This window comes from Paratissierella segnis (genome assembly GCF_014385195.1).
Classification (GTDB): Bacteria; Bacillota; Clostridia; order Tissierellales; family Tissierellaceae; genus Paratissierella; species Paratissierella segnis.
In genome coordinates this window covers 229,360-287,030 of the sequence record NZ_JACRTG010000018.1, presented here as the reverse complement: position 1 = coordinate 287,030, position 57,671 = coordinate 229,360, and the positions used below count along the sequence as shown (strand labels likewise).

The 57,671-nt window shown below is 33.6% G+C and carries 60 protein-coding genes and 2 tRNA genes (2 of these 62 only partly in view); 5 read left to right on the top strand and 57 right to left on the bottom strand.

The window, feature by feature from the left end:
* From H8707_RS08645 to H8707_RS08605, 9 genes are all read right to left on the bottom strand, one after another.
* On the bottom strand, window positions 1-345 hold the 5' end (the start) of the coding sequence (locus H8707_RS08645; protein ID WP_262429740.1) for a methyl-accepting chemotaxis protein. Its footprint begins 1,710 nt before the window's first position; only the first 345 of its 2,055 coding nucleotides appear in the window; the start codon lies at window positions 343-345; its stop codon lies beyond the left edge, outside the window.
* A gap of 32 nt (window positions 346-377) precedes the next feature.
* Complete coding sequence (locus H8707_RS08640; protein ID WP_262429739.1) at window positions 378-2,366, bottom strand: methyl-accepting chemotaxis protein; 1,989 nt, start codon at window positions 2,364-2,366, stop codon at window positions 378-380.
* Between the two features lie 180 nt (window positions 2,367-2,546).
* Window positions 2,547-2,726: a hypothetical protein gene (locus H8707_RS08635; protein ID WP_262429738.1), complete on the bottom strand. Its 180-nt coding sequence runs from the start codon at window positions 2,724-2,726 to the stop codon at window positions 2,547-2,549.
* Window positions 2,727-2,796: 70 nt separating this feature from the next.
* Window positions 2,797-3,282 (bottom strand): COG2426 family protein, encoded by a 486-nt coding sequence (locus H8707_RS08630; RefSeq protein ID WP_262429737.1) that lies wholly within the window; start codon window positions 3,280-3,282, stop codon window positions 2,797-2,799.
* Between the two features lie 43 nt (window positions 3,283-3,325).
* Window positions 3,326-3,952 (bottom strand): CBS domain-containing protein, encoded by a 627-nt coding sequence (locus H8707_RS08625; RefSeq protein ID WP_262429736.1) that lies wholly within the window; start codon window positions 3,950-3,952, stop codon window positions 3,326-3,328.
* 192 nt (window positions 3,953-4,144) lie between these two features.
* A tRNA-Lys gene (locus tag H8707_RS08620) sits at window positions 4,145-4,220 on the bottom strand.
* Between the two features lie 71 nt (window positions 4,221-4,291).
* Window positions 4,292-5,347: an endonuclease/exonuclease/phosphatase family protein gene (locus H8707_RS08615; protein WP_262429735.1), complete on the bottom strand. Its 1,056-nt coding sequence runs from the start codon at window positions 5,345-5,347 to the stop codon at window positions 4,292-4,294.
* Window positions 5,348-5,515: 168 nt separating this feature from the next.
* On the bottom strand, window positions 5,516-6,379 hold the full coding sequence (locus H8707_RS08610) for a DegV family protein (RefSeq protein ID WP_262429734.1): 864 nt from the start codon (window positions 6,377-6,379) through the stop codon (window positions 5,516-5,518).
* A gap of 324 nt (window positions 6,380-6,703) precedes the next feature.
* Window positions 6,704-6,856, bottom strand: coding sequence for an aspartyl-phosphate phosphatase Spo0E family protein (locus tag H8707_RS08605; protein ID WP_262429733.1), 153 nt, complete (start codon window positions 6,854-6,856; stop codon window positions 6,704-6,706).
* Window positions 6,857-7,053: 197 nt separating this feature from the next.
* Here H8707_RS08605 and pepT point away from each other — a divergent pair, with 197 nt between their 5' ends.
* Window positions 7,054-8,310: a peptidase T gene (pepT, locus tag H8707_RS08600; protein ID WP_262429732.1), complete on the top strand. Its 1,257-nt coding sequence runs from the start codon at window positions 7,054-7,056 to the stop codon at window positions 8,308-8,310.
* 85 nt (window positions 8,311-8,395) lie between these two features.
* Here the strand turns inward: pepT and H8707_RS08595 are convergent, their stop codons facing one another.
* The 5 genes from H8707_RS08595 to H8707_RS08575 form a co-directional block, all read right to left on the bottom strand.
* Window positions 8,396-9,307: a hypothetical protein gene (locus tag H8707_RS08595; RefSeq protein WP_262429731.1), complete on the bottom strand. Its 912-nt coding sequence runs from the start codon at window positions 9,305-9,307 to the stop codon at window positions 8,396-8,398.
* 55 nt (window positions 9,308-9,362) lie between these two features.
* Window positions 9,363-10,820, bottom strand: coding sequence for a cardiolipin synthase (gene cls, locus H8707_RS08590; protein ID WP_262429730.1), 1,458 nt, complete (start codon window positions 10,818-10,820; stop codon window positions 9,363-9,365).
* Between the two features lie 157 nt (window positions 10,821-10,977).
* Window positions 10,978-12,804 carry a translational GTPase TypA gene (typA, locus tag H8707_RS08585; RefSeq protein WP_262429729.1) on the bottom strand — a complete coding sequence of 609 codons (1,827 nt, stop codon included), beginning with the start codon at window positions 12,802-12,804 and terminating at the stop codon, window positions 10,978-10,980.
* A gap of 118 nt (window positions 12,805-12,922) precedes the next feature.
* Window positions 12,923-15,019: a DUF4901 domain-containing protein gene (locus tag H8707_RS08580; protein ID WP_262429728.1), complete on the bottom strand. Its 2,097-nt coding sequence runs from the start codon at window positions 15,017-15,019 to the stop codon at window positions 12,923-12,925.
* A gap of 10 nt (window positions 15,020-15,029) precedes the next feature.
* On the bottom strand, window positions 15,030-15,419 hold the full coding sequence (locus H8707_RS08575; protein ID WP_262429727.1) for an ATP-binding protein: 390 nt from the start codon (window positions 15,417-15,419) through the stop codon (window positions 15,030-15,032).
* Between the two features lie 171 nt (window positions 15,420-15,590).
* On the opposite strand from H8707_RS08575, the gene rd reads away from it, so the two are divergent.
* Window positions 15,591-15,749, top strand: a complete 159-nt coding sequence (gene rd / locus H8707_RS08570) for a rubredoxin (protein WP_262429726.1) — start codon at window positions 15,591-15,593, stop codon at window positions 15,747-15,749.
* A gap of 25 nt (window positions 15,750-15,774) precedes the next feature.
* On the opposite strand, the gene yihA is transcribed toward rd, so the two are convergent.
* From yihA to H8707_RS08520, 10 genes are all read right to left on the bottom strand, one after another.
* Window positions 15,775-16,374 (bottom strand): ribosome biogenesis GTP-binding protein YihA/YsxC, encoded by a 600-nt coding sequence (gene yihA / locus H8707_RS08565; protein WP_262429725.1) that lies wholly within the window; start codon window positions 16,372-16,374, stop codon window positions 15,775-15,777.
* Window positions 16,361-18,715: an endopeptidase La gene (gene lon, locus H8707_RS08560; RefSeq protein ID WP_262429724.1), complete on the bottom strand. Its 2,355-nt coding sequence runs from the start codon at window positions 18,713-18,715 to the stop codon at window positions 16,361-16,363. The genes yihA and lon overlap by 14 nt, the downstream gene beginning before the upstream one ends.
* A 48-nt stretch (window positions 18,716-18,763) precedes the next feature.
* Complete coding sequence (gene clpX, locus H8707_RS08555) at window positions 18,764-20,041, bottom strand: ATP-dependent Clp protease ATP-binding subunit ClpX (protein WP_262429723.1); 1,278 nt, start codon at window positions 20,039-20,041, stop codon at window positions 18,764-18,766.
* Between the two features lie 12 nt (window positions 20,042-20,053).
* Complete coding sequence (gene clpP, locus H8707_RS08550) at window positions 20,054-20,653, bottom strand: ATP-dependent Clp endopeptidase proteolytic subunit ClpP (RefSeq protein ID WP_262429722.1); 600 nt, start codon at window positions 20,651-20,653, stop codon at window positions 20,054-20,056.
* 22 nt (window positions 20,654-20,675) lie between these two features.
* Window positions 20,676-21,965: a trigger factor gene (gene tig, locus H8707_RS08545; protein ID WP_262429721.1), complete on the bottom strand. Its 1,290-nt coding sequence runs from the start codon at window positions 21,963-21,965 to the stop codon at window positions 20,676-20,678.
* Window positions 21,966-22,078: 113 nt separating this feature from the next.
* A tRNA-Leu gene (locus tag H8707_RS08540) sits at window positions 22,079-22,159 on the bottom strand.
* Between the two features lie 147 nt (window positions 22,160-22,306).
* The gene (locus H8707_RS08535) at window positions 22,307-23,140 is read right to left on the bottom strand and encodes a DegV family protein (RefSeq protein ID WP_262429720.1); all 834 of its coding nucleotides are present in this window, start codon (window positions 23,138-23,140) and stop codon (window positions 22,307-22,309) included.
* 26 nt (window positions 23,141-23,166) lie between these two features.
* A complete protein-coding gene (gene glmM, locus H8707_RS08530) occupies window positions 23,167-24,510 on the bottom strand; it encodes a phosphoglucosamine mutase (protein ID WP_262429719.1) in 1,344 nt (447 codons plus the stop codon).
* A 182-nt stretch (window positions 24,511-24,692) separates the two neighbouring features.
* Entirely contained in the window at window positions 24,693-26,027 is a 1,335-nt protein-coding gene (locus H8707_RS08525; protein WP_262429718.1) for a CCA tRNA nucleotidyltransferase, read from the bottom strand.
* Between the two features lie 233 nt (window positions 26,028-26,260).
* Complete coding sequence (locus H8707_RS08520; RefSeq protein WP_262429717.1) at window positions 26,261-26,830, bottom strand: hypothetical protein; 570 nt, start codon at window positions 26,828-26,830, stop codon at window positions 26,261-26,263.
* Window positions 26,831-27,033: 203 nt separating this feature from the next.
* Here H8707_RS08520 and H8707_RS08515 point away from each other — a divergent pair, with 203 nt between their 5' ends.
* Window positions 27,034-27,288 carry a hypothetical protein gene (locus tag H8707_RS08515; RefSeq protein WP_262429716.1) on the top strand — a complete coding sequence of 85 codons (255 nt, stop codon included), beginning with the start codon at window positions 27,034-27,036 and terminating at the stop codon, window positions 27,286-27,288.
* Window positions 27,289-27,329: 41 nt separating this feature from the next.
* Here H8707_RS08515 and H8707_RS08510 read toward each other — a convergent pair whose 3' ends face one another.
* The 14 genes from H8707_RS08510 to H8707_RS08450 form a co-directional block, all read right to left on the bottom strand.
* Window positions 27,330-28,199 carry a DUF4367 domain-containing protein gene (locus tag H8707_RS08510; RefSeq protein WP_262429715.1) on the bottom strand — a complete coding sequence of 290 codons (870 nt, stop codon included), beginning with the start codon at window positions 28,197-28,199 and terminating at the stop codon, window positions 27,330-27,332.
* 51 nt (window positions 28,200-28,250) lie between these two features.
* The gene (locus H8707_RS08505) at window positions 28,251-28,619 is read right to left on the bottom strand and encodes a sigma-70 RNA polymerase sigma factor region 4 domain-containing protein (protein WP_262429714.1); all 369 of its coding nucleotides are present in this window, start codon (window positions 28,617-28,619) and stop codon (window positions 28,251-28,253) included.
* Window positions 28,620-28,805: 186 nt separating this feature from the next.
* Window positions 28,806-28,964: a hypothetical protein gene (locus tag H8707_RS08500; protein WP_262429713.1), complete on the bottom strand. Its 159-nt coding sequence runs from the start codon at window positions 28,962-28,964 to the stop codon at window positions 28,806-28,808.
* A 49-nt stretch (window positions 28,965-29,013) separates the two neighbouring features.
* Complete coding sequence (locus tag H8707_RS08495; protein ID WP_262429712.1) at window positions 29,014-29,346, bottom strand: hypothetical protein; 333 nt, start codon at window positions 29,344-29,346, stop codon at window positions 29,014-29,016.
* Window positions 29,347-29,498: 152 nt separating this feature from the next.
* On the bottom strand, window positions 29,499-29,945 hold the full coding sequence (locus H8707_RS08490) for a hypothetical protein (protein ID WP_262429711.1): 447 nt from the start codon (window positions 29,943-29,945) through the stop codon (window positions 29,499-29,501).
* Between the two features lie 261 nt (window positions 29,946-30,206).
* Entirely contained in the window at window positions 30,207-30,713 is a 507-nt protein-coding gene (locus H8707_RS08485; protein ID WP_262429710.1) for a hypothetical protein, read from the bottom strand.
* Window positions 30,625-31,089, bottom strand: coding sequence for a TraX family protein (locus H8707_RS15265; RefSeq protein ID WP_394354651.1), 465 nt, complete (start codon window positions 31,087-31,089; stop codon window positions 30,625-30,627). The genes H8707_RS08485 and H8707_RS15265 overlap by 89 nt, the downstream gene beginning before the upstream one ends.
* A gap of 60 nt (window positions 31,090-31,149) precedes the next feature.
* Window positions 31,150-31,347: a hypothetical protein gene (locus H8707_RS08480; RefSeq protein WP_262429709.1), complete on the bottom strand. Its 198-nt coding sequence runs from the start codon at window positions 31,345-31,347 to the stop codon at window positions 31,150-31,152.
* Between the two features lie 299 nt (window positions 31,348-31,646).
* Window positions 31,647-32,879 (bottom strand): beta-ketoacyl-ACP synthase II, encoded by a 1,233-nt coding sequence (gene fabF / locus H8707_RS08475; protein WP_262429708.1) that lies wholly within the window; start codon window positions 32,877-32,879, stop codon window positions 31,647-31,649.
* Between the two features lie 19 nt (window positions 32,880-32,898).
* Entirely contained in the window at window positions 32,899-33,129 is a 231-nt protein-coding gene (acpP, locus tag H8707_RS08470; RefSeq protein WP_262429707.1) for an acyl carrier protein, read from the bottom strand.
* A 310-nt stretch (window positions 33,130-33,439) separates the two neighbouring features.
* Window positions 33,440-34,183 carry a 3-oxoacyl-[acyl-carrier-protein] reductase gene (gene fabG, locus H8707_RS08465; RefSeq protein WP_262429706.1) on the bottom strand — a complete coding sequence of 248 codons (744 nt, stop codon included), beginning with the start codon at window positions 34,181-34,183 and terminating at the stop codon, window positions 33,440-33,442.
* Between the two features lie 3 nt (window positions 34,184-34,186).
* Window positions 34,187-35,140, bottom strand: coding sequence for an ACP S-malonyltransferase (gene fabD, locus H8707_RS08460; protein WP_262429705.1), 954 nt, complete (start codon window positions 35,138-35,140; stop codon window positions 34,187-34,189).
* Window positions 35,133-36,089 carry an enoyl-[acyl-carrier-protein] reductase FabK gene (gene fabK, locus H8707_RS08455; protein WP_262429704.1) on the bottom strand — a complete coding sequence of 319 codons (957 nt, stop codon included), beginning with the start codon at window positions 36,087-36,089 and terminating at the stop codon, window positions 35,133-35,135. The genes fabD and fabK overlap by 8 nt, the downstream gene beginning before the upstream one ends.
* Before the next feature lies 1 nt (window position 36,090).
* Window positions 36,091-37,089: a beta-ketoacyl-ACP synthase III gene (locus H8707_RS08450; protein ID WP_262429703.1), complete on the bottom strand. Its 999-nt coding sequence runs from the start codon at window positions 37,087-37,089 to the stop codon at window positions 36,091-36,093.
* 186 nt (window positions 37,090-37,275) lie between these two features.
* On the opposite strand from H8707_RS08450, the gene fabZ reads away from it, so the two are divergent.
* Entirely contained in the window at window positions 37,276-37,710 is a 435-nt protein-coding gene (gene fabZ, locus H8707_RS08445) for a 3-hydroxyacyl-ACP dehydratase FabZ (protein ID WP_262429702.1), read from the top strand.
* Between the two features lie 112 nt (window positions 37,711-37,822).
* Complete coding sequence (locus tag H8707_RS08440) at window positions 37,823-38,674, top strand: CsxC family protein (protein ID WP_262429701.1); 852 nt, start codon at window positions 37,823-37,825, stop codon at window positions 38,672-38,674.
* 74 nt (window positions 38,675-38,748) lie between these two features.
* Here H8707_RS08440 and H8707_RS08435 read toward each other — a convergent pair whose 3' ends face one another.
* The 19 genes from H8707_RS08435 to H8707_RS08345 all read right to left on the bottom strand — a co-directional run.
* Entirely contained in the window at window positions 38,749-39,306 is a 558-nt protein-coding gene (locus H8707_RS08435) for a 2-oxoacid:acceptor oxidoreductase family protein (protein ID WP_262429700.1), read from the bottom strand.
* A 3-nt stretch (window positions 39,307-39,309) separates the two neighbouring features.
* Window positions 39,310-40,056 carry a thiamine pyrophosphate-dependent enzyme gene (locus tag H8707_RS08430; RefSeq protein ID WP_262429699.1) on the bottom strand — a complete coding sequence of 249 codons (747 nt, stop codon included), beginning with the start codon at window positions 40,054-40,056 and terminating at the stop codon, window positions 39,310-39,312.
* Entirely contained in the window at window positions 40,056-41,117 is a 1,062-nt protein-coding gene (locus H8707_RS08425) for a 3-methyl-2-oxobutanoate dehydrogenase subunit VorB (RefSeq protein ID WP_262429698.1), read from the bottom strand. Before H8707_RS08425 ends, H8707_RS08430 begins: the two co-directional genes overlap by 1 nt.
* Window positions 41,118-41,131: 14 nt before the next feature.
* Window positions 41,132-41,353: a 4Fe-4S dicluster domain-containing protein gene (locus H8707_RS08420; protein WP_262429697.1), complete on the bottom strand. Its 222-nt coding sequence runs from the start codon at window positions 41,351-41,353 to the stop codon at window positions 41,132-41,134.
* Window positions 41,354-41,371: 18 nt separating this feature from the next.
* The gene (locus tag H8707_RS08415; protein WP_262429696.1) at window positions 41,372-42,043 is read right to left on the bottom strand and encodes a nucleotide-binding protein; all 672 of its coding nucleotides are present in this window, start codon (window positions 42,041-42,043) and stop codon (window positions 41,372-41,374) included.
* A 180-nt stretch (window positions 42,044-42,223) separates the two neighbouring features.
* Window positions 42,224-43,297: a butyrate kinase gene (gene buk, locus H8707_RS08410; RefSeq protein WP_262429695.1), complete on the bottom strand. Its 1,074-nt coding sequence runs from the start codon at window positions 43,295-43,297 to the stop codon at window positions 42,224-42,226.
* Window positions 43,290-44,207 (bottom strand): phosphate butyryltransferase, encoded by a 918-nt coding sequence (locus H8707_RS08405; RefSeq protein ID WP_262429694.1) that lies wholly within the window; start codon window positions 44,205-44,207, stop codon window positions 43,290-43,292. Before H8707_RS08405 ends, buk begins: the two co-directional genes overlap by 8 nt.
* Before the next feature lie 85 nt (window positions 44,208-44,292).
* Complete coding sequence (locus tag H8707_RS08400) at window positions 44,293-45,519, bottom strand: CdaR family protein (protein ID WP_262429693.1); 1,227 nt, start codon at window positions 45,517-45,519, stop codon at window positions 44,293-44,295.
* Complete coding sequence (gene cdaA / locus H8707_RS08395; RefSeq protein WP_316699633.1) at window positions 45,500-46,333, bottom strand: diadenylate cyclase CdaA; 834 nt, start codon at window positions 46,331-46,333, stop codon at window positions 45,500-45,502. Before cdaA ends, H8707_RS08400 begins: the two co-directional genes overlap by 20 nt.
* 100 nt (window positions 46,334-46,433) lie before the next feature.
* Window positions 46,434-47,645, bottom strand: a complete 1,212-nt coding sequence (locus H8707_RS08390; protein WP_262429691.1) for a CapA family protein — start codon at window positions 47,643-47,645, stop codon at window positions 46,434-46,436.
* Window positions 47,646-47,726: 81 nt separating this feature from the next.
* The gene (locus tag H8707_RS08385; RefSeq protein ID WP_262429690.1) at window positions 47,727-48,428 is read right to left on the bottom strand and encodes a PrsW family intramembrane metalloprotease; all 702 of its coding nucleotides are present in this window, start codon (window positions 48,426-48,428) and stop codon (window positions 47,727-47,729) included.
* A 106-nt stretch (window positions 48,429-48,534) separates the two neighbouring features.
* Window positions 48,535-49,242: a GntR family transcriptional regulator gene (locus H8707_RS08380; protein ID WP_262429689.1), complete on the bottom strand. Its 708-nt coding sequence runs from the start codon at window positions 49,240-49,242 to the stop codon at window positions 48,535-48,537.
* Window positions 49,243-49,622: 380 nt separating this feature from the next.
* Window positions 49,623-50,594, bottom strand: coding sequence for an SIS domain-containing protein (locus tag H8707_RS08375; RefSeq protein ID WP_262429688.1), 972 nt, complete (start codon window positions 50,592-50,594; stop codon window positions 49,623-49,625).
* A 53-nt stretch (window positions 50,595-50,647) separates the two neighbouring features.
* Window positions 50,648-52,393, bottom strand: coding sequence for a hydantoinase B/oxoprolinase family protein (locus H8707_RS08370; protein ID WP_262429687.1), 1,746 nt, complete (start codon window positions 52,391-52,393; stop codon window positions 50,648-50,650).
* Window positions 52,386-54,467 carry a hydantoinase/oxoprolinase family protein gene (locus H8707_RS08365; RefSeq protein ID WP_262429686.1) on the bottom strand — a complete coding sequence of 694 codons (2,082 nt, stop codon included), beginning with the start codon at window positions 54,465-54,467 and terminating at the stop codon, window positions 52,386-52,388. The genes H8707_RS08370 and H8707_RS08365 overlap by 8 nt, the downstream gene beginning before the upstream one ends.
* A gap of 25 nt (window positions 54,468-54,492) precedes the next feature.
* Window positions 54,493-55,359: a fructoselysine 6-kinase gene (locus H8707_RS08360; protein WP_262429685.1), complete on the bottom strand. Its 867-nt coding sequence runs from the start codon at window positions 55,357-55,359 to the stop codon at window positions 54,493-54,495.
* 189 nt (window positions 55,360-55,548) lie between these two features.
* A complete protein-coding gene (locus tag H8707_RS08355) occupies window positions 55,549-56,277 on the bottom strand; it encodes a GntR family transcriptional regulator (RefSeq protein WP_262429684.1) in 729 nt (242 codons plus the stop codon).
* Between the two features lie 34 nt (window positions 56,278-56,311).
* Window positions 56,312-56,665: a zinc-binding metallopeptidase family protein gene (locus H8707_RS08350; protein ID WP_262429683.1), complete on the bottom strand. Its 354-nt coding sequence runs from the start codon at window positions 56,663-56,665 to the stop codon at window positions 56,312-56,314.
* A gap of 6 nt (window positions 56,666-56,671) precedes the next feature.
* On the bottom strand, window positions 56,672-57,671 hold the 3' portion of the coding sequence (locus tag H8707_RS08345) for an amidohydrolase (protein ID WP_262429682.1). 464 nt of this gene lie beyond the right edge of the window; the window shows 1,000 of its 1,464 coding nt (coding positions 465-1,464); its start codon lies off the right edge, out of view; it ends in the stop codon at window positions 56,672-56,674.

The window sequence follows — 57,671 nt, the reverse complement described above, 5'->3', positions numbered from 1 at the left end:
ATTTTGAACTTGACTTTTTAATATAGGCAATTGAGCAAACCAATTCATGCCCCTAATTTCGGTGATATTTGCTATCATTTCCAATGTTCTTTTCTGAGTTTCGAGACGACTTTGTATCAGCTTAGAATCTTCTTTCACAAGTTTAGACAACATTTTTTGAGATTCTTCAACAATACCAGCAGAAGCTCTTCTTACTGAGATGAAACCCAATGTCAGAGAAGATAAAAGTATAACAATTGAAAAATAGATAATCAATTTCCCTTTGATACTGTTATAATTTAAAGATTTAATTCTATCTGCAAATCTCCGAATGTCAAATGTTTTCTTGTCTTTTGAATCTTCCACATCCCTAACCCCCTTAAAAATTCTTATACTTACTAATATTTGAATCTATTTATCACTTGACTAAGGTCTTGAGCCAGATTTGACAGTCCTTCACTAGCACCTGCAATTTCTTCGATTGATGCCGATTGTTCTTCCATTGAAGCTGATACTTCCTGTGTCGCTGCTGAATTGTCTTCGGCAATTGAGGTTAAGCTTTTCAATGTTTCCAATATTTCGTCGATTATTTTTCCCATCTCTCGACCTGATTTATAAACTTGGACTACTGCTTCGATTTCAGCATCCATTGCTTGTCCAATCAATTGATATTTGTCTTTGCTATTTGCAACTTTATCCACCTGTTCAAGCCCTATTTCCGATACTCTGTTCATGATTTCTACCGCATTTTCTGCATTTTGTTGTAATTCCAATACTATTTCATCTATAGAGTTTGAAAATACAGTGGATTGCTCTGCCAACTTCCTGATTTCTTCTGCTACAACTGCAAATCCACGCCCGGATTCTCCTGCTCTTGCTGCTTCTATTGCCGCATTTAAAGCCAGAAGATTGGTTTGTTTGGCTATGGATGCGATAACTTTGCTTGCCTCGCCTATTTTGTCGGAATTGTCATGTGTTTTTAATATTACATCTTGAATTGCCTTTAGCGCTACTTTATTTTCTTCTGTAATGTCAAATAATCCTTGGATTTCTTCGAGCCCTTCTTCGACTACTTCCGAAACATTTTTAGATGCCTTAGTCATCTCTTGAGTATGTACATGATTCCTTTCTATTGATTCTTCAAGCAAAACTGCTTTTGAAGCTCCTTCTTCAGTACTCAAGGCTTGTTCATGTGCTCTTCTTGCTATATCCTCAATGATTTTGGATATTTCTTCCGTTACCACAGCTGATTGATGAGAAGTAGCTGTCAGCTCTTCCGAAGAAGCTGATACCTGTTCTGAAGAATTGCTTACTTCATTGATGACTTCTCGCAGATTCTCTGTAATATTTTGGAATGCTTTGGCTATTTCACCTATTTCATCACTTCTCGTTATTAAATCATCAGGGAAATCCTCCGAAATATCCAAATCAGCAATTTTCTTGGAATGATCAATTGATTTAACAATTGGCTTCGTAATTGAATTTCCAATTATATAAGTTAGAGCAATACATAATAAAACAATCAAACCAACTAAAAGAAATATATTATTTTTTAATTTAGCTATTGGTGCAAGTGCCTCATCTCGGTCAGCTTCTACTACCATGATCCATGGTGTCCCGGTTATAGGATAATATCCTGCTATTTTATCCTCTCCATCGTGTGTAAATGAAGAAAATCCTTTTTGCTCCGCAATTATCTTTTCAAATAATGATGACAATTCGGTCATACTTTCATCTCTTTTTGCCCCTTCTATAGGATTAAATCGATCGTAAACTATTCCTATATCCGGATGCGCTACAACTGTCCCCTGTTTATTTATCATAAATCCATAGCCTTTTTCTCCATATTTCATATCGTTGGATATATTGCTCAAAGTATTGCCATATAATCTACCGATTAAAATCCCAACTGTTTTATTGTCATTTTTGATTGGTACTCCTCCCATTAAGGCTATGCTGTTTGATGCCTTACTGACATATATGTCTGATATACTGGGTTTTCCTTCCCGAACTTTTTTAACAAAATCATCATCTGAGATCTCATCAAACATCCCTGATGAATAATGTATTTTCCCATCTTCTTGCAATATTCCTATTTCCAATAAGTTAGAATTTATCTTAATTTTTTGCAATACAGGCTGCTGCAATTCCCAATCCATACTTTCAATATCTTCTCTTTGAGCAATTGTTTCCAAAATCTTTATTTGTGTTTCGATTCTACTATATGTAAGATTTGAAGCCTCCTTAGCTTTTTCAGTAAGATTAGTCTCCAATTGCGCTGTTATCACATCGGTCCCTGTCCTTAATGCTAAAAATCCTAATATCGTACTCGATATAATTACAAGAACCAAAAATGAAATTATAAGTCTTGTCTTAATACTTTTCATGTCTATGTCCTCCTATCTAAAATATCTTTTAATGCTATAATTGATTTAATCAAACTTTTATAAAATATAGGGTAATTGCTTGTCCCATCATAGTTTGTTGATATGTGGTTTAAAATAATTAAAAAATATCATATATATACATATATCGACTAATTATACAAAATATTAATACTCTTTAGTTTAAGTAAAATCTTTATTATTATCGTCTTTTACAGCACGTAATATAGCTAATGTCTCTATAGTTCCTGCTAAATCTGCCAATTCTTCTATCTTTTTTGCCTTTATAAACTTACAGCTTTCACAGATTTCATCTTCACCTGAAAACAATTGTTGACAATGTGGACATATTTTAGTAGACATAAAAAACCTCCTTATACACTTTGTTTTAGTATAAGAAGGTTAAAGATTATTATACATAGATTTTATTATACTACCCAAATACATTAATCACTCCGTTCGTTAGAGTCATAATCAGTATCCCTGCTATTGTATTACCGACAAAAATAGCCGGAAATGCCAATTTAAATCTCATATTCAATAAGGCTGCAATTAAACTGCCACTCCATACTCCTGTTCCCGGTAAAGGAATAGCTACAAAAACCAGCAAGCCCCATACTCCATATTTCCGAATATTTTCGGATTTATTCATGGAACGGTTGGTTAAACTAAACACCAACTTCTTAAAAGTTTTGGTCTTTTTCATATAATTAAATATCGGTCTAATCAAAAATAGTATAAATGGTACTGGTATCATACTCCCAATAAGACTTAGAAGTAAGGAATGCAGCGGCGATAATCCTAATGAAATTCCTGCGGGAATAGCTCCTCTAACTTCTATAACAGGCAAAGCTGCAGTAAGCATTACTGTAAATTCAATTGATAAAAAAGCCAATAATTCTTGAAAAATTGTTTCCATTATCTGTCCCCTTATAACCAATGTGTCTTTGATATTATATAGGTTAATTCTCGACAATAAAGCCTGAGTTTCTTATTTTATCTGTTAAACTTTTTGTATCATCAATGTCAAGTTTTAAAACTATTCTTACATTGTCTTCTATTTTTGAATCCATCATAGCTATATTGGATATATTTATATTCTCCTCTTTGATTAGATTGGTCAATCTTGCTAATTCCCCCGAGATATCACGCAAATCTATTACCAATTTGGAAGAGCCTTTGTTTATCCCAAGCATATTGGAAAATGTATTGAATATTGCACGATGAGTCAATATCCCCGTGAATTTATTGTTGGAATCCAAAACTGCTAAAAATGGTATTTTAAGTTCCCCTAACACATGAGATGCTTTTTCTATTTCATCCGTTTCATGTATAAAACGAACCTTATTGGTGTAGATATCTTTGACTTTTTTGTTGGTGATGTAGTCCTGAAAATTGTCATATCCTTCTTCAACATAGCCTCTATATATTGTCTCTTTCATAATTATTCCAGCTAAATCTCCGTTATTTACCACAGGTAATGATAAAAAACTCTCTTGCCCCATCCTCTTTAAAGTGTTTTCAATTGTCTCCTCTAAATCAACGATAGTTAGTTTCTCTTTAGTAAGCATATGATTTTTTACTAACATTTGTACCCCTCCAATTTATCCATGATTTAGTTAATTCTCATCTTATAAATGTATAAATTATTCTTGCTTTACATCATTATATCACAAGTTTAAATATAAAATATACCTTTATAATAATTATAGATAAGGGTAGAGTAAGAATAAAATATAAAAAAGGCCTACAGCAATAGCCTGTAAGCCTTGATTTCACTATGGTGCACCTTCAGGGATTCGAACCCTGGACACCCTGATTAAGAGTCAGGTGCTCTGCCAGCTGAGCTAAAAGTGCAAAACCAAACGACAAAATTTATTATACTACTTCTAAATCCATTTGTCTATAGTTTTGTTATTTTTTTAAAGCTATCTTAATATTATTTCCACAGTCACCGGATTATGATCAGTATTTTTAAAATATGTATCCGTCGTAGTTGTGTAATTTATTTCTATATTATCTGAAACTAAAAAGCCATCTATTGAAGCAAGAAAATTATAGCCTTTTTTATATTCTGTTTCCATAGTTCTAACAGTGGGTACAGCATAATCTATTGCCCAATTATATCCATCAACGCTAAAATCATCGGGAAGATTCTTTAACCAAAAAGGCCATGATTCTTCATGAGAAAATTGATATGGGTCTGTATCGGGCAGATTGTGATTCCAATCTCCTCCCACAACTATATATGAACCTTTTTTATATTCTTCATTTAAATGCTCTTTTAAAAAGAAAAGTTGCTGTTGTCTAATAAATCCACCTTCTTCAAAAGCGGATAGATGCAAGTTTATGACTACTAAATCCTTATCATTTTCTACTTGATATCTGGTTTCTGTGAAACACCTATCCAATTCAAATAACTGAGTAGGCCATTTTTCTTTACCGGGTAAATCATATCTATGGGAACTTTTTGTGTAAAATTTAGAGTAAGTAGCAATTCCGGATTTGATTTCCCCCATTGGCTTAAACACAGGCACAGGTACCCATGATACGTCATAATTCTTGCCAAATACATAACTATAGTTTGGATACTTAATGCTCAGATATTCTTTTTGATTTATCTTATAGCTTCTGCTGGACTTTACATCTACTTCTTGTAACATAAATACATCCGGATTTATCTTATCTATGGTATTCACTATTTCTTCTAGATTTTCTTTTACTTTATCTAAATTTGAAGCTCTGGAGTTTTTGCCTCCATCAGCAAAGAAGTTCTGTTCTTCATCCAGCCCTGCATAACCAATGTTATATGTTGTTATAGTTATGGGTTCATTAAGCGCTATTGTTTTAACTTGATTGTTATTAATAGCTAGCATTTCTACCGTATCCGGTTTGTAGTCTGTGACAGAGACATAAAATAAAAATAAGCCTAAAAAAAGAAGAACCAAAAAAATGATTGCTAAACTTTTACTCAATATCTGCATAGTATCCCCTCTTTCGTTTAGTCAATTCACAAACTAAAACCGTGTCCTCTGATATAAGACATATTACCGCAATTAATGCAGTTTATCTTTAGTTTATTCTGGGAACTCTTGTGAATGTACCGACGCAAAACGGGTTAGAATATCTTCAAAATTACAAGAACCACACTATTATTCATAATTCTCACGAAGAAAAAATATTGATAAAGTTCCCGGACCGACATGAGCTCCTATGGTTGCACCAATTATATTTATCACAAATTCTTTTGCTCCAAATCTTTCTTCTATTAACTCTTTCAGCTTCAATGCACCATTTATATCATCTGCATGATTTATGCCTATGATCTGTTTAGTAAAATCAGCTGCTTTACCTCTTTCAGCCATTGTATCAAGTAATTTTTTATATCCGTTGTTTTTACCTCTTACTTTATCAAACGGTACAAGTTTTCCATCTTTCATTTCTATTATGGGTTTAATATTTAACAGTCCACCAACTACTGATTGAGTTCTAGATACTCTTCCACCCCTGTAGAGATATTCAATATTATCTACATATACTATATGTTCGACATTTTCCTTATAAAAGTTAATAGCTTTTAGAATTTCCTCTTTTGATTTTCCTTCTTTTGCCAGTTTTGCTGCTTCTAAAACGATTAGTCCAAATCCAACTGAGGCTGCCTTTGTATCTATTATATCCATATCAAAATCAGGATACTGTTCCTTTATGCCTTCTAATACAATGACCGATGTCTGATAAGTGCCTGATAGTCCTGAAGAAAATGCTAAATATATGCAAGATACATTATTCTTTGCATATTCTTCAAATTTTTTTTGAAATGTGCTTGGCGGTATTTGTGCTGTCTTATAAATTTCCCCATTTCTCATCCCATTATATACGTCGATGGCATCAATAGTTACTCGATCCAAATATTCTTTTTCACCTTTTAATACAACGATTGGTAAAATGTCAATATCATATTCCTCTATTATATCCTCCGGTAAATCACAACAAGTATCACTTAATATTTTAATCAATTTTTTCCCTCCTCCTACTATATTATATAATACACTATTTTATATAATTTTTTAATACCCAAATAATTAAAATGGGTATAAAAATATTATTTGCTAAATAGATTATTAGTAAAACAAAAGGAGTGATGTTTTTTATGAAGTTATTTTATACGAGTAAAAAACTGTTTTTTACCTTAATTGGTCTTATAATATTTGTAGCCATATTGGGACTATTATTTTTAGTAGTTAAATAATTTTGAGATACCTATGAAGATTCCCGAATTTATAATCATGATCTGAGAAAAATATAGTGGATGTACTTGAATTCCATCCACCATACTTTTCTCACTTATTATACTTATTTATCAACAAATCTAGCTCTTGACTAAAACTTACTATTCTTTCACTGGGAAATTCTGCATCTATAAATGCGTATAATTGTTGCCGCATTTGCTCTATTTCTTCCTTCAATATTTTATCTTCAGCTAATTCATTCATTATTACTCCTTTGCCTATCAAATTGACACCTTTATTATAAATTTAAATTTAATACTTTTCCCCAACAATTCATAATTATACTACTTTTTTCAGCTATCTAAATAATAAATTTCTTACAAATAATTGCAATTTTTTACAAATAATTTATATTTATAGATATACTATATTATATAATATGTATAAAGGAGGTTTTAGGTTTGGAAAATTTAGTGAATAGGTTTTTAAATTATGTTAAGTTTGAAACAACTTCCGACGGAAATTCTACGTCTGTTCCCAGCACCAAAAATCAAAAAGAATTTGCCAAGATTTTGGTAAAGGAATTAAAAGAAATAGGTCTAAAGGAGGTAAGCGTTGATAACAACGGCTATGTAATGGCAACATTGCCGACAAATATGGTAAAGGATGTACCGACCATAGGATTTGTTGCTCATATGGACACAAGCCCGGATATGTCCGGGAAGGATGTAAACCCAAAAATTATCAAGGATTATAAAGGTGGGGATATAACACTCAATGCGGAAAAAAATATCGTTCTTCGTACTGCAGATTTTCCCGAACTAAATGATTATATTGGTCATGATTTGATTACTACAGATGGTACAACGCTTTTGGGCGCAGATGACAAGGCTGGAATTGCTGAAATAATTACAGCCATGGAATATTTGATACAAAATCCGGAAATTCCACATGGAAAAATAAAAATAGGCTTCACTCCGGATGAGGAAATTGGGCGAGGAGCAGATTTCTTTGATGTTGAAAAATTTGGCGCTGATTTTGCATATACGGTGGATGGCGGCTCTATAGGAGAATTGGAATATGAAAACTTCAATGCCGCTTCTGCCCGTATTGTAATACAAGGAAGAAATGTTCACCCGGGAACCGCTAAAGATAAAATGATTAATTCCATGTTAATCGCCACAGAACTTAATAATCTACTCCCTGTGAATGAAAAACCTGAGTACACTGAAGGCTATGACGGTTTTTATCATCTTACCGGTTTTAACGGAGATGTTGAAAGTACAACAATGAATTATATAATTAGAGACCACAGCATGGAAAAGTTTGAAGCTAAGAAAAAAAATCTTGAAAAAATTGTGGATTTTCTTAATTACAAATATGATGATAAAATCAGTTTGGAGATAAATGATTCTTATTATAATATGAAGGAGAAGATTGAACCTGTTATTTATATTGTAGATATGGCTAAAGAAGCAATGATGGATATAGGTATAAAACCTATAATCCAACCTATAAGAGGCGGAACTGATGGCGCTAGACTCTCATATGAAGGATTGCCTTGTCCTAATTTATTTACCGGTGGTTTAAACTTCCATGGTAAATATGAATATATTTCAATCCAAGGTATGGAATTAGCCGTTAAAACAATTTTGAAAATAATTGAAAAGGTACAGGAATTACCTATTCACAATTCACAGTTCACAGTTCACAATTAATAATTTAAAATTAAGAATTAAAAGTAAAAGTTAAGTTAGAAAGTTGAAGGTAAAATCCAGAATAACTAGGCGGTCTTAGACCGCCCTAATCTTCAACATTTCTTAAATTTTCTAATATTACATCTTTCTTTATCATAAATAAATGTCTACTGTTTTCTTCCAATGCCTTTCTAAAATCAGCAAGACTCAAAGATATTTTTTCAACCCTTTCAGGATCCTCATCTTCTTCTTGTTTCAACCGTATTTTATTTATATTCTCTTCTCTGCCATTTAATAAATTGATAGCACCTTCTAAGTCCCCTTGAACAGCCTTCAAATACGCTTGATTTGCTGCATATCTGATTGTATATATATCTCCGCTTATTTCATCTTGATATAGATCATAAAAAGGTTTTAAATTCAAATAAGAATTGCTGGCTGAATCATATATTTCTATTATGTTTTTATTTTCAACTGCCTTTGTCAAGCTATTTAGAGACGTCTCAAATTTATCCGATGCTTCTTGTGTTAAGCCTTTTTTCATTCCTTCTGCTTCATAATTATTCCAATTGGTGTGAATCCCTTCAAGTTTTAATTGCATTCCATCCCAAGAATTTTTAATCATTTCTTCTTTAGACAAAGGTTTTTGTTGTTTGCCTGTTTGTTGTTGCTGCTGACCTGATTCACCCTGAGATTCATCGTTTGACCGCTCACCTTGGTTACTTCCACCGTCACCGCCATCACTACCGGATGTGCCATTTTGTCTATTACTCTCCGATTGACTTGAGGGATTGACTTGTGATTGTTGCTGCTGCTCTTTTGAAGGTATATTTAAATTTAATTTTTCTATTTCATCTACTTTATTTAAAATATCATCTATCCCAGCCGATAATTCTCTTAAACTTCTTGGCGCCTTATCCTTCGGCTTATATTCAGTTTGTGTATTTTCTCTATTACACCCAAATAGTAATACTACAAATAAAGAGATAATTAGCAATATAGTTCTATTATTTTTCAAAAAAATCACCTCGGAATTATTTTATCCAGAGGTGTATATTATATTCTTTTAATCATTACAATATAGGGGACAACAATCTTGAAAATGATTCTTTAAATTTAACAAAATTAGATCTTTTATTATACCCTTCTAATGTAATTTCTCTGCAATCCGTTAAATCATTTAAAAAGTGCTCAGTTAATTTAAGATTTATAGTTTCATCGTACATAAATGCATTGACTTCAAAATTTAGTTTAAAACTTCTGATATCTAAATTGGCAGTACCTACCGAGGATACAAAATCATCCATTATAACAACTTTAGAATGGAGAAACCCTTTTTCATAAGTGAAAAATTTTACTCCTGCTTCAAGTAATTCTCCTATATAGCTTAAACTTGCCCAATATACAAAGGGGTGATCGGGTTTATTCGGTATCATAACACGCACATCCAGCCCCGATAATCCGGCAAGTTTCAGCGCTTCAAAGATACTGTCATCAGGTATAAAATAAGGTGTCTCAATATAAACTTTATCCCTTGCATTGGATATCATCTTAAGATATCCATCCTTAATGCTTGCCCATTTGGAATCAGGCCCACTGGATACTATTTGCATGCCAACATGGTTATCTTTATTTTCTTCCGGAAGGTAGCTGAAACAGTTTTCTATTCCCTTTTTAGTAGCAAATCGCCAGTCTAAAGAAAACCGCCATTGCAGGCTGCTTATAGCTGACCCTTCAACTTTGATATGGGTATCCCTCCATTTTCCAAGTCTCTTTGAATATCCTAAATATTCATTCCCGATATTCATCCCTCCAAGATACGCCTCTTTCCCATCTATAATACAAATTTTCCTATGATTTCTATAGTTAATTCTTACACTTATAAAGGGAACAAATGGCGGTAAAAATATTGCTGCTTCACCACCTGCATCTTTAAGAGGTTTTAGAAATCTTCTGGTTAATGTCCTCCCGCCCATTCCATCCACCAATAGTTTAACCTCTACTCCGGATTTTGCTTTCTTTGTTAGGGCATCCATTATCTTCCTACCTAATTCGTCTCTTTTAAAAATATAGTATTCCATGTAAATATATTTTTCAGCTTTTTCTATGCTTTTCATAAGAGCATTGAATTTATCTTTTCCATGGAAATATAAATCTACCTTATTGTCCATTGATAAGAAGGATTGACTGCTTATTAAATGCATTTTGATAATATCTTCATAGCGATGAAAATTGGGATCTTTTAATGAAAATTCATTTTGTTCTATCTGCTCGCCTTGGCTTTCGGCCATTATTTGAAAGCAATTATCCTCTTCTTCTTTCGTTTTAAATACTCTTTTCTTGGATAAATCCTGCCCCAGAAAAAGATATAATATAAACCCAAACCCCGGAAGAAAAGCTATTACCATAAGCCATAACCAAGTAGAAGTCGGATTTCTTCTTTCAAAAAATACCAATAATATTGCAAGTAAGATATTTATCCATATTAAATTATGCAAAAGCCATAAATACCCATCAACAAAATGTTCCATTCATATCCCCCTGTATCAATTCGCAGTTCACAATTCACAGTTCACAATTCAAAACCGGAGATCCTTCCAACATTAATTTGCTCTTAAGGTGAATCGGATCCTAGCAACTCTTCACTCTTAGTTCTTACCTCTTCACTATCCTTTAATTGTGAATTGATTAACTGTTTTTCTTTGATTTATATCTTTTACTTGAGTTCAATATTCTTTTTCTTATTCTAAAGTTTAACGGTGTTACTTCGATTAACTCGTCATTTTCAATAAATTCAAGTGCTTCTTCTAAAGACATTTCCTTTGGCGGAGATAGTCTCAAAGTCTCATCACTTCCGGAAGCTCTCATATTTGTCTGTTGTTTTTTTCGAGTTACATTTACCTCTATATCAAGTCCCTTTGGATTTGACCCGACTATCATACCCTCATATACCTGAACTCCCGGTCCTATAAATAAAGTACCTCTCTCCTGAGCTGAATATAGTCCGTAAGCAGTAGATTCTCCGGTTTCAAACGCTATAATCGACCCCAACGGTCTTCTGGGTATATCTCCTTTATATGAGGCATAACCATCAAATACCGAGTTCAATATACCATTGCCCTTTGTATCCGTCATGAATTCCTGTCTATAACCTATAAGTCCTCTAGCAGGAATAGAAAATACTGTCCTGGCATATCCGCTGTTTGCCTCTGACATGTTTATTAACTCGCCTTTTCGCATACCGAGTTTTTCAATTACTGTCCCTATAAATTCATTTGATACATCTATAGTTACCTTTTCAATTGGTTCCATTTTCTTTCCATCGATTGTTTTGTACAAGACTTCCGGTTTAGATATTTGAAATTCATAGCCTTCTCTTCTCATATTTTCTATTAGTACAGACAGATGCAATTCTCCTCTTCCAGATACTTTAAAAGCATCTGTTGACTCCGTATCTTCTACCCGTAAACTGACATCCGTTTGAAGCTCTCTATATAATCTGGTTCTAATCTGTCTGGACGTGACATATTTTCCCTCACGGCCGGCAAATGGACTGTCGTTTACTGAAAAGGTCATAGCAAGCGTAGGCTCTGAAATCTTAACAAATGACAACGGCTCAGGATTGTCAACAGGGCAAATTGTATCCCCTATATGAATATGTTCAATCCCTGTTACAGCTATTATGCTTCCTACTTTTGCAGATTCCACCTCTACTCTATTCAATCCTTCAAATTCAAATACTTTACCTATTTTTACTTTTTCTTTCTTTGTTTCATCTAATAGATTAACTATTATTCCTTCTTGATTTGTTACAATCTTACCTCTTTCAATCTTTCCTATTCCTATTCTTCCTACATAGTCATTGTAATCTATGGTAGATATGAGCACTTGAAGAGGAGCATCCTCATCTCCTTCCGGAGCAGGGATATATTCCAATATGGTTTCAAATAATATGCTCATATCTTCGCCTTCTCCATTTGCATCTAGGGTTGCTGTCCCTTGTTTTGCAGATGTAAATACAAAGGGGCACTCTAATTGGTCTTCATTTGCTCCTAATTCAATAAATAAATCCAATATCTCATCTATTACTTCCTCCGGTCTAGCCTCCGGTCTATCTATCTTATTTATACATACTATTACCCTTAAATTCAATTCCAAAGCCTTTTTAAGTACAAATTTAGTCTGTGGCATTGGTCCTTCAAAAGCGTCAACCAGTAACAATACTCCGCTGACCATCTTTAGTACTCGTTCTACTTCTCCTCCAAAGTCGGCATGTCCGGGAGTATCTATGATATTGATTTTAGTTCCTTTATAGTGCACCGATGTATTTTTTGATAATATGGTAATTCCTCTTTCTCTTTCGATATCATTGGAATCCATTACCCTTTCTTCTACTACTTGATTTTCTCTAAATATCCCTGATTGTCTCAGCAGGCTATCCACCAATGTAGTCTTGCCATGATCAACATGGGCTATTATTGCAATATTTCTTACGTCTTCTCTTTTTATATTCATACTTAGTTCCCTTCTATTCTAGATGTTTCCTATTTTTCCCCTAACTAAATTATTCTATCATACTTTTCCCCAGATGCAAAACAAATATTTAAGGGATGGTTAATACCACCCCTATCAATTAATTAAACAAGAATTCAAATATCATATTTGCCGCATCTTCCCGCTTAAGCTCATATTTTGGTTTAATATACCCTGTACCGTCTCCACTTATGATTTTTAGCCCATATGCTATATTCATATAACCTTTAAGGTCTTCTTCTATATCATTTCCATCCTTAAACAGCTCTTTATATATATTTGGTATCTCAGCCAGCTTTTCATATTTCATTGCCCGGACAATAAATTTGGCAGCTTCTTCTTTGGTAACTATCCTCTCTTGATTTTTTTCATCTTCTTTTATTATATTTTGTCTCGCTAACTCTTCATACACAATATCCAGATCGGCTTCCGTTTCTGTTCTATAAGGATTTGTTGATTTCCATAATAAATATAGAAAATCTTTTTGTTTAATTTTATCCTTTGGTTTAAATTTACCGTTACTAAATCCTATTCCATATTCTGCAAGCGCATTTATCTTATCTTTGGCATATGAATCTAAAATATCATCATAGTTGGGAATCTTGATTTCCTTGTAAGGAGCACCTGAATTGTCTAATATATCCCCTGTATGTGCATCTATGATACGAGGCTTATCTTTACTTATAGAATAGACCAACTTAATTGCCTTTTCATTCTCTCTATCTTTGCTGGAAATGGATGTATAATTTAAACCCAATCCTATTTTATCAAACAATGTTTCGTATGCCTTATCTATGGATATAATATTTTCTTTTGGCGGAAATTCTCCCTTATACCAGCTTATATTATATGAACTTATGTCCTTGTTTACAGCATCTATGCCTATGGAAATGCTATCTGACTCCACATAGATTTCATCAACCTTTCTTATAAAGTTGAAGTTATAATATTGCTGATCATCATCTACTGAGTTTTCCATATATTCGACTTCATCAACTTTTTCAGGATTGATTTTCTTTATATAATCTTTCACTATTTCCAAAGCTTCTGATTTTTTGATGATCGGCTTTGCATTTGCATCTATATTCCTATTTTTATAGAAGCTTATCAAATCCAGTGTTTTTGCATCTAATGATATATTTATATTATCATTTTTGTCCTTATTAGCATTTAAAAATCCTAAACGGTAGAAGAAATCATCGGAATTCTCATGGCTTGAATAAAGGTTATGATTTTGTAGCTTATAGGTATTATCAATCTTTAAGATTTCTCTTGCTTTTTTTTCAGCCTCTTTTACATCTTTAATTCCGCTTAATTTGTCTATCTCCCCTTGTTCTTCCGGAGTTATGATCGGCTCGCCGCCTTCACCTCCCATATCCATTGCCTTTTCATTCATTGCTCTATATATACCATAGTTAGATAGGATAATCGGTTTGCCAGTTACCGCATCTATTCCCTTTTCTTCACCAATATAGGAATAAGCCAGATAATATTTACTGTCTTTATCTGCATCCAACAGTCGTGAATACCTATTTCTATTTTTATATATTAATTTCAAACCTATATCCTTTATGTAAGCTTCTTTTGCACTTTCCGATGAAATAATATTTTCAGCCTTCGGAAACTCTAAGGCTCTTTCCCACTCAGCATAGTAAGATGATATGTTTCCTGTCTCAATATTTACATCGATACTAATCGTATTTTCACTATATGGGATATCACCTACTACCCTTATAAAATAAAAATTATAATTTTTATCCCATGTATTGATTGGATCTGTACTTGGTATAAGTTTAATTTCTTTAAAAATTATCGGATCAATTTTCTCTATAAATTCTAAAGCGGATTTCAGTGCCTCGTCTTTACTAATACTTGGCAGTTTTGGTGTTGATTCTTTCTCGTATCGAAAATATTTTTCAAAAGAGATAACATTTCCTTTTGAATCCGTCTGTATATTTATATTTGGTAATTTCACTTTAGAGTCTGTCCATTTTAAGAAAAAATTCACTTCGTTGTCGTATGAGTTAACTTGAGAAACAAATCCATCATAATCGTTTGAAATATCAAACAGCTCTTTCATCTTTAGTATAACACTTTCTAGAATCTTTTCACTTGTTTCTTGACCATACGCCCTTGATGGTACAATAAAACTAAAGACCATTGAACATATAAGCACAAAAATTAAAGTATTTTTCATCATATCCCTCCTAATGGAAATATTTAATTGCAACTACTCTATTTTTATCCACATAAAATTCATCCGATAACCCATTGACTATTACAAGTCCCCTGCCACAACATTTCAATTCCGTAGGATTATACGATTTTATATCATAGTCAATGCCTTCGCCTTCATCCTTAACTTCAATCTTGAGTTTATTGTCGACTACCTCCAAGCTAAGTGTAACGCATTTTGAACTCATACACTCATTACCGTGAAGTGCACCATTTACTATAAGTTCATTTAATATTATTCGTATATCAAACAAAATATCTCTATTTTGTATTATTCCTCCTAATAATTTTAATTTTTCATCAATAAAGGTTTTTATGATTTCCAAGTCGCTACACACTGTACCTTTATAAATATAGGGCATTTGATTCACATCCATATCATATAATTTTCTTTATATTTAATTTACCCAGATTTTAGTATTACTAATCTATTTACTTAATTTGAATATGCAAATAAATATAATGATTTTGCTGTTTAACTTTATGATTTTGAGGGTAAGATTTATATAATTAAATTTGAAGGGAGAATTGCTATGGATAGATGGGTATGTGGACCATGTGGATGGGTATATGATCCTGAAGAAGGAGATCCGGACGGAGGTATAGAACCGGGTGTAGCTTTTGAAGATCTACCCGAGGATTGGGTTTGTCCAATCTGCGGAGCCTCAAAAGAAGATTTTGAAAGGGAATAATACATAAAAGACCGGTGAAATTTTTTCACTGGTCTTTTTCTATCCCTAATATGGAGGTAAATCCATCCCAGACATATTCTACATTTATTTTTTTAGATGCAGAATAAGGTATAATCAAGTTGGTATCTTTTATATCAAGCTTATTTCTTATTATCTTTATATTTTTTTGCCAATTTGCTTTAGAAATCTTATCTACCTTTGTGGCTATGACATATCCGGTAAAACCATAGGACCTTATCCATTGATACATAATAAGATCTTGGCTTGTGGGTTCATGTCTTATATCTACTATCAATACAATCTCTTTAAGATTCTTTCTTGTTATTAGATATTCTTCTATTATTTTTCCCCATTTATCCTTTTCCGCCTTTGACACCTGCGCATATCCATATCCGGGCAAATCAACAAATCTAAATTCATCATTTATTATATAGAAATTTATAGTCCTTGTTTTTCCAGGCTTACCGCTGGTTCTGGCTAAATTGTTTCTATTCAGCATAGAATTTATAAATGAGGATTTGCCTACGTTTGATCTCCCTGCAAATGCTATTTCCGGTAATTCATCATACGGATATTGTTTCGGACTTACTGCCATGGCTTGCAAATCAGATTTAATGATTTTCATCTTTAGGCTCCTTTACCAATGCATTAGATAATACTTCTTCCATATTTCTAACCAATATCAAGTCCATTTTCTTTCTGATTTTTTCCGGAATATCCTCCAAGTCCTTTTTATTTTCTATCGGAATGAGTACCTTCTTGATTCCCATTCTATGGGCTGCCAAAACTTTTTCCTTGATTCCGCCAACAGCCAGTGCTCTGCCACGCAATGTGATTTCTCCTGTCATAGCAACATCCTTTTTAATAGGAGTATTTGATAATGCAGATATAACTGCAGTAGCCATCGTAATACCTGCTGATGGTCCATCCTTTGGAATTGCACCTTCAGGCACATGAATATGAATATCCATATCCTTATAGAAATCGTGTTCAATATTTAATATTTCACAGTTTGCTCTAATATAACTTATCCCCGCCATGGCTGACTCCTTCATTACATCTCCTAATTGACCGGTAAGCTGAAGTTTACCTGATCCCTTCATAATGTTCACTTCTATTGATAAGGTCTCTCCGCCTACAGTTGTCCATGCCAGCCCATTTGCTACTCCTATTTGATCTTCTGCTTCAAGAGTATCAAATCTGTATTTTTCTACTCCCAGATAATTCGATAAACTGCTTGAGTTTATTCTGACAACTTCTAAATTTTCTTCAACTATTCTCTTAGCGGCTTTTCTACAGATATTGGCTATGTTCCTTTCCAAATTACGGACTCCAGCTTCCCTTGTGTAATTATTTATGATATCCCTTACAGCATGTTCTGAAATTATAAGTTGGTTCTCTTTTAGCCCATGCTCTTTAATCTGTTTGGGGAGCAAATATCTCAATGCAATCTGCAGCTTCTCCTCCTCAGTATATCCGCTTATTCTAATGACTTCCATTCTATCTAAAAGGGGTGCGGGAATAGACGCAGTGGTGTTTGCTGTAGTTATAAACATAACCTTGGATAAATCAAATGGCACATCTAAAAAATGATCTGTAAATGTTATATTTTGTTCAGGATCAAGTACTTCAAGTAATCCGCTGGCAGGGTCTCCTGTATAATCACTATTCAGCTTGTCTATTTCATCAAATAAAAATACAGGGTTTTTGCTTCCTGCTTTTTTTATCTGACTTATCACTCTGCCCGGCATACTTCCTACATAAGTTCTTCTATGCCCTCTAATTTCAGCCTCATCTCTCAATCCACCTAAAGACATACGGACAAAATTTCGATTTAATGCTTTTGATATGGACTTTGCTATGGATGTCTTTCCAACCCCCGGAGGTCCGACTAAACAAAGTATCGGTCCTTTCATGCTGCTTGTAAGCTTTCTTATTGCAATAAATTCCAATATCCTTTCCTTTACATCCATAAGTCCATAGTGATCTTCATCCAAAATCTCTCTTGCCATCTTTATATCTATCTTTTCCTTGGTTTCCTTGCCCCAAGGCAATTCTACTATCCAATCCAGATATGTTCTAATAACGCCAACTTCAGCAGAATATGGAGAGGTCTTAGTTAGTCTGTCGACCTCTTTTAATGCCTTCTCTTTTACTTCCTTCGGCATTTTTATTCTATTGATTTTCGTCTTATAGTCTTCTACATCTAGAGTAATATCATCATCTTCACCTAATTCTTTTTGAATTGCCTTAAGCTGCTCCCTAAGATAATATTCCTTCTGTACTTTATTTATTTGTTTTTTTACTCTTTGATTTATTTTGTTCTCTATTTTTAGCAGTTCTACTTCTTTTTGAAGTATCACGTGCAATACTTCAAGCCTTTCATAAAAATCAAAGGTCTCAAGTATTTTCTGATTATCTTCTTGTTTTAATAAAACATATGAAGATATGACATCTGCCAATCTACCCGGATCCTCAATATCAGAAATTGTCATAAATACTTCGGAGGGCACCTTGCTGTTCAAAGAAATATAATCTTCCAAATCCTCCAGCACGAGTCTCATGGCAGCTTCTAACTCTTGACTTTTCTCTATTTGTTCATAATCATAAGTCAATTCTTCAACTTCTGCTATAAAACATGGATCCTCTTCGACTACCGTTTCTACTCTACCCCTATTTATACCTTCCACCAAAACCCTGATGCTCCCACCGGGCAGCTTTAATATCTGTTTGACCTTTGCAATTGTACCTACACGGTAAAAATCATCTGCCTTAGGGTCATCTACCTTGGAATCTATCTGTGTACATAATAGGATAGCTGTATCATCGATCATAGCCTTATCAATAGCCTGAATGGATTTATCCCTTCCCACATCAAAATGAATTACCATATGTGGAAAAATCGAAATCCCTCGAAGCGGTATTAATGGCAGGGTCTTCTTTTCAAGTTTATATATGTTTTCCATCTTGCCCCTCCCTTAACTTAAAAACAAAGGCTCACTATTTGTGAGCCTTTATGATGCAGATTCTTTACTGCTGTTTTTTTTCTGCCTACTTCTCTTTTTTCTATCGGAAAGCACTAAAGTAGGCTCGCTTCCTTTTTCGATGACATCATTTGTAACAATACATTTTTCTATATCATCTCTAGAAGGCATTTCATACATTATATCCAGCATTGCCTCTTCAATTATACTTCTTAACCCTCTGGCTCCCGTTTTTCTTTCTATTGCTTTTTTAGCAATCGATACTAAGGATTCCTCATCTATTTCCAATTCAACATCATCCATATTGAAAAGTTCCTTGTACTGTTTAACTAAAGAATTTTTTGGCTCAGTTAATATCCTAACCAAAGCGTCAATATCTAATTCTTCAAGGGTAACCAATACGGGAAGTCTACCTACAAACTCTGGAATCAGCCCATATTTGAGCAAATCTTCAGGCTGAATTTCCTTTAGGATATCCCCCATTTTCATGTCTGCCTGCGACTTGATATCTGCGCCAAAACCCATGGTCTTCTTCCCTACTCTGTTTTGGATTATATTATCCAATCCATCAAAAGCTCCGCCTACTATAAACAAGATATTTGTAGTGTCCACCTGTATAAATTCTTGATGCGGGTGTTTCCTTCCGCCTTGCGGAGGCACATTTGCAATAGTCCCTTCAAGAATCTTAAGCAGCGCTTGTTGTACGCCTTCACCGCTTACATCTCTTGTTATTGAAGGATTCTCAGATTTTTTGGCTATTTTATCAATCTCATCTATATAAACTATTCCCTTTTCAGCTCTCTCAATATCGTAGTCTGCTGCCTGTATTAGTTTTAGTATAATATTCTCAACATCTTCCCCAACATACCCCGCTTCTGTTAATGAGGTAGCATCTGCTATCGCAAATGGAACATTCAGAATTTTTGCTAAGGTTTGTGCAAGTAGCGTCTTACCGGAACCTGTTGGCCCTATCATTATTATATTGCTCTTCTGCAATTCCACATCATTAGGTTTTGTTTTTCTGTTTATCCTTTTATAATGGTTATAAACTGCCACAGCGAGGGCTCTTTTTGCTCTTTCCTGTTTGATGACATAATCATCAAGCGCTTCTTTAATTTTTAATGGCTTAGGTACCTCAGTCATGTCATAATCATATGTTTCTAAAAACTCTTCCTCGATTATTTCCTGACACAGTTCTATACATTCATTACAAATATATACATTTGGTCCAGCGATAAGCCTTCTTACTTGATCTTGCGGCTTGCCACAAAAAGAACATCGTAGCTGTTTATCATCATTTTTCGCCATGGACTCACCTCTTTATCTATCTATTTTTTTCTTTCTTTCTATCACTTCATCTATTATACCATATTCCACAGCTTCTTGTGCTGTCATATAATAGTCTCTATCTGTATCTTTTGCGATTCTATCTAAGGGCTGACCGGTTCTTTCAGCTAATATATCATTCAATCTTTCTCTTATCTGGATTATTTTTTCTGCTTGGATTCGAATATCCTCAGCTTGACCTTGAGTTCCGCCTAGAGGTTGGTGTATCATTATATCGGCATTTGGTAAAGCAAATCTCTTGCCTTTCGCTCCGGCAGCTAATAAAAATGCTCCCATACTAGCCGCTCTACCTATACAAATGGTAGATACATCGGATTTGATATATTGCATTGTATCATATATAGCAAAACCTGCGCTTACGGCACCTCCGGGACTGTTTATATATATTTGAATATCTTTATCCGGATCTTCAGCTTCAAGAAACAACAATTGCGCTACTGCTAATTCTGCTGTAACATCAGTAATTTCCGAACCTATAAATATTATTCTTTCCTTCAATAATCTTGAATAAATATCGTAGGATCTCTCTCCTCTATTAGTTTGTTCAATGACAATCGGTACTAATGATGACATTATATCCCTCCTATTATATCTATTATATAAATTTAACATTTGAAACAAGAAGATCTATTACCTTATTATTAATTATACCTTGATGTAGGAAGCTTAAATCTCCTTTTTTCATATTTTCTTTAAATTTCTCCTTATCGTCTTCTGCATATTGCTCTGATAATTTTTCAAGCTCAGCTTCTATATCTTCGTCTGTCGCTTCCATGTTCTCTTTCTTTCCAATAGCTTCAAGAACTAACTCGGTTTTAATTCTAGTTTCAAGATTAGGTCTAAATTGTTCTTTTAAATCATCTATACTGGAGTTTGTGATTTTTAAATAACTTTCAAAATCTAAACCTTGCATTCTCAATCTATATTCAAAATCCTTAACTTCATTTTCAAGTCGGGTCTCTATCATGCCCTCAGGAATCTCAACTTCTGAAGATTCAACCACCCTCTCAATTGCTCTATTTTCCGTGTCAGTTTTTTCTTTATTTTTCATGCTTTCTTCCAATTCTTTTTTTATGCTATCCTTATATTCTTGAAGAGTATCGTATTCACTGACATCCTTAGCAAACTCATCATCTAGATCCGGGAGTTCTTTTACTTTAACTCCGTGAATTTTTACTTTAAAAATAGCTTCTTTTCCTGCTAAATCCTCTGCATGGTAATCTTCCGGAAAAGTAACTTGGATTTCAACATCTTCTCCTTTATTTTTCCCAATCAATTGGTCTTCAAAGCCGGGAATAAAGGAATTTGAACCGATTTCAAGCTGATGATTTTCTGCTTTCCCGCCTGAAAAGGACTCTCCGTCCATAAATCCTTCATAATCAATAGTCAATATATCGCCTTTTTCAACTGTTCTGTCTTCAACCTCTATCAATCTGCTGTTTAAATCACGTGTCTCTTCCAGTTTTGCATCAATTAATTCATCCGTTACATTATACTCTATTTTCTCTAATTCTATACTTTGATAGTCTCCCAGTTTCACTTCAGGTTTTACATCTACTTCAACCTTTATAACAATGGGTTTCCCCTTTTCTATAGATTCTATATCTACTTCCGGAGAAGAAACAACTTCTAACCCTAAATCAGCTATTGCTAAATCATATGCTTCAGGAAGTATTTCGTTGATAGCATCTTCATAAAATATGCCTTCTCCATAATTCATTTCAATTATCTTCCTTGGAGTTTTTCCTCTTCTAAAGCCCGGAATATTGAATTTATTTCTGTTTCTTAGATATGTTTTTTGTACTGCTTCTTCAAATTTTTCAGTGCTTATTTCTATGTTAAAAAAAGCTCTGTTGTTTTCCTGTTTTTCTAAACTAAATTCCATTGGTGAACCCCCTAAATATTTTATCTCATCTTTAGCCACATTATTATACCATATTATTATAACAGAATAAACATAAAAAAACCAATGGCACACATCCACTGGTTTAAATCCAATGCGGGAAAGAGGACTTGAACCCCCACGTCAATGACACTAGATCCTAAGTCTAGCGCGTCTGCCAGTTCCGCCACTCCCGCATAATAAAAAAGTTTAAAAACTTTACTTAATAAGTATAAACAGCCAATGAGTATTTGTCAACAAGTTTTATTTAATTATTTTTATTTCTTTTGCCTTATTTTAAGACTCCACAGTTAAACCCTAATAATTGTAGACTATGAACCATCCTAAAATGCAAGTATTACTCCCCCATCATTTACATATGCTGTGCTTAATCCTTTTGTATCTACTATTATTATATCTTTAAAGTTATATTTCTTTAAATCTTCTTTTAAGTCTAATGCCTTTTGAAGCGCGTTTGCATGGGAAATAGCCAATATTCTATCCGAAAAGTTTACACCGGTTTCACCAATTATGTCAACAAGTCTCTTGAATGCTCTCTTGCTCCCTCTAACCTTTTCTATGGCTTCAATATTTCCATCTTGGGTCCCTCTCATTATAGGTTTTATGTTCAAAACATTGGCTATAAGCCCTTGAGTTTTCGAGATTCGACCATTTTTGATTAAATTGCTTAAATCTTCAGATATAAAATAAGTCTTCATTCCATCTATAAATGTTTCAACTTTTTCAACAATTTGGGAATTAGAAAGCTTTTCTTCTATATGCTCTTGTATTTTCATGGAAATTAGTGTCTCTCCTACACTGGCAGAACACGAGTTGAATACATGAACAAATTTATTTGGAAATTCCTCCAAGGTCATTTTTTTTGCCAGCAATGCGCTATTATAAGTTCCTGACAATTGTTCTGAAATTGTAACTACGAAAATACTGTCGCCTTCCTTATACTTTTCCGCAAAATTACCCGGAGATGGGCATGAAGTTTTAATTGGATATGGGCTATCGTGCATTGCCTTTATCAATTCATTAACATCCAAGTTTTTATCATCTACAAATGATTTGTCTTCCACATCTATTTTAAAAGGTATCAATTCAACGTCTAATACTTCTTCTAATTCAGGGTTTAAATCACAACTACTGTCTGCTACAATTTTATATTTCAATTTTACACTCCTATACATATATATTTTTATCCTAATTTAGACTCAATCAAAGTCGCTAGTTCTGTAGCTATCTTGGTTATTTCTTCTTGATCTTTCCCTTCAATCATTACTCTGATTAAGCTTTCTGTCCCTGATGGTCTGATTACAACTCTGCCTTCACCTTTGAATAACTTTTCAATCCTTTCGATTTCCGCTTTTATTTCCTCATCTTCCATATACTTATTTTTAAACTGATTATCAACTTCTGCATTTATCAAGACTTGAGGATAACTTTTCATTAGATTATTTAATTCCGACATGGATTTTTTCTTTGCTTGTTTTACCTCCAATAAATGAAGACCTGTTGCCAATCCATCCCCTGTGGTGTTGTATTCCAAAAATATAATATGTCCTGACTGTTCACCGCCAATTACATAGTCAGACTTTAACATTTCTTCTAAAACATATCTATCTCCAACTGTAGTTTTAACAATATTTATATTGTTTTCCTCGGAGTAAAGATCAAGACCTATATTTGTCATGATTGTTCCTACTATTGTATTGTTCTTTAATCTACCATTACCCTTTAGATATGTTCCGCAAATAGCTAAAATATGGTCTCCATCTATTAATTGTCCTTTTTCATCCACAGCGATTATTCTATCACCGTCGCCGTCAAAAGACAATCCTATGTCAGCGTTATTATCCAATACAAGTTTTTGAATTACTTCGGGATTTGTTGACCCGCATTTTTTGTTTATATTCATTCCATCGGGAATGTTATTTACCAATATTACTTGTCCATTAAGCTCCCTTATCACTTCCGGAGCTATTTTATAAAGTGCCCCATTCCCTGTGTCTATGGCAATCTTAAGGCCTGTTAAATCCACATTTATTGTATTTTTAAGATATTCTTTATAATCTTTTACTCCATTCTCTTCAATTATTACCCTGCCTATACCATCTTTGATTGGTCTGTTGTCAATCTTTTTATTGTTTAAAATTATATCTTCTATCTTTTCTTCTACTTCATCGGGAAGCTTTAGCCCTTCACTGCTAAAAAATTTGATCCCATTATATTCTCCGGGATTATGAGAGGCAGATATAACAACTCCGGCTATAGCTTCATATTTTCTTGTTAGATATGCAACTGCCGGAGTAGGTATGATGCCCAGCTTCAATACATCAAGTCCCATTGAACAAAATCCTGCAATTAATGCGGCTTCGAGCATATCCCCGGAAACTCTGGTGTCTTTCCCTATTGCTATTGTACCTTTTTTCCCTTCCGCCAATATATACGCTCCAGCTCTTCCTACATTATAGGCCAGTTCCGGAGTTAAATCCTTATTTGCAATGCCACGAACACCATCTGTTCCAAACAATTTACCCATAAATAATTTATACCCCCTTTTTCAATTCACAACTTAATACAATTCACAATTCACAATTCACAGTTCACAATTCACAGTTCACAATGCACAATTGACACTTAGGTCGAGTTTAAGGTCTTAAAAGAGGAGATCCTTCGTTAGTTAAGTTAATACTGCCATCTCAGGATGACATCCTGCAGTGATTACTTAAACTTTTCTTTCACAATTTCAATCAGCTTTTCTTTTTCATTTAACTCCGGGTTTTCCATTACTTTTTCCAAAAGATAATCCAATATCTCTCCTACAATTTTACCCTCTTTAAAATCCAAATCTATTATATCATTTCCATCAATATTTAGGTGATTTTTTTTATAAGGCTCATTAGCATTGAGTATTCTATGTATTTCTTCTTCTCTTTCAAGTAAAAATGTAATATCTGCATTGTCATTGGAGCATAATTTATCTGCTTTTTGCAATTCCAATAGGTTAAATATTTCTTCTTTGCCTACTCTATTTATTTGCCTTTTAATCCCTCTATCCTTCATATCGTTATGAAAACTCATGTGTTCCTTAATCATTATACTTACTTTATCAATCAATTCTCTGGAAGAATTGAGTCTTAATAGTGCTTCTTCAGCTATTTCGGTACCTAAGCGTTCATGCCCATAAAAATGACCTATGCCTTTTTCATCAACGCTTAAAGTATGAGGTTTCCCTATATCATGAAATAATGCTGCAAGTCTTATGCTCAACACAGGAGGTGTTTTATCCAGTACACACATTATATGCTCAAAAACGTCCTTATTATGATTAGGATTTTTTTGTTCAAAATTGATAGTGTCTATAAGTTCAGGAATTATAATCTCCAGTATATTTAAATCTTTCATCAATCTAATTCCATCTGATGGATTTTTTGACAATAGTATTTTGAATAACTCTTCCCTTATCCTTTCAGCACTTATACCGTTGAGAGTACCCCTTAAATCCTTACAAGCTTTATATGTATTTTCTTCGATTTCAAATCCCAATTGTGTAGAAAGTCGAACTGCTCTTAATATCCTAAGATGATCTTCTGTAAACCTTTCCTTTGGATTGCCTACACATCGGATTGTTTTGCATTCAATATCCTTTTGTCCATTAAACGGATCGATGATACCTTCTTTTTCATTATATGCAATGGCATTGATTGTAAAATCTCGTCTGCTCAAATCATCATAAACATCATCCGAAAAGAAAACTTCACTTGGTCGTCTGCCATCCAGATATTTCCCCTCAGATCTAAAAGTGGTGATTTCTGTATTGTTTCTTCCTTGTACCACTACTACCGTTCCAAATTGTTTCCCTACCAAAAGTGTTTTGTAATCCTTAAATGTTCTTTGGATTTCATCAGGATTTGCAGAGGTTGTGATATCATAGTCATGGGGAGTTTTCCCTAAAATCATATCTCTAACACACCCACCAACTACATATGCTTGATACCCTGCATTCTCTAATGCATTTAAAATTGTATTGATAAATTCCGGTATATAAAAATCCATTACAAACCTCCAAAGATATATATTCATAGTATAACATAGTATTAACAATTCACAATGCACAATTCACGCTCTTTTAATAAAATTTTTACTTTTATTACAATCCATAGTTCACAATACATAATTAACATAAAAAAGTGCCAAATAAAGATTTCTATCTCAATTGACACTCTAATTATTATTGGTTATTCCTATTTTTATTATTTCACTTACAATTCCTACTGGTTCATTGAAATTTAAATATTAAAAGGTGACTCCCCATATTCATTGTCTATTATCCTTTTGATTTTTTCTTCGTTTTCATCTGGTTGTAAAGTCTTACATGACTTTTCAAAATTAATAAAACCTGCATAATCATGGTTTACTATCTTCCAATCTCCGTTTATTTTCTTTAAAACAAATAAATTTTCTCCACTAGATATAAATTCGGGGTAATATCTTTCTTCCTCCAATTCCAATTCTAAATCTATTTGGGCAAAATCTCCGTTTATATTTATTTTCTTAATTATAAAATTTATTGGATAGATATTTTTATCGATATAGCAGTATTTCATGTCTTCCAAATATTTATTTTCAATTATGAGCCTTTTTAACGCAATAACTTTATTCTTATTTTGAATCTTATTCATATCCAAGAAAGGTTCTACATCACAGTATGTAAAACTAGAATATGCCTCATATTGTACAGAATAAAAGCTCTTAATGATATCTATCACTTCTTTTTCTTCCATAGAATAATTATCACACCCAACAAGATAACCTAAAATGAACAAAAATATTATCAATAGTATCATTTTATTTTTCATTAATTATCCCTCCAACCAATACTCTTTATATATATAACGATTTAAACATCATTTTCGGGACACAATTTTAAAAATATTTTTAAAAATATTTTTATCCTATTAATATTAACGAAAAAAGTTATGCTTTTACTGCAAATATTACAAAGATTTAAAAATATGTTATTATTAGAGTAGTTCCTATTCATCATACCGGAGGTGTGAAAATGATTAGTTTATGGAATAGAAAAGAAGTCTTTATAGGATATTCAATGAAGAATTTTAATAAATGTAGAGAAATACTTAATTTAAATAAAATAAGATATATATATAGAGTTGTAAATCCTCATGGTTCAAAATTTTTTGGCGCCAATAGAAGTTACAGATCTACATTTGGTGAAAAAATTGAATACGATTACGAGTACCATATTTATGTTCATAGAGATGATTATGAGAAAGCTATGAAGGTCATCAGGGTCTAATGGTCCCGTAAGTCCAAAAGATTACGAAATATCTTAAATTATCAATTATAGACAGAGTCAATTAGAGTTTTAGTTTCCTCCATCGATATTTCTCCTATAATCAAATATACTGTATTATTGTATACCCATGTCCCTTGAATATTGTCATAATTTTTCATTATATAGTGTTCTATATTATTTTTTTTATAGATTTCTACTTCGGAAGAATCTTTTTCTATAAGTGAATTATAATTTATATTTTCATCACCTTTATTGATGCTCAAATTAATAAGCAACTCTTTATTTTGATTCAAATAAACTACAGACAGTAGAACCTTCTTATCTAAGTCTGTCCTTTCTATATATTCTAGAGTATATCCTACAGGAATATAAGAAGGTAATATAGGTTTAGGTGCTATATCTTTTATTGCGTCATCTATATTATAATAAATTTTACTATCTACAAGTCCGTTTAAATTAGCACTATTATTATCTTTTCCATTTTCCCTACCTCTTACATCACCTTTTACATTAAAGTAAAATATTTCATTTCCCCACTTAGTTATCGTTTTAAGTATGTTGTATCCATTGGCGCTTGCTACAACACCGGTTATAAGCAGTAGTATAACAAATGATGCTGCGATTTTTCTGAAATTTTTCATAAATAGTCTTTTCTTTTTTATCTTTGACTCCAATTGTTTATACCTTTGCTCTGTCCTTCTATTCATCTCTTGAATCTTTTTCTCTGGAATATCCTCTATATCGTCAATTAGCTTTACCGTTTCTATACACTCATCAACTAAAGCCGTATCTATATCTATATCGTCTTTTTCTAGCTCTTCATATGTGTTTCTATACATCTTGTCTCTTATTGCGTCCTTGTTTTCCTTTGCTGATATTATTTTTAGAAATTCATCATTTATATCTTTCAATTCAATCCCTCCAATATACTAATGTCTTTAACCAATAAATCTTACAATTTTTTATTCCAAAGATTGATTGATTTCATCCAAGATGCAATTTTTAGCTATTTTTTGTACTTTAATTTTTAATCTATGTATTCTTGTATAAATTGCAGATATTGATATATTATACTTTTCCGCCAATTCACATACTGTTGAATTTTTTATAAAATAGTCGTCATAAAACTGATAATCCTTATCCTTAAGTTGTTTTAACACGTCACACATTAAATAATCTATATCAATTTCATCTTCATATATCTTGTCCAATTCATCTTCAATGGTTGTATTTAAATAAGCAAATTTTTCATTTACAGGATATATATATTTGTTTTTTGTATGATATTTTCTAACGGCATTATTTACTAGATTCTTTGCAGTCTGGTACAACCATCCCGTTCTTTCTATTCATTAGATTCACCCCTTATGTGTCCCCAACAATGAATTTAAGCATCCCTATTCCTGTTTTTATTATCTACCCAACTAGAGCTATTGGTATCTTATCTATTATTAAGAATATTTCCCAGCTGAAAAAATCACTAGAATCCGCTTAATTTTTGATTCTAATGATCTTATCTAATATTTCTTCAATAATATATTTGTATCATGTACTTCGTAGCCCCAAAATTTGGCACATATTTTCTTTTTTATTTTTAGCCCAAAATCATATGAATATATTTCGGCAAACTTCATATATTGAGCCATAGGGTTTCTGTAATCAATAATATAATACAATATATTGCCATAGGCTGCAATTCCTACTAGTTCTCCACCAAATGAAATATCAATTAAATGCCTCCGAAGCTTCTTTTTCAGGTAAAGAGTTAGGATCGGTAATTTCCCCCAAATCAGAACCTATCGGTTCAGTTTCAATATTAAAAGAAGAATTATCATTGTCTTTACATCCTCTTGTTGTTATAATCATATACCCTATATCAAGTTCAGGGTTTATATCTACGGATACATCAACATACTTGTCCATATATTTTTTTATTATTTCCGAATTGATTTCAATATCTTCTAGTTTGATATCATCACCGATAGCAAATCCTGCATTTGGCAATGCTACCACTACTAATAAAATACATAGACTTAAACTTAGAAATTTTTTAAACATCAATATAACCTCCCATTTCCTATTGTTAATTCAACCACACCATTTAATCTCTAGCATTCAACTTTTGTGGTCACTCTAGTTCTTAATGAAATCACCTCCTTATTTATTATGTGTAAATTCCTTATGAAGCTAATTACATTTTTGTTAGTTTACTATCTTTTTGCAGTTACTGAATTAGAATATCCTATCCTTGTGTCTGAGCCACTACCATCTCCTGCATAAAATTTGACCAATGCCCTATATGTTTCTCCTGTCTTCCCCTGATATGTAGATAAATAACTTGCAGTTGTTGAATTGTATCTATATACATCTTCATTTATTGTTTCTAATGTTTTCCATATACCATTTTCATATTTTTGGATTTTTATATATTCAAAGCCTAATTTATCTACTCTTTTTATAGTAAATAGTTCTGCGTATATCTCTACTTGTCCATTTTCTTTAGCTTCTATCTCTACACTATATGAAGAAATATATTTACTGGCAAAAGGTATTACCCCAAATTGATTATCTGCCAACCCAATACTGGGTAAACAAATCAAGCAAATTATCCCAGCTAACAAGATTATTTTAACTTTACTTACGAATACTTTTATCATCCTTATATCCTCCCTTATTAATATTTATCCCTTATATATACTAATGTAACATCACCCAGAATCTTACAAAACTTCTTATAATATTTTTAATAAGTTTTAAATTACATTGAAATTTTTGTGCAATTCCTAATTTAGAGTTTAATTTAAAAAAACTACTTTATTAGAAGTCAAAAAAATAAGAACTTACTCTGTGAGCCCTTATATTTTTATTATCATTTATAAATTCGTTTCATCATTAATTGACTTTCCAAACTTACGAGTTTATATAAATGCATTCAAATTACTTATTAAAAAAAGAGCTATTATGTGAAGTGGATAGAACAAATAAAAAAAGTACTTATATCCTTTCCCCTTTTTGCCGTTGTATAACATCATAAAAGGCAATGCAAATATCATACACCAATAATATGTATCGTACATTAAAGAATTATCTTTTATTCCCCCTGGCACGTAATTAAGCAGAAATATAAATGGTATCTCCAACAATTCACTCAAATCCCTGAATCCCATTCTACCTAATTTCCCCAATATTCTAGGTATGATATTTAAATAAAATAAAAGAGTGTATAGAATAGGGAATACAAACATGGTAATAGATAAATTAATCTTATTTTTCCTAGTAATATATAAACCAAGACCAAATATTACATATAATATACCTCCATCTAAAAAATGCATACTACCGAGAAGTGCTGCTAAAATATATTCGACAAAGTCCCCTCTTATCTTTGTTTGGAAAGATAAGAATAACATTATTGCAGATATCATTTGCCATAATAAAAATACCGATATATATATAACGCTTAGGATGACGCTTGACCCAATTATCATATAGCCATACTATAATTAGAATTATAAATAATACACGAAATATATTCATACCGATTAGTCGTGAATTTTTTAAGTGTAGAACACTAATGAAATAATTTAAAATTCCCATCAAAACGCTCGAAATATACATCCTGGAAATATATTTCTTTATATTACTTGTATATTCAAATCCCCATACCAAACAAAATATAAATAAAGGAGCCGATATCCTTCCTATCCAGCGAAATATCACAGGCATATCTGGGAAGGATAATCCTATATGGTCTATAATCATAGATATTACAGCTATTATTTTCAAAGTAGTTGTTGACATTTGCTAATCCTCCTCATAAAAATAGAACCTATCCTTATTAAAAGCTAGGTTTTGTTGTACCTAAGATTTAATATTTATGGTATAATCTGTATTAGGTTCTATAGTGGATACTCCTATGTTTTCTCTTGCTTGAAATTCTTCTGCCGAAACTCCCCCATCAACAAATCTTTTTTGCTCATTGCTAATTTCCGCAAATGCAAATACACATGAAGTCGTTATAAAAATGAATACGAAAGTTAACGAGATCAATCTCTTCAAAAAATTACCCCCTTCTTATTTTCTTTAGTTATATTCATTCGCCTCATACTACCATTTCAATTCCAATTGAAAGCATCCCCTTATTAGTATTTATCCCTTCATATATACTAATGTCACATCAGCCAGAATCTTACAAAACTTTTTATAACGAATAAGAAAATCCTACAATTTTGATTCTTTAATTTATGGGAGTTTCCGTTATGAGTTTCGAAATTTTGTGCAACTATCTATTTTAAGAATCTTTCCAAATTTAAAAAAAATCACTAGAATCAATTAATTTTTGACTCTAGTGATTTCTATCAATATTTTTTCAACAATATACTTGCATTATGCCCACCAAATCCCAAAGAATTTGATAGGGCGTATTTTATATCCTTTTTTACCGCTTTATTGGGCGTATAGTTTAAATCGCATTCCTCATCGGGTATTTCATAGTTGATAGTCGGAGGAATGATACCTTGTTTCAAAGTCAATGCCGTTGCAATAGCCTCAACCCCACCGGCAGCCCCCAATAGGTGTCCGGTCATGGATTTAGTGGAGCTAATATTTAAATCATATGCATGCTCTTTAAACAAATCCTTGATAGCATGCGTTTCTAACTTATCATTAAAATAAGTGGACGTTCCATGAGCGTTGATATAGCCTACTTCTTTATAATCCACGTTTCCTTCTTCCAAGGAAAACTTCATAGCATTTCTTGCCCCAATCGCCTCCGGATCGGGCTGAGTAATATGGAATGCATCTGATGTAGCCCCATATCCTGTGATTTCTGCATATATAGTTGCTCCTCTTTTAATAGCATGTTCCAGCTCCTCTATTACTAGAATTCCGGCTCCTTCTCCCATGATAAATCCATCTCTTCCTTTATCAAATGGCCGACTAGCCTTTTTAGGTTCATCATTTCTAGTTGATAGTGCTTTCATAGAGCTAAAACCTGCTAATGAAAGAGGTGTAATAGAGCTTTCCGTACCTCCGGTAACCGCCATATCCAGGATTCCAAATTTTATCATTCTAAAGGCTTCACCTATTGCATTGGTAGCTGATGCGCAGGCGGTTGTGATACCTATTGATGCTCCCTTAAGTCCGAAGGCCATAGAGATTTGCCCTGCTGCCATATTTGATATCATCATTGGAATAAACAACGGACTTACTCTATCCGGACCCTTTTCCATATATTTTTCTTTTTCAACCTCAAAGGTCTCCATGCCACCGATTCCAGAACCTATAATAGTTCCAATCCTTTCTTTATTTAAGTTTCTTAAGGCAATATTTCCATCATTAATAGCTAAGTGAGTTGCAGCCACCGCGTATTGTGCAAATCTATCCATACGTCTTGAACTTTTTTTGTCTATAAAATCTTGAGGATTAAAATCCTTTACTTCACCTGCAATTTTTGTTTCATGCTTATCTATATCAAATCTTGTGATATATCCTATACCTGATTTACCTTGTATAAGGGAATCCCAAAAGCTTTCTTTTCCTATACCTATGGGAGTTATTGCTCCCATTCCTGTTATCACAACTCTTTTCATTTTTACCCCCTTATTATAATTAGGAGATTTTTAATTCCAAGTACTTGACAATATCACCTATATTTTTGAAACTCTCTGCATCTTCATCAGGAATAGATACCCCAAATTCATCTTCTAACGCCATAATTATCTCTACTGCATCCAATGAGTCTGCTTCTAAGTCACTCATCATGGATGTTTCCATTGTTATTTTTTCTATATCTTCGTCTAATTGTTCTGCTACTATATTTTTTACTTTTTCAAATATCATTTCAAATCCTCCTATTAATTAATTGACAGTTGACAATGGACAATTTAAAACCTTAATTCAATGCTCGTGTCATCCTGAGCTTTAGCGATTGATCCATACTTTGTACATTGCACATACTAATATGGGATGCTTCACTGCGTTCAGCATGACTCAAGCACTCATTATCCTGCCTTTTTCGTTATTCACTGTTAACTGTTAGTTGTTAGCTGTTAACTTGTTTTTGTTATTCACTATTCACTATTCACTTGTTTGAGTTTACTTCTGATTTGTTTTTTATCTTTTAGTTGTCCATTGTCCATTTTCAATTGACTTATATCGCCATTCCACCGTCTACTTTGATTACTTCCCCTGTGATATAATCCGATTCTTCATTTGCTAAGAAATTGACTACATGGCTTATATCTTTAGGGGTCCCAAAGTGATTAAGTGGAATACTATTTAACATTGATTTTTTAATATCATCTTTTAATATATCAGTCATTTCTGTCTGTATAAAACCCGGTGCTATTGCATTCACTCGAATTCCTCGGGAAGCTAATTCCTTTGCCATGGATTTTGTAAACCCTATTATCCCAGCTTTTGATGCTGAATAATTTCCCTGACCGGGATTTCCTGTTATTCCAACCACAGAGGATATATTTATTATCTTCCCATATTTCTTCTTCATCATACCTCGAGTAACTGCCTTTGTGCATAAGAATACCCCTTTTAAATTCACATTCATTACTTCATCCCAATCATTTGGACTCATTCTAATCAGTAAATTATCCTTTGTTATCCCTGCATTATTGACTAAAATATCTATACCTCCAAGTTCCTTTTCTACCAAATTCACAATTGAATTTACATCTTCTTCTACACTTACGTCCCCTTTAACAGCTACTGCTTTAACCCCATTTTTGATTAACTCTTCTGTCAATTCCTGTGCCTTTGTTGAATTTGAATTATAGGTTATTGCAATATCTGCACCTAGTTTTGAAAATCCTATTGCTATTTCTCTTCCGATTCCCCTGCTTCCGCCCGTTACAAGTGCTACTTTGCCTTTTAGATCCATAATCTACGCTCCTTTCTTTAATATATTGATGGTATTAGAGTAGGAGTCCAAGTCCGATATATTTAAAGCTTTTATATCTTTCTCCATAGATTTGCCAATTCTTCTTACAAATCCGGTTAGGGATTTCCCCGGACCTATTTCAACAAAAGTATCTACGCCTTTATCAATCATATACTCTACTGATTGTTGCCAAAGTACGGATTTGCTCACCTGATTTACAAGTTTTGGAACGAGTTCATCCTTGGATCTGATAATGTCTCCGTCAACATTTGATACTACTTTTTTATCTAAATCCTCTATTCTCACATTGTCGAGAACATCTTTTAGTTTTTCTCCCGCTTTAGACAAAAGACTAGTATGAAATGGAGCGCTAACTTGTAAAGGAATTGCTTTCTTAGCTCCCAATTCTATAGCTTTCTCACAAGATTTTTTTATACCTTTCGTTTCACCTGATATCACAATTTGTTTTGGACTATTGTAATTTGCGACCTCAACTATTCCATAAGCCTTAGAGTACTCAAGTAATAGCGGCAATTTCTTGGTATCCAAGCCCAAGACTGCAGCCATTCCGCCAATCCCATTGGGTACTGCTTCCTCTATCAGCATCCCTCTTTTTCTTACTATCTCAAGGGCGTCAGAAAAACATATTGCCTTTCCCATTACAATTGAACTATATTCTCCTAAACTTAACCCGGCTGTATATTCACAGTCAATTCCTTCTTTCTCTATTGCCCTTAAGATTGCAATACATGTAGTAAGCATTGCAGGCTGAGTATTTTCCGTCTTCCTTAAGTCCTCCTCATTTCCATTGAATATTAACTCGCTTAATTTCATATCAAGGGTTTCATCTGCTTCTTCGAATACAAGCCTAGACTCATAAATGGAATCATAAAAATCCTTGCCCATACCTATATATTGAGAGCCTTGCCCCGGAAATATAAAAGCTAATTTATTCATTATCCCCACCTCCTATAAGTGAAGATAACCTTTCTATAGCTTTTTGGGAACCGAAAACTAAATCTTCAATTATCTCCTTGCAGCTTTTGACATCACCAATAAGACCGGAAATTTGTCCTGCCATCAATGACCCATTATCTATATCACCTTCTTGTACTGCTTTTCGAAGCCTACCGACTCCTAATTTTTCAAGGGTTTCAAAATCAATACCTTGCTTTTCTAGATCCAGATATTCCTTGGTGAATCTATTTTTTAAAACCCTTACCGGATACCCTGTACTTCTCCCAGTTACAATAGCATCCCTATCTTTTGATTCTATAATTTTTTCTTTATATCTTTGATGAACTTTTGCTTCTTTAGAGCACACAAATCGAGTCCCTAATTGTACTCCTTCAGCTCCTAAAGAAAGAGCCGCTAAAAAGCCTCTATTATCACCAATCCCCCCCGCTGCTATTACGGGGATATTAACTGCATCAACTACTTGGGGTACGACTGCCATGGTAGTTAATTCTCCAATGTGACCACCGGCTTCAGTACCTTCTACTATAAGAGCATCTGCTCCAAATTTTTCAAGTCTTTTCGCTAAAGATACAGTAGGTACTACAGGTATGATTTTAACATTATGTTGTTTTAACTTTTCTATAAACTTTCCCGGATTTCCTACACCTGTAGTTACCACAGGAACTCCCTTATCACAGATCATATCTACAATATCCTCAGCAAAAGGCGACAGTAACATGATATTTACACCAAAAGGTTTATCCGTCAATTCCTTTAGCTTATCTATTTGTTCCCCAATCACATTGGCTGGCGCATTCCCTGCAGCTATGATTCCAAGTCCGCCTGACTCTGATACTGCTGCTGCTAACTCATGGGTTGCTACCCAAGCCATTCCTCCTTGTAATATAGGGTATTCAATATTCAATAATTTTGTAATTCTAGTTTCCACTTTATTCCTCCCTATTCCATTTAATTGCTATCGAGCCCCATGTGAGCCCTGCTCCAAAAGCTACCATAACTATTAAGTCACCTTTTTTTATCCTATTTTTCTTTATGACCTCATCTAAGGATACCGGAATAGAAGCGGAAGACATATTTCCATACTTATTCAAGTTTATGCACACTTTATTTTCGTCAATATTAAGTTTTTTTCGGGCAGCATCTATTATTCTGACGTTTGCCTGATGAGGAATCAAAAAATCTAAATCCTCTAATTTTAAATGTACATTTTCTAATACATTTAGAGATGCTTTTTCCATTACCCTTACAGCAAATTTAAATACTTCTTTTCCATCCATTTTAATTGAATGAAGTCTATCGGTTACTGTTTCTATCGATGCAGGCATTCTTGAACCTCCGGCGGGCAATATCAAAGCATCGCCGTTATTTCCGTCTGAGCCTAACTCATAAGATAAAATACCATAGCCGTCTTCGCATCTTTCCAAGACACAAGATCCTGCTCCGTCTCCAAACAGTACACAAGTATTTCTATCCACCCAATCCACTATCTTGGAAAGAGTTTCTGCACCTATTATGAGTACTTTTTCATATGCTCCTGTTTGTATAAAATTTGCACCTGTAATCAGAGCATAAACGAATCCTGTGCACCCAACACTCATATCAAATGCTGCAGCCTTTGTTGCACCAATATTTTTTTGAACTATACAAGCTGTAGAAGGAAAAGAGTGGTCGGGAGTCGCTGTTGCTACAATTATAAGGTCAATTTCTTCCGGACGGGTCTTAGAATCTTTTAAGGCATTTAATGCTGATTCTGTGGCTAAGTCTGAGGTTGCTATATCCTTAGCGGCTATCCTTCTTTCCTCTATTCCTGTCCTTTCCACAATCCATTCATTATTGGTATCTACAATCTGAGATAAATCAAAATTGGTTAAGACCTTTTCTGGAACGAAGCTTCCCACACCGGAAATTCCAACTGAATAACTTTTCAATCTTTCACCTCCAAATATTTTGTTGTACCCATATTTACTCCTTTCATCACCTCCTTGAAAACTTTAATTTGCAAAATAATAATATTTCTACTATTATTTTAATATGATACAAAAAAACTTATCATTAGTATATAGTATTATGCTAAATTAATCAATAAATATTTCCAGTTTAAGGAGGTAGAGCGAGTGTCAAAAATAATTGATGCTGAAGAAATATCCAACATCTTGCCTCATAGATATCCGTTTCTATTTGTTGACAAGGTAGAAATTGTTGAAGAAGGTAAAAAGGGAATAGGGTTTAAAAACGTTACAATAAATGAATATTATTTTCAAGGTCATTTCCCTGAAAAACCTGTAATGCCCGGAGTTATTATCATAGAAACTATTGCTCAAGTTGGAGCAGTAATCTTATTGTCCAAGGACGAATACAAAGGGCTGATCCCTTACTTTGCAGGAATCAATAAATTTAGGTTTAAAAGGGTAGTAAAACCCGGAGATATGCTAAGAATGGAAGTTGAAATAACTAAACTTAGAGGTTCTATAGGCATAGGTGAGGGCAAAGCATATGTTGGAGAGGAAGTTGCAGCCGAAGGAGAGTTTATGTTCGCAATAGAAGGATAGTAAAAATATTGCTTATAACCTATCACCAGTTCATATGAGCCAGAATATATTATATTAGAGAAATGGACAAAGTCACATTAACAATGAATATAATATATTGGAGGAACAAAAAATGAAATTAGAAACTGAATGTACCAAAGTTAGCAATGTAAATGTATTTGCAAATTCACCTTATTCAAATAGAAGTCCATCAAATAATAAATTTTGTGTATCAAAGAATAAAGAGTCTTGTGCTGATGTAGATAATACAGTTTTAGATAATTGTCCAAATACTCCCTTAACGCCTATAGGTATTACAAGTGGAGTGATCGCTAAGATACCCGTAGTCTTGGCCGAATTGACTGTTAGATTCAATGTAGGTGCATTTATTAGACTGCCTGAACCAGCCCTAGAAATAAAGGATATCAAGAAAAAACTTAAAATTACCCAATGTATGTTATTACAGCCTACAAACATTTTATTTATAAAAGGATTTATTCGCAAGAATATTGACTATGCAACTGGATCCTGTTCAAATAGAGAAGGCATATGCGGGGAAATTCACCATTGTACTATTGATGTTCCTTTCGAATGTTCAACACCTGTTGACTATTTTTTTGAACCTGCACCACTGGTTACCAACTCATCAACAGAATTCGAATATTTTAGAGTATCCGATTTGCCTAATCAATATTTTGCTGAGAAAGATAAGTTATTATCAGGAGACATGTCTGAGATTAATCAACTTAGAACTATAAACTTTAATGAATTGCCATTTTGCGAGTTAATAAGTGCAAATATTTATGAATTTGATGAATCTATAGGACGAGGTAATCCTTATCACGCTGATCTTCCTACCAGAGAAAAATTTTTTAGCCAATTAGAAGAAAAGATGGTAATAGAATTGACCATTAAACTGCTGCAAAAGAGACAGGTAACTATTCCTGCTGCTGCCTTTGATCCTTCCCCCTGTCCTAGAGACTAAGGGAAGTTTTAGCATAAGCAATAGATAAAAGTAGAACTTTAAAAGAGATTAAGTGGGAATCCCACTTAATCTCTTTACACCCTTACTGTAATTTGTTCTCTTGCTGCCTCTGCTCCTTTTATAAGAGCTTCTTTATTGATCGGAAGTAAGTGCGCCTTACCTGCACCAAACACCTCGGGAAATGCTTTATATATGCTTTCAACGTCAACTGTTTTTGTTATCTCAAGGTATGCACCCAGCATTACCATATTGGCTACTCTATTGTTCCCCAATTCACCTGCAATATCGTTTGCCGGTATATAATATACATTGATATCGTTCCTATTGGATTCTCTGTCGATCAATGATGAATTGATAAATAATCTTCCCCCCGGTACTACTGATTTTTCAAATTTATCCAAGGATGGTTTGTTAAGTACCAAAGCCGTCGTTGCTTCCACTACTACAGGTGAGCCTATTGAATCTGTTGATATTATAACGTTACAATTTGCAGTACCTCCGCGCATTTCCGGTCCGTAGGAAGGCAGCCATGATACATATTTTTCTTCCAACATTCCGGAATAGGTGAGAAGCTGTCCCATTGCCATAACTCCCTGACCGCCAAATCCGGCAATTATTATCCTTTCTTCCATTTATTATTCAACCTCCTTCGGCTTTTTAAAATTACCAAGGGGATAATAAGGTATCATATTTTTTTCTAACCATTTCAATGCATCTTCAGGTGTATATCCCCAATTGGTAGGGCATGTGGAAAGTACTTCTACTAATCCAAAGCCTTTACCTTCTATTTGAGCCTTGAAACATTCCTTAATTGCTCGTTTAGCTTTCCTTATATTGGCCGGTGTGTTTACTGCAACCCTTTCTACAAATACAGCTCCGTCTATAGTCGCAATCATCTCGGCTATCCTAATGGGCTTACCAGCTAATTCTTCCATTCTGCCATATGGGGCTGTTGTAGCTTTTTGTCCTATTAATGTTGTCGGTGCCATTTGACCGCCTGTCATCCCATATATAGCATTGTTAACAAATATTGTAGATATTTTTTCTCCTCTATGGGCTGCATGGACTACCTCTGCCGTACCAATAGAGGCTAAGTCACCGTCTCCTTGGTAAGTAAATACAAAATTATCAGGATGAACTCTTTTAATCCCTGTTGCTACTGCAGGTGCCCTGCCATGAGCAGCTTCATGCATATCACAATTAAAATATTTATATGCAAGTACTGAGCAGCCTACCGGCGCGACACCAATAGCATCGTCCAACACGCCCAATTCTACCATTGCTTCTGCTACCAATCTATGAATAACTCCGTGGGTACACCCAGGGCAATAATGAGTTGGGATATCTGTCAAGCCTATGGTTTTTTCAAAGATTACATCCATTATTTGTCACCTCCAAGGATTTCTTTAACCTTTTTCACAATTTCTTCCGGTGTAGGTATCATTCCGCCTGTTCTTCCATAAAAGTATGCAGGCATTCTTCCCTTTAGAGCCAATTTAACATCATCCAGCATTTGCCCTGAATTCATTTCTACAGTAAGTACACCCTTACATGTATCCTCTATTTTATCGAATTCATCGTATGGATATGGAAACAATGTAATAGGTCTAATAAGTCCTATCTTATATCCTTCTTTTTCCAGCTTGGATATAGCGGTCTTTACTATTCTTGCTGTCGTACCATAGGCTGATATTACTAAATCAGCATCTTCCAGATTAGAGGATTCCACTCTTACCTCTTTTTCTCTAATTCTATTATATTTTTCCTGCAATTTTTCATTGTGTCTTTCTAGTTCTTCTGCATCTAAATATAGCGAATTTATAATATTGGGTTTTCTTTTTCCCTTTGTTCCCGTTGTTGCCCAATCCTTTTTTTGTATTGTCTTTCCTTCTCTGTTTTTAAACTCTACAGGCTCCATCATTTGCCCAATCATGCCGTCGCCTAATATCATTACCGGATTTCTATACTCATCAGCTAAATCAAAACCATCCATTACTAAATCAGCTAATTCCTGAACATTTGAGGGGGCTAATACAAGCAGTCTATAGTCTCCATTACCCCCGCCTCTTGTTGCTAAGAAATAATCAGTCTGTGAAGGTTGGATGCCACCCAATCCCGGTCCGCCTCTCATCATATCAACTATTACACACGGCAGTTCAGAGCCTGCTATATAGGATATACCTTCTTGTTTTAATGCAATCCCCGGGCTTGAAGATGAAGTCATAACTCTGGCGCCGGAGCCTGCTGCTCCGTATACCATGTTTATTGCTGCAATTTCTGATTCCGCTTGCACAAACATACCTCCAACATTAGGCAACTCTCTTGACATGTACTCCGGTAATTCATTTTGAGGCGTTATAGGATAGCCAAAGAAATACCTACACCCTGCCTTTATAGCTGCTGCACCTATTGCTTCATTCCCTTTCATGAGAACTTTTGCCATATATAAACCCTCCCTTATTTATCTAATCTTTCTACAGTTATTACCAAGTCCGGACATATAAGTGCGCAATTCATACATGCTATGCATTTGTCTGCATTGACTACCCCCGCCGGGTAATAACCCTTCGCATTAAGATTTGTATTGTCTATCGCTATCACACCTGCCGGACAAACTGTAACACATAGATTGCAACCTTTACAAAGATCCTCTTGGAAAATAACCTTTCCTTTTGCCATATTAATTCCTCCCTTTTTTTAAAGCATCCATTCTTCCCTCATATAAAGAGATATAGGAAAAATTTCTCCCTTTATATCTTTTATTGAAGAAACTAAATCTTCTAGCGCAACATTGTATTTTAGCGGTGTATTGGTTCTTTTACTAACCTCCAATGCAAGCTTATTTCCACTAATTATATCTTCAAATGTAGTACTTTTCAATAAATGCGTGTTATTCACAATTCCGGTAATTTTAACTTGAGTTACTTCTTCAATTTTTATCATATATTCTATTGCTTTATCCACGGTTTGAGTTTCAGGTCTATTGCCGTTTAATACAAAAAACATATCATACTTTCCCTCTGTAAAATAATTTGTATATCTTGCAAGAACTCTAGTTCCTGCCGGATCACCTCCTACATCTAAAATACATTCATATGTTGTATCCTGTAATGGAGACAGAACCTCTCCGGGAATAGCCGGTAAGTCTAATGCAGAACCCTTAATAGAGCTGCTAATAACTCTTATGCCTATTTCTTCTAAAGTTTTTGTCTTTTCTCTGCTTCGAAAATATAAGTTTACAACATCTAGATCCACCAAGGCTACCTTTTTCCCCAAACGGGCAAGTTTCACCGCATAGTTTACGGCAAATTCGGTTTTTCCACTACCATAATGTCCTGTAATTACTCTTATCCTATTATCATTTAACATAGTAGACTCCTTATATTCAATTCACAATTCACAGTTCACAATTCACAATTCACAGTTCACAATTCACAATTAAAAGATAAAAGATTGTTGGGGCAAGCTTTGGGGTCTTATATAAGCAGTTCACAATTCAATGTACGTTGTTCAGTATGTTTTCACCTATTACCTTTTACCTATTACCTATTACCTGTACATCTTCGCTTCTTCTTCTCCCCCTAAGACCCTCAATCCTCCTTCTGCAAGGGCTAAAAGCTCATCCTCCCCGGGATAGATGATTACTTTGGATATGAAACTTACCCTCTCTTCAATCCATCCGGTAAACATACCGCTATGTGCAATTCCCCCCGTCAATATGATTGCATCTACATTCCCTTTCAAAATGGTAGATGATGAACCTATTTCTTTTGCTACCTGATATGCCATTGCGGAGAAAATAAGTTTGGCATTTTCATCTCCTTCTTCTATTCTCTTTGCAACTTCCCTTGCATCATTGGTTCCAAGGTAGGAAACCAAACCCCCATTTCCTTTTATCATTTTTTTCATCGTATTCAAAGTATATTCACCAGAATAACATAATTTGATCAATTCTCCGACAGGCAATCCTCCGGAGCGCTCCGGGGAAAACGCTCCCTCCCCATCTAAAGCATTAGCCACATCTATCACTCTTCCCTTTTCATGTGCTCCTACTGATATACCCCCACCTAAATGAGCAACTATCAGGTTCAAATCTTCATATTGGCTATCAATGGATCTTGCATATTTTCTTGCTATAGTTTTTTGGTTCAATGCGTGAAATACACTCACTCTTTCAATCTCTTTTAACCCTGAAATCCTTGCCACATCCTGAAGCTCGTCTACTACAACAGGATCGACTATAAATGCTTTGCCTTGAATTTCTTTTGCTATTTCATATGCCAATATACCTCCTAGATTTGAGGCATGCTCACCTAATACCCCGATTTTTAAGTCCTCTATCATTTCGTTATTAACTTCATATGTTCCCCCTTCTATGGGTTTAAGCAATCCTCCTCTGCCAACTACAGCGTCAATTGAACTTATATCTATATTGTTTTTTTCTATTGCTTCCAATATAATCTTTTCCCTAAATTTATATTGATCAAATATCCTATCATACTGATTGAGAATCTCTACAGGATGCCTAAGGGTTTGTTCAAAAATCATTTTGTCATCTTGGAAAACTCCAATCTTTGTTGATGTAGATCCCGGATTTATAGTAAGCAATTTATACCTATGCATAATCCCCTCCCATTGAAGCCATTAAAGTTGCTAATGCAATAGAATTTAGTTTTGCTTCTTCATTGTCAGCACGTGAGGTCAAAACAATAGGTGCTCGTGCACCAACTATTAAACCTGCTGATTTGGCATTCGCTAAAAATGTCAAGGCCTTGTACAATACATTTCCTGCTTCTATATCCGGTACAATCAATATATCTGCATCTCCTGCAACATCGCTTTCTATGCCTTTAATCTTTGCCGAATCCTTGTTGATTGCATTATCAAGGGCAAGAGGTCCATCGACTATGCAGTTCTTTATTACTCCATCTTCATTCATAATTTTGAGCTCTTGGGCATCTATTGTTGCTTCCATCTTTGGTGATACCTTTTCCTTTGCTGCTAATACTGCTACTTTTGGCATGCTTATACCGATGGATAATGCCATATTTACTGCATTTTCAATTATTTCCTTCTTTTGTACCAAATCCGGTGCAATATTCATAGCTGCATCTGTTACCATAAATATCTTGTGATAAGTCGGTACCTCAAATAAAGCTATATGGCTGATAACGTTTGCACCCCTAAGTCCAATCTCCTTATCCAGAACTTGTTTCATGATTATTGATGTATCTATCAAGCCTTTCATCAATACATCCGCTTCTTTTTCCATTACTAATTCAGTGGCAATTCGGGAAGCTTGAATCCCATCTTCCTCATGAATAATTTCCACATCATTCAGGTTTAAGCCCACCTCCTTAGCTATCAATGCTATTTTCTCTTTATTTCCAACTAAAACAGGCTCTATTATGCCTCTATCCTTTGCAATCTTTATTGCGGATAATACACCCTTGTCCTCTGCAACTGCGACGGATATCCTTTTGGGTCCTTTTTCCTGAGCTAATAATAATAGTTCTTCAAAATCCTTTGCCATAATATCACCTCATATTCTATTTGTTAATCATTATCAAAGGCAGACTAGTTAGCCTAGCCTACCTTCAATATATTATACATACACTTTAAGATGCATTTAGATTTATGGTTAATTTAGATGGATTGATTTCCACTATACTAACCCCTTCAATCTCATTCATTTTTATATCTACAGTATGGCGCCCTTCTTTTAAGTTAGCAAGGTCAACAAACAGATTTAAATCCTCTTTATTTACATTATCCAAAATAGATTTTGAACCTCTAAGCTGAACTCTGATTTCAGAATCGGTGTCCAATCCTTCTACATCTAAAGTTTCATCCACATTAGTTGCAGTAATATCTCTAATATTAAATGTGAAATCTTTGGAGGCTACTTCTTCTATATTATAGAAAACTGTGATCTTTTCATTAGGATTTACCAATTGTACTCCTTCAGGCAAATCCAGTTCAACTTCCACCGCTGATTTATCCAATAAGGTATTGATATCTACTAACTTCGTATCTATCTTTGAAAGATTTTTTATGCTATCATCGCCTTTAATTGCTACCCTGCTTGGATTGATGACAATATTTGTTATTGAATAATTATCCGGCAATGCTCCCGATGTTTGTAATTCAATCGGCAAAGTAACTTTCTTAAATATTGGAATGTCAATTTCTACCAGATTTGGCTCTTTTTCAATTCCTCTTACATCGTTACCTTCACTATCTACAATCTTGATTGGGAATGAATTGCTTTCACTCATTGTTCTATTGCCCAAATCAACTGTTGCAATAACATCTGTGACTTCATTCACCCAAGTTCTGGGGCCTTCAATTAATACATTTTGTGGTTTTATAGACATATCTCCCAACACATATCCGGCAGGAAGATTACCTACGGTTTCAATTTTTACAGGTAGATTATTAGTAATTATTTTATCAATTGTAAATAGAATTTCTTTGGGCTCATAACTTACTAATCTAACACTTGAACCTTGATTTAATAGTCCTACGGATACAGGTATTTTTACCTGTCCTTCACTGTAACCGCTTAATTCCACTTGTGCCAATACATTTTTATCATAGGATTTAACAAATTTGTCTATCTCTGATTTCTTACCTGCTACTTTCACATTAACGGTTGGCTCTTGCGGACTCATTATTATCAAGTTCTGTCTATCCAGTGCGGAAACATTGCTAAGGGTAACAGGAACATTTCTAATTTCAGTTATTTTTTCCGGATCCTTTATGCCCATGACATAGCTCCATAATATTATAGCTATTAGAAGAGCAAAGATTTTTATGGTTATATCACTCTTTCCCTTGCTCATTTTTTGACCTCCATTTTGTTATAAAAGATTGGTTATTATTTTTTGGTTCATACATATCTAATAGTATCTGTCGTAGGGTCTTTGTATCTAGATATCTTGAAATAGTGCCATTTTCTGCTAATGATATGGTGCCTGTTTCTTCCGATACGATAATAGATAAGCTATCCGACCTTTCAGATATACCTAATGCTGCTCTGTGTCTTGTGCCAAGTTCTTTACTTATATTCATATTCTCCGTTAGGGGCAGAAAACAAGCTGCTGCCTTGATCCGATTATCCTTAATGATTACTGCGCCGTCATGCAATGGAGTATTGGGAATAAATATATTGATAAGTATATCACTTGAAACAAATGCATCCAACTTGGTTCCCGTATCGACTACTTCATTCAGCCCTGTTTGTCTTTCAATTACAATCAAGGCACCTATCTTCTGTCTCGATAGTGACGCAGCCGCTTCTACTATTTCCTCTGCAATTTTTTCGTGACTTTCTCCTCTTATATCTACAAAGGATTTTGTAAAAAGCCTACTTCTACCAATGTGTTCCAGCCCACGCCTTAACTCCGGCTGAAATACAATTAACAATGCCAATGTGCCCACAGTCATAGCATTGCTTAGAATCCAATTGATAGTATATAATTTCATCCATTCAGTTACCTTAGTCAATACCAGTAAAACTACAATTCCCTTTGTAAGCTGTTCTGCTCTTGTCTCTCTAATAAGTGTAAAAAGCTTATATAAAACAGCTGCAACGATTAAAATATCAATTACGTCTAGTATTCTCACATTAAGAAATAAACTACTAAAGTTTCGCAACAATGTTTACCACATACTCTCATATAAATTTTAAATATAATTACATAACTATTATATAACAATTTTCATCGTAAATGAACAAAGAATTTAAAAATAAAACTCAATTCAATTCACTTTCATTCAGCGTATTCATCGTATCAGCATAAGATTTTTTTATTCTCTCTATGATCTTATCAGGAAGTTCGGCGGAAAATTCAATGGGGACAGCTCCCGATGGCCCTATTGGCAATATCGAATATTTGATTTGATTATCTTCTACATATCTATAAATCCAAGTTGGCATATAGACAACATCCCTTATTATTGTATCATTATTATCTAAATTTTTCTCTATTATAAATTTTACCATAACGCTATCTTCAGTATATGGATTGCCTATAGTCTCATATCTCTGGTTTGAATAAAAATTTCCCATAGAATAAATTATATAATTGTCTTTCCCATCATGTTGTATGATTTCAGATCTTTGTACTACATGAGGATGACTACCTAGTATTATATTAACTCCCCATTCCACCATCTTTTTACCTAGTTTTTCTTGATAAGAATTGGACTGATTTTGATATTCCGTTCCCCAATGAATATATGCCAAAATTAAATCCACTTGTGCATCTTTTAAGGTATCTATATCTTTCTTAATCTTCTTTTCATCATCAACTCTATCTACCATATATTCAAGTTCATCGCTGGTAAGTAGGCTATCTAATCCATTTGTACCCAAAGTATAGGATAAAAACCCAATTTTGATTTCTCCTACTTCTTCTATTAATAGGACTTTGTTATCATCCTTATAAGTTCCAATATTTTTCAATCCATTATCTTCTATGTTTTCAATAGTAGATATTATCCCATTTTTACCACCATCCAAGCAATGATTGTTGGCAGTTGATAGTATATCAAAGCCGGTTTCCTTCAATGCATAGACGGTTTCTGTTGGGCTGTTAAACCTTGGAAACCCGCTAAATCCTCCTGCATTTCCGGCTGTAACGGTTTCAAAATTTGCCATAGATATATCAGCTTCCTCTATATATTTTTTTACATATTTAAATGGCGGATTAAAATCATATGTTCTGTCATCTAACTTTGCAGAGGCTATCTGAGGCATATGAAACATAATATCTCCAACACCTAAAATGCTTATGGTCTTTGTAGATGGCTCTTTATGGGGTTCAAATATATCAATATCTTTATCGTTAATTTCTTCTTCTAAGCCTCCAGAAGCTTCTTTATATTCAAACAGATTATTGAATTCTAAATAAATCCCACCTAAAATCAAAGATACTATAATTAATAAAACGAAAAACTTTTTCATACTTTCTCCTTAACTTGTCCAATTTAACTCTAACTAATTTTATTTTATCCTTCTTTATACTTCACTTCAATATAATCTTAACTATTCTTTTCTTCTGATCCTTATTCTGCTTTTAGAATCATATACAAAACTTGACAGTTTCTTTTCATTAATCCACCATATAAATATAACATAGGGCACAAATAACATGGTTAATTCCGGTATATCAGCCATCAATATAAAGTCAAACATACCATGTAAAATAGCGGGCATCAAAAATGATTTAAATTTGTAGCTTTTCTTCCTAGAGGTATCAGTATCAAATCTAGCCAATGACAAATAATATCCCATAGTTACCCCAAAAACACCATGCGCTGGAACTGAAAATATTCCCCTATAAAACCCAATAAATGGATTGTTTGTATAGGTAAATACAACATACATTATATTTTCAACAGTTGCAAAACCTAATGCTGCAAAAACACCGTAAACAATTCCATCAAGCTTTTCGTTAAAATAATCTGTCTTAAATGGTAATTTTAATACAACAAGGCGCTTAAAGTATTCCTCCGTCAGACCCGCTACTATAAAAGCATTATAGAATGCGCCAAATACTCCGGGAAAAACATTAAAATATGATAATATTTCTTCTACTATTATGGATGGAATTACCGATAGTGCTCCAAAAAGATATGTTAGCAATAATAGATATAAAGGTTCTCTATCAACCCTATCTGTAAGGTATATTGCTGATAATCCTATAGCAGCAGGTGTAACTGCAATAATAAAGAGTCTTGTATCCATGTTGACCTCCTTAAATACGTTTACTCTTTATTATTCCACTTTTTTTAAAAAAGAAACCCATCTAACATAAATTCATATGTTAGATGGGGATTTTATTTATATTGTTCTATAGAGTTAATTTAAATCTTTCGCCATTAATAAGTTGTTTTCCGACATAGCCAACTTTTCCTTCTTTAAGATAAGCTATACTCTCAATTAAAATTATAGGACTATTTACTGGTATATTTAACAAGTTAGACTCTTCTATATTTGATCTGACTATTTCTATAGTCTTATGTGAATCTACTATTACAAATCCACTTTTATTTTTAAGTATCTCAAATAATGATTTATCCAGATTCTGATTTAACAAATATGCATAATCTAGAGTAAAATAGTTTTTCTCTATAACCATCGGCTCATTATCTACATATCTTAATCTGGAAATATAAACAGATTGTGAATCAACTGGTATTTCTAATTTTACTACTATATTTTGATCAGGAACAATTATTTTTTTTTCAATTTCCTTAGATCCAGGTTTGACTCCTATACTTTTACACATTTCAGTAAAACTTACAAATTTACTGAGGTTGCGATTGTATTTTTTTATTGCAACAAATGTACCTTTACCTTGTATTCTTTCGATTAAACCTTCTTCCTCTAACTTGCTTAAAGCTTTTCTTGATGTTATAACACTAACGTTATATTCCTTAGCAAATTGCCTTTCTGATGGTAATCTATCCCCCTGTTTATATTCCTGCATCAATATCTGCTCTCTTATTATATCAGCCAATTGGTGATAGAGTGGAACTGCATTGTTATTTTTTAGCATTTCATCACCTACTAACGCTTAGATTCTATCCTCGAGTAAGTATAGGCGTCACCGCTCATGCTCCATTACAGAACCGTACGTGCCCTATTTAGGAATGTGACTCTTAACGCCATATTTAAATCATCTATAAAACAAGCTGATTCTTACTGCTAGTATGTTTACTTATCTTGCTCGTTTACTCCATATCCTACGCTTAAATCTAGTGTTCCCGTTTCGACTCCAAGGACTCGGTACAGGCTACTGGTTAGTATTACTTTGTAAGACTTTCCTATTATATGTTAATAGCTTACCATTGAAAACGAGTTTATTCCGTTTTCAAGAGGAAACGGCACACATTTGTATGCTGTTTCGCAGCTCCCACTATTAGATAGTATATCATTTTAATAATCTAATTGCCACATGTAACGTCTTTTATTCATGGAATGATTTCTCATGTTTGCCATTTTGGAAATAGTATATCTTTCTATTGGCAACATTATAACAGAAGTAAAATATTCACTTACATTCTTATCTATTAAATCTAATTTAGTATCTTTTGCATCCAAAATAAACACCTTATTAGCAAATTTATTTAAAAACCTCTCCACTCTTTCATCTAGGTATCTTGTCTTTCCTATGCTTTTTATTAAGATCATCACCGGTTTTTCATCGGTAATTTCAAAAGGTCCCTGAAAAAATTCTCCACTATGAATTACTGACGCATTTTTCCATTGCATTTCCATCAAATGACAATATGCCATTGAATAACCAGTTCCCCAACAAGGTCCACTAGCCATTATATAAAACATATCCTCGTCCTTGTAATCCAGAGCGAATTTAATTGCCTTTTCTGTAAATTTTTTCTTCGCATCTACAAAGATATCATCTAATTTTGTGAAAGCATCCATTGCTTCATTATAATACTTGTAATTTTCAAATTGTTTTAGGATTTCAAAAGCTAATCTTAAAGAATTTGATTGATTGGATTTAGAATATATTTGATTATCACCATTAGAGTATATAACCTGATATTGCCCTAATTTTGCCATTTCTGTGTCATCTGACCCAGTCATGGAAATAGTAATAGCACCAGATTTATTAGCATGTTTTACAGCTTCTACTGTCTCTTCAGTTCCTTTTAGAGAACAAAGTATACAAATACATCTTTCATCTAAGCTTTTTGGGTTTGAATAGATAAATTCATTACTAGTATATGAAAAAACTCCAAAATTCTTAGCTTCATCAGTTAGTAAATATTTCCCTGGATAGATTGCTGCTAGGGATCCACCTAATCCTACAAAATAAACTGCTTTTAAACCACCCCTACGATCAATTTTTTCTTTGATTTCCGATATGATATTAGTAATTTCCATTACGAATTATTCTCCCCCTCATTTTTATTTAGTAAATGTTTTCAAAAGAAGCTTTAGCACTTTTCTCTAAGTTCTTTTGTCTTAGTATTGTTTACAACAAAATTTTCATTTACTTTTTCTATAATTACTCCATAATCTTCTTTTGCTTTTTCTATTGAAACTTTTGACTCGATAACATCAGCTAAGACTTTTTTCACATCTCTCTTATATGGGTCTCCATATCCCCCTGATCCTGGTGTATAAACCCTTATTATGTCTCCTTTTGATAATGGAATATCTGTACATTTAGATGGTAGTTTTCTTATCTTTCCATTTTTAGGGATATATTCGTACATACCACAACTACCTTCTTTACCACCCTCGATACCCCATGGTGCAAAAATATGTCTGTCTCCCAATCCAGTATATTTTATATCGTTATATTGAATTTCAAATTCTCTTAGTATTCCTAAACCGCCACGCTTTTCTCCCGCACCTCCACTATCTGTTCGAAGTTCATATTTATTTACTGTAATCAGAGGAAATTCCATTTCAAGTGCTTCTACTGGTAAGTTTGATGTATTGGTCATATGGACCTGTACACCACTTAATCCATCATAATCCCTTGTTGCACCTGAGCCTCCTGCTATTGTCTCTAAATATACATAAAAAACGTCTTTATCTTTAGGATCATTACCTGAAAAAATAGCTGATGTTACTGTACTATTGCAACAACCCATGGCTCTATCCGGTATAACTTTAGATAATGCTCCAAATATAACATCTGCTACTCTTTGACAAGTATCAATTCTAGCTCCAACAGGTGCAGGTTGTTCAGAATTTATAATTAGTCCTTTTTCACAGATAACATCAAACGCTCTATAGATACCAGCGTTAGAAGGTGCAGTTGGATCTATTAAAGCTTTTAATGAATAGAAAACTGTTGCTAATAGCCCATTATATGTTACATTTATAGGTCCATTTACTTGTTTGTTCGTACCAGAGAAATCCAATGTCATATTTTCTCCTTTGATTGTTACTTTTAAACGTATTAGTATGGGATCAGGTGATGCAGCTCCAGCATCATCCATATGATCTTCAAACTCATATACTCCATCTTTTAATTTTTCTATTCCTGATTTTAATTTTCTATAAGCGTATTGTTGTAACTCTATCATACTATCTATTAAAACTTCTCCATATCTATTATAAGAGTCAAGCATTCTTCTAATACCAATACGATTTGCGGCTATTTGAGCTTGCAAATCCCCATACCTTTCATTAGGCATACGACTATTTGACATTACCATATTGATAATATCCATATTAACTTCATTATTTTCACATACTTTGACAATTGGTATTTTCAAGCCTTCTTGGAATATGCTATTTGCATCTCCTGATGTTGAGCCAGGAACTTTACCCCCTACATCACTATGATGAGCTAAATTTGCAACCCATCCAATCAACCTATTTTCAGAAAATACTGGTGCTACAATCGTAATATCTGGTAAGTGCGTTCCTCCTCCACCATAAGGGTCATTGCTTATAAACATATCTCCAGGTCTTATGCTTTCTTTATCATATTTTTTAAAAACTTCTTCAACTATACCCAATAATGAACCTAAGTGCATAGCCACATGTTCAGCCTGTGAGACCATATTCCCATCACAATCAAATACTGCTGTGGATAGGTCTCTTCTTTCTTTGATATTGGTAGAATATGCACTTCTAATAATTACATATCCCATTTCTTCCGCAATTGATAAGAGTAAGTTTCCAATTATTTCAATAGTAATTGCATCCACTTTTCTATTCATTTTCTTCCACTCCTTCCACTCCTTCAAATGTAACAATAAGGTTCAAATATGGATCATTGTATGCCATCCATCCTGGTGGAATTATAGAAGTTGAATCCATTTGCTCTATAATAGCGGGTCCATAAAGCTTACACCCAACAGGTATATCATCTCTACTATAAATGGCAGTATCTACATATTTTTTGCATCCTTCAAATCTAACTTGTCTATTTTCAATTGCCTTTGGTGACAATGAATTTGCGTCTAATGGAAGTGGTTCTAGATTTGGTTTATCAATTATTCCAATAGCTCCTAATCGATAATTTACCATTTGAATGTTCTTATTTATATCTGAATAACCATATAATCTATTGTGTTCATCATGAAACCTTTCTTTTAGCTTGTTGATAGATTCACTATCTAAATGTCCAGATGAAATTCTTATTGGTATCTCATAATTTTGTCGCTCATATCTACAATCAATGACATATTCAAATTCTCTATTTTCATTTGGAATTGATTCATTACATAACATATCATTTCCATCTTTTGTTAATGCGCAAAATATACTATTAACCTCATCAATATTCTCATCATCGGCCAACATTATTTTTGATAAACTAAAGTCAAACCTAGTATCAGCCATTAATAATCCAAGTGAACATAAAGTTCCGGGTGAATGAGGTAATAATACTTTATTTATTCCAAGACCTTTTGCAATTTCACATGCATGTAAAGGTCCTGCTCCGCCAAATGCCATAAGAGTGAATTCTCTAGCATCATAACCTTTTTCTACAGAAACGACTCGAATTGCTCTAATCATATTTGAATTAACAACTGATATAATTCCTGCAGCACTATCTTCAATATCTAATGTTGATTTGTTTGTTATTTCCTTTTTTATAGCTTCCTTTGCTAGTTGCAAATCAACTTCCATTCTTCCACCTAGGATTTTTTTCTGATTTAATTTCCCAAGTACAATATTTGCATCTGTGACTGTTGGATTTTCTCCGCCTCTCTTGTAACATGCTGGTCCAGGATCTGCACCTGCACTAGATGGTCCAACCTTTAGAGCACCACCCTCGTCTATATATGCTATAGACCCTCCGCCTGCACCGACTGCTACAATATCTATCATAGGAATTCTTGCTGGATAGCCTTCAACATATCTATCATGAGAAACCTTTAATTGACCATTTTCTATAAGACTAATGTCTGCACTAGTCCCTCCCATATCAAATGTTATTATTTTATCGATTCCCAATAATTTACCTAAATAGGATGCACCAACAACCCCGGCACTTGGTCCTGATAAAGCTGTTTTTATAGGACTATCTATAGTCTCTGATATGGATATTATAGAACCATTAGATTGTGTGACATATGGCATAACATCTATACCTGCTTCTTTGATAGAATTTTGGAAATTGTTAACATAGCCTTTCATAACCGGTCCTAAGTACGTATTTAAAACAGTAGTGCTCATTCTGGGGAATTCTCTAAACTCTCTTACTAAATCATGTGATGCTGTAACATATAATTCCGGGTCTATTTCTTCAATTATTTTTTTAATTTTCATCTCATGAATTGGATTAATAAATGAAAATAATGTACAAACAGCAATCCCTTTAACACCTTGTTTTTTTAAAAACAAGACAACTTCTCTCACCATATCTTCATCTAATGGTTTTTTTATTGTACCATCGTGCATGATACGTTCCTCAACTTCACACTTTAAACCAGATGGTATAAGACTTTCAGGTTTTTGTTTTAATAAATCATATAATGATGGCCTTTTTTGATTTCCTATTTCCATTAGATCCTTGAATCCCATTGTAGTTATTAGTCCGATTCTCGCTCCCTTTTTTTCTATTAAAGCATTTGTAGCAACAGTTGTTCCATGTGCTAAATAGAATACCTCTTTTGGATTGATGTTCTCTTTTTCTAAAATGTTCTTAATACCACTAACTATTGATTTAGATGGATCTTCCGGTGTAGAACTCTGCTTATAATGTATCAATCTTTTATCTTTCGTACTAAATACCGTAAAGTCCGTAAATGTACCGCCAACATCTACGCCTATCATATATCCCATAATATTGCCTCCTTATCATCTTTAATCATGATATATTTGTTCCATGACCAAATGCCCCAAATACCATACAAGTTTGTGAGGCTATTTTATTAGCTTTATCTAAGCAAATATAAACTAATCCTTCATATTTATTTTTATCCATTTCCTTCCCTAAATCTTTTCCAATATCAAGTATAAATGAAGTTAGAAAAGTAGTAGCAAAAGAATCACCTGCTCCTAAAGTATCGATCGCATTAACTTTTTTAGGTTTAGACTCAAAAAACATATTGCCATCATATATGATAGCACCTTCATTGCCCCTTGTTGCAACTACAATTTCTGTTCCAAAATTATGTGCAATAAATAGTTGATTTTTTATTTCTTCTTCATTTAGATTAGGACAAGACATAAATGCAAAATTAACATGTTTACAAATATCCTTTGTTCTTTGATCATCCCTCCATGAGGTAGAGAAATCATATGATAAAGTGGAGCCTAAGGATGCCAATGTTTCTAATTGGGAGTCTATGTAGCTATTGTTACTTGTATGAATAACTTGAAAATTCTTTAAATACTCAAGATCTTCTGTTGAAAATTCCAATGGATTTAATCTTAAAACTCCGCCTTTGTTACTTTTGACGAAAACCCTTTCGCCTTGAACTAAATCGACCACTGCATAACCATTTTCGCCTTCAAAATGTCTACAATGAGAAATATCAACGCCTATTTTATCTAATGTAGTTATTATATGTTCTCCCACTTTGTCATTGCCAAAGACACCCATATATGCAGAATTTATGCCCAGCATTTTACTGAACACCGCAAAATTTAAAGCTTGTCCACCTGGATACATCTTATTTAAGTGTATATATTTATCGCATACATTATCGCCTATTCCTATTACGCTTATCATAAACTCCTCCTTCGCTCCAACTATAAAACTTATAACTGCTTATATAATATTATATAAGCAGTATTAGGTTTTTTCAAGTATAAGTTAATATTTAATTGATTAATAAACACCTATATAATCTTTATTTTAAAAATAAAATTTATTAAAAAATCTTTTATCATTACCTCAATATCAAAATTAATATATTGTCTATACTCCTGTAGCTTCATACACATATAAAGAAAAACGCTCCCCATTAATAATTTGTGTTCCTGCGTATATAGGTTCATTGTCTCGCGTATAAGCTACACTTTTTATATATAACAATGAGTCACCTTTTCTAATGTTTAAAATCTCAGCTTCTTCAGCAGTAGCACGACATATCTCTATTCTTTTTTCAGAAATTGCTACTTCTGTTTTATTCTTATCTTTAATAAATTCAAATAGAGAATTATTGTCGAATTTCTCACCCAATAAAAATGCGTATTCAAGAGGAAAATAGTTCTTTTCTATTACTACGGGATCCCCATCAGCATATCTAACACGTGAAATATAAACAACATGGTCGTTCCTTTCTATTCTTAATTGTTTTGCAATCTTTTCATTTGAAATAACTAATTTATTTTCAAGCATTTTACCGCCAGGTCGTACTCCCATTCTAAAACACATTTCAGTAAAACTTTGAAGTTTCCTAATATCCTTAGTCAGTTTTGGTTTGGTTACAAACGTTCCTTTCCCTTGCTGTCGTTCCACTAATCCTTTATCTATCAACTCTCCTATTGCATTTCTGACTGTTACAATGCTAACATCATATTCCCTAGCCATTTCAACTTCTGTAAGTAATCTTTCTCCGGGAACTAAATTTCCCTTTCTAATATTATCCTCCAATAAATTCATCAATTGAATATAAAGAGGAGTAACCCCTTCTCTATCTAGCATAATACCCCTCCATTTGTAAAATTTTATACTAACATCATTTAGTAACCTTTTTCACCTTACAACCTGTAATCAATGCTGCGCCTTGAGCAGTTTTATAAATCTTGTCAATAGTATCTTTTACGATCTCCTCTGTATTTCCATAAATCATAAATCTTATTCTAGTAATTTTAGGAACACTAATCATATCGCTATCCCCTGTAGATAATATTTGTGTTTTATAACTGGCTGAATGACGCAGCCTTTTTTTATTGAATTCTAATCCAATATTAAACATTTCCAATGCTTCCAGCGCATTTCCACTAATTGTGGCAGACTTTCCTGTCTGTCGTTCGGCTAAGCCATCATCATCCACACCTAAAAATGTAATCTCCATATCATAATTTCCCATATTTTATCACCTCATTTCATTTTCAACTATTTTTTTCGAATTTAATGGTATATAAACCTTTCCTGGTCGTTTCGTTTCAAATTCATTTCTAACTGCTCTAAGAGCTTTAGGATTTTCAAACAATTCTATACCCGTTAATGCCATTACTTTGGAAGCCACCAGCATTCCTTTCATACAAATATCACTACGACCCTGTGCTACCTCTTGCCATGAATGTCCTAATGTATCTTTCGCATAACATGCTACAACGCATTGCGTAGTTGGTGTAGTCCAGCTAACATCACAAATATCAGTAGACCCAGGCTTATGAACATTGATTTCTCTAAATGGGTAAAGTAAATTATTGTAAGGCTTTCCTTTTACTTGTTCAATAATTGGTTCTGCTTGTTCTTCATATAAAAGACGCATTAGATCAAATGTTGCTTGTTCACCATCTTTAAGCAATAATGCCGTATGCATTTTTTCCGCGTAATTCCAATCTTGTTCTGTCATAGGAACAGTTCCTACTTTTTCAAACTTTTCATGCATTATACGTTCTAGAGAACGGTTTGAAAGCATTTCACTGTATCCAGTCTTATACTCAGCAATTAATTCACAATCAGTCATAACAGCAGCACCTTTAGCTACATTATGCAATAATTCCATTGCTTTTTGTATCTGTTTATTTGTATGAGCTCGATATGAATAAATTATTTTTGATTCTGTTGGTAGCTCATCTATTTTCTCATCACCGGTTTTCAAAATTGATGAACGTACGATAAAACAAGGATCTAAATGAGTTCTGAGAATTTGAGCACCCATTATAAAAAGTTGCAACGCATCTAGTGAATTAGCGCCATAATCAGTTAGTATATTACTATCACTTGACTCTTTTACATAAGGTTTTCTTCCTTTAAAGGTGTATTCAACTTTTTGCTGTGCATGAAAATTAATAGACCATATACCATTGTCATCAGTTGGATGCCAGCTAATAGCAGCAGCACAATCGTCAAAAGCTCCTGCATTA

Coding starts and splice junctions, on each gene's coding strand:
- H8707_RS08640 (WP_262429739.1), bottom strand. CDS start 2,366: ATGAAAAGTATTAAGACAAGACTTATAATTTCATTTTTGGTTCTTGTA.
- H8707_RS08635 (WP_262429738.1), bottom strand. CDS start 2,726: ATGTCTACTAAAATATGTCCACATTGTCAACAATTGTTTTCAGGTGAA.
- H8707_RS08630 (WP_262429737.1), bottom strand. CDS start 3,282: ATGGAAACAATTTTTCAAGAATTATTGGCTTTTTTATCAATTGAATTT.
- H8707_RS08625 (WP_262429736.1), bottom strand. CDS start 3,952: ATGTTAGTAAAAAATCATATGCTTACTAAAGAGAAACTAACTATCGTT.
- H8707_RS08615 (WP_262429735.1), bottom strand. CDS start 5,347: ATGCAGATATTGAGTAAAAGTTTAGCAATCATTTTTTTGGTTCTTCTT.
- H8707_RS08605 (WP_262429733.1), bottom strand. CDS start 6,856: ATGAATGAATTAGCTGAAGATAAAATATTGAAGGAAGAAATAGAGCAA.
- cls (WP_262429730.1), bottom strand. CDS start 10,820: ATGGAACATTTTGTTGATGGGTATTTATGGCTTTTGCATAATTTAATA.
- typA (WP_262429729.1), bottom strand. CDS start 12,804: ATGAATATAAAAAGAGAAGACGTAAGAAATATTGCAATAATAGCCCAT.
- H8707_RS08580 (WP_262429728.1), bottom strand. CDS start 15,019: ATGAAAAATACTTTAATTTTTGTGCTTATATGTTCAATGGTCTTTAGT.
- H8707_RS08575 (WP_262429727.1), bottom strand. CDS start 15,419: ATGCCCTATATTTATAAAGGTACAGTGTGTAGCGACTTGGAAATCATA.
- rd (WP_262429726.1), top strand. CDS start 15,591: ATGGATAGATGGGTATGTGGACCATGTGGATGGGTATATGATCCTGAA.
- yihA (WP_262429725.1), bottom strand. CDS start 16,374: ATGAAAATCATTAAATCTGATTTGCAAGCCATGGCAGTAAGTCCGAAA.
- lon (WP_262429724.1), bottom strand. CDS start 18,715: ATGGAAAACATATATAAACTTGAAAAGAAGACCCTGCCATTAATACCG.
- clpX (WP_262429723.1), bottom strand. CDS start 20,041: ATGGCGAAAAATGATGATAAACAGCTACGATGTTCTTTTTGTGGCAAG.
- clpP (WP_262429722.1), bottom strand. CDS start 20,653: ATGTCATCATTAGTACCGATTGTCATTGAACAAACTAATAGAGGAGAG.
- tig (WP_262429721.1), bottom strand. CDS start 21,965: ATGGAATTTAGTTTAGAAAAACAGGAAAACAACAGAGCTTTTTTTAAC.
- glmM (WP_262429719.1), bottom strand. CDS start 24,510: ATGGGTAAATTGTTTGGAACAGATGGTGTTCGTGGCATTGCAAATAAG.
- H8707_RS08525 (WP_262429718.1), bottom strand. CDS start 26,027: ATGGATTTTTATATACCGGAATTTATCAATACAATTTTAAATGCATTA.
- H8707_RS08520 (WP_262429717.1), bottom strand. CDS start 26,830: ATGAAAAATAAAATGATACTATTGATAATATTTTTGTTCATTTTAGGT.
- H8707_RS08515 (WP_262429716.1), top strand. CDS start 27,034: ATGATTAGTTTATGGAATAGAAAAGAAGTCTTTATAGGATATTCAATG.
- H8707_RS08495 (WP_262429712.1), bottom strand. CDS start 29,346: ATGTTTAAAAAATTTCTAAGTTTAAGTCTATGTATTTTATTAGTAGTG.
- H8707_RS08490 (WP_262429711.1), bottom strand. CDS start 29,945: ATGATAAAAGTATTCGTAAGTAAAGTTAAAATAATCTTGTTAGCTGGG.
- H8707_RS08485 (WP_262429710.1), bottom strand. CDS start 30,713: ATGATATCTGCAATAATGTTATTCTTATCTTTCCAAACAAAGATAAGA.
- H8707_RS15265 (WP_394354651.1), bottom strand. CDS start 31,089: ATGTCAACAACTACTTTGAAAATAATAGCTGTAATATCTATGATTATA.
- fabF (WP_262429708.1), bottom strand. CDS start 32,879: ATGAAAAGAGTTGTGATAACAGGAATGGGAGCAATAACTCCCATAGGT.
- acpP (WP_262429707.1), bottom strand. CDS start 33,129: ATGATATTTGAAAAAGTAAAAAATATAGTAGCAGAACAATTAGACGAA.
- fabG (WP_262429706.1), bottom strand. CDS start 34,183: ATGGATCTAAAAGGCAAAGTAGCACTTGTAACGGGCGGAAGCAGGGGA.
- fabD (WP_262429705.1), bottom strand. CDS start 35,140: ATGAATAAATTAGCTTTTATATTTCCGGGGCAAGGCTCTCAATATATA.
- H8707_RS08440 (WP_262429701.1), top strand. CDS start 37,823: ATGAAATTAGAAACTGAATGTACCAAAGTTAGCAATGTAAATGTATTT.
- H8707_RS08435 (WP_262429700.1), bottom strand. CDS start 39,306: ATGGAAGAAAGGATAATAATTGCCGGATTTGGCGGTCAGGGAGTTATG.
- H8707_RS08430 (WP_262429699.1), bottom strand. CDS start 40,056: ATGGATGTAATCTTTGAAAAAACCATAGGCTTGACAGATATCCCAACT.
- H8707_RS08425 (WP_262429698.1), bottom strand. CDS start 41,117: ATGGCAAAAGTTCTCATGAAAGGGAATGAAGCAATAGGTGCAGCAGCT.
- H8707_RS08420 (WP_262429697.1), bottom strand. CDS start 41,353: ATGGCAAAAGGAAAGGTTATTTTCCAAGAGGATCTTTGTAAAGGTTGC.
- H8707_RS08415 (WP_262429696.1), bottom strand. CDS start 42,043: ATGTTAAATGATAATAGGATAAGAGTAATTACAGGACATTATGGTAGT.
- buk (WP_262429695.1), bottom strand. CDS start 43,297: ATGCATAGGTATAAATTGCTTACTATAAATCCGGGATCTACATCAACA.
- H8707_RS08405 (WP_262429694.1), bottom strand. CDS start 44,207: ATGGCAAAGGATTTTGAAGAACTATTATTATTAGCTCAGGAAAAAGGA.
- H8707_RS08400 (WP_262429693.1), bottom strand. CDS start 45,519: ATGAGCAAGGGAAAGAGTGATATAACCATAAAAATCTTTGCTCTTCTA.
- H8707_RS08390 (WP_262429691.1), bottom strand. CDS start 47,645: ATGAAAAAGTTTTTCGTTTTATTAATTATAGTATCTTTGATTTTAGGT.
- H8707_RS08385 (WP_262429690.1), bottom strand. CDS start 48,428: ATGGATACAAGACTCTTTATTATTGCAGTTACACCTGCTGCTATAGGA.
- H8707_RS08380 (WP_262429689.1), bottom strand. CDS start 49,242: ATGCTAAAAAATAACAATGCAGTTCCACTCTATCACCAATTGGCTGAT.
- H8707_RS08375 (WP_262429688.1), bottom strand. CDS start 50,594: ATGGAAATTACTAATATCATATCGGAAATCAAAGAAAAAATTGATCGT.
- H8707_RS08370 (WP_262429687.1), bottom strand. CDS start 52,393: ATGAATAGAAAAGTGGATGCAATTACTATTGAAATAATTGGAAACTTA.
- H8707_RS08365 (WP_262429686.1), bottom strand. CDS start 54,467: ATGGGATATATGATAGGCGTAGATGTTGGCGGTACATTTACGGACTTT.
- H8707_RS08360 (WP_262429685.1), bottom strand. CDS start 55,359: ATGATAAGCGTAATAGGAATAGGCGATAATGTATGCGATAAATATATA.
- H8707_RS08355 (WP_262429684.1), bottom strand. CDS start 56,277: ATGCTAGATAGAGAAGGGGTTACTCCTCTTTATATTCAATTGATGAAT.
- H8707_RS08350 (WP_262429683.1), bottom strand. CDS start 56,665: ATGGGAAATTATGATATGGAGATTACATTTTTAGGTGTGGATGATGAT.